The organism is Streptomyces sp. ALB3 (genome assembly GCF_044385685.1).
Taxonomy (GTDB): Bacteria; Actinomycetota; Actinomycetes; order Streptomycetales; family Streptomycetaceae; genus Streptomyces.
Map to the genome: position 1 here is coordinate 1 of NZ_JBISCE010000028.1, position 57,671 is coordinate 57,671.

The 57,671-nt window shown below is 71.9% G+C and carries 45 protein-coding genes and 1 pseudogene (1 of these 46 running past the window's edge); 27 read left to right on the forward strand and 19 right to left on the reverse strand.

Features of this window, described 5'->3' with window-relative positions:
* Positions 1-763: 763 nt before the first annotated feature.
* Positions 764-3,472 (reverse strand): cellulose binding domain-containing protein, encoded by a 2,709-nt coding sequence (locus ACHFIV_RS18080; RefSeq protein WP_398969753.1) that lies wholly within the window; start codon positions 3,470-3,472, stop codon positions 764-766.
* A 743-nt stretch (positions 3,473-4,215) separates the two neighbouring features.
* Between ACHFIV_RS18080 and ACHFIV_RS18085 the strand changes: the two genes are divergently transcribed.
* From ACHFIV_RS18085 to ACHFIV_RS18100, 4 genes are all read left to right on the forward strand, one after another.
* Positions 4,216-4,443 carry a type A2 lantipeptide gene (locus ACHFIV_RS18085; protein ID WP_398969755.1) on the forward strand — a complete coding sequence of 76 codons (228 nt, stop codon included), beginning with the start codon at positions 4,216-4,218 and terminating at the stop codon, positions 4,441-4,443.
* A gap of 83 nt (positions 4,444-4,526) precedes the next feature.
* Positions 4,527-5,333 (forward strand): HlyD family efflux transporter periplasmic adaptor subunit, encoded by an 807-nt coding sequence (locus ACHFIV_RS18090; protein WP_398969758.1) that lies wholly within the window; start codon positions 4,527-4,529, stop codon positions 5,331-5,333.
* Positions 5,330-7,603, forward strand: coding sequence for an NHLP family bacteriocin export ABC transporter peptidase/permease/ATPase subunit (locus ACHFIV_RS18095; protein WP_398969761.1), 2,274 nt, complete (start codon positions 5,330-5,332; stop codon positions 7,601-7,603). The genes ACHFIV_RS18090 and ACHFIV_RS18095 overlap by 4 nt, the downstream gene beginning before the upstream one ends.
* Positions 7,604-7,607: 4 nt before the next feature.
* A complete protein-coding gene (locus tag ACHFIV_RS18100) occupies positions 7,608-10,466 on the forward strand; it encodes an NHLP bacteriocin export ABC transporter permease/ATPase subunit (protein WP_398969764.1) in 2,859 nt (952 codons plus the stop codon).
* A gap of 9 nt (positions 10,467-10,475) precedes the next feature.
* Here the strand turns inward: ACHFIV_RS18100 and tkt are convergent, their stop codons facing one another.
* Positions 10,476-12,656, reverse strand: a complete 2,181-nt coding sequence (gene tkt / locus ACHFIV_RS18105; RefSeq protein ID WP_398969767.1) for a transketolase — start codon at positions 12,654-12,656, stop codon at positions 10,476-10,478.
* A 302-nt stretch (positions 12,657-12,958) separates the two neighbouring features.
* Here tkt and ACHFIV_RS18110 point away from each other — a divergent pair, with 302 nt between their 5' ends.
* Positions 12,959-14,638, forward strand: a complete 1,680-nt coding sequence (locus ACHFIV_RS18110; RefSeq protein ID WP_398969770.1) for a serine/threonine-protein kinase — start codon at positions 12,959-12,961, stop codon at positions 14,636-14,638.
* Between the two features lie 13 nt (positions 14,639-14,651).
* On the opposite strand, the gene ACHFIV_RS18115 is transcribed toward ACHFIV_RS18110, so the two are convergent.
* Positions 14,652-16,316, reverse strand: a complete 1,665-nt coding sequence (locus tag ACHFIV_RS18115; RefSeq protein ID WP_398969771.1) for an IclR family transcriptional regulator domain-containing protein — start codon at positions 16,314-16,316, stop codon at positions 14,652-14,654.
* Positions 16,317-16,522: 206 nt separating this feature from the next.
* Between ACHFIV_RS18115 and ACHFIV_RS18120 the strand changes: the two genes are divergently transcribed.
* From ACHFIV_RS18120 to ACHFIV_RS18135, 4 genes are all read left to right on the forward strand, one after another.
* Positions 16,523-17,293, forward strand: a complete 771-nt coding sequence (locus tag ACHFIV_RS18120; RefSeq protein ID WP_398969773.1) for a CoA transferase subunit A — start codon at positions 16,523-16,525, stop codon at positions 17,291-17,293.
* Complete coding sequence (locus ACHFIV_RS18125) at positions 17,293-17,940, forward strand: CoA transferase subunit B (RefSeq protein WP_398969775.1); 648 nt, start codon at positions 17,293-17,295, stop codon at positions 17,938-17,940. Before ACHFIV_RS18120 ends, ACHFIV_RS18125 begins: the two co-directional genes overlap by 1 nt.
* Positions 17,941-18,358: 418 nt before the next feature.
* Complete coding sequence (locus ACHFIV_RS18130; RefSeq protein WP_398969777.1) at positions 18,359-20,182, forward strand: SpoIIE family protein phosphatase; 1,824 nt, start codon at positions 18,359-18,361, stop codon at positions 20,180-20,182.
* A gap of 150 nt (positions 20,183-20,332) precedes the next feature.
* Entirely contained in the window at positions 20,333-21,436 is a 1,104-nt protein-coding gene (locus ACHFIV_RS18135; protein ID WP_398969779.1) for a serine hydrolase domain-containing protein, read from the forward strand.
* Between the two features lie 57 nt (positions 21,437-21,493).
* On the opposite strand, the gene ACHFIV_RS18140 is transcribed toward ACHFIV_RS18135, so the two are convergent.
* From ACHFIV_RS18140 to ACHFIV_RS18160, 5 genes are all read right to left on the reverse strand, one after another.
* Positions 21,494-22,393: a Gfo/Idh/MocA family protein gene (locus ACHFIV_RS18140; protein WP_398969782.1), complete on the reverse strand. Its 900-nt coding sequence runs from the start codon at positions 22,391-22,393 to the stop codon at positions 21,494-21,496.
* 36 nt (positions 22,394-22,429) lie between these two features.
* Positions 22,430-23,644, reverse strand: a complete 1,215-nt coding sequence (locus tag ACHFIV_RS18145; RefSeq protein ID WP_398969785.1) for an ROK family transcriptional regulator — start codon at positions 23,642-23,644, stop codon at positions 22,430-22,432.
* Between the two features lie 83 nt (positions 23,645-23,727).
* Positions 23,728-24,594: a carbohydrate ABC transporter permease gene (locus ACHFIV_RS18150; protein ID WP_398969908.1), complete on the reverse strand. Its 867-nt coding sequence runs from the start codon at positions 24,592-24,594 to the stop codon at positions 23,728-23,730.
* An 80-nt stretch (positions 24,595-24,674) separates the two neighbouring features.
* Entirely contained in the window at positions 24,675-25,655 is a 981-nt protein-coding gene (locus tag ACHFIV_RS18155; protein WP_398969788.1) for a carbohydrate ABC transporter permease, read from the reverse strand.
* 33 nt (positions 25,656-25,688) lie between these two features.
* Positions 25,689-27,092, reverse strand: coding sequence for an ABC transporter substrate-binding protein (locus ACHFIV_RS18160; protein WP_398969791.1), 1,404 nt, complete (start codon positions 27,090-27,092; stop codon positions 25,689-25,691).
* Positions 27,093-27,229: 137 nt separating this feature from the next.
* Between ACHFIV_RS18160 and ACHFIV_RS18165 the strand changes: the two genes are divergently transcribed.
* From ACHFIV_RS18165 to ACHFIV_RS18185, 5 genes are all read left to right on the forward strand, one after another.
* The gene (locus tag ACHFIV_RS18165) at positions 27,230-28,276 is read left to right on the forward strand and encodes a zinc-binding alcohol dehydrogenase (protein WP_398969794.1); all 1,047 of its coding nucleotides are present in this window, start codon (positions 27,230-27,232) and stop codon (positions 28,274-28,276) included.
* 90 nt (positions 28,277-28,366) lie between these two features.
* Positions 28,367-29,167 (forward strand): TIM barrel protein, encoded by an 801-nt coding sequence (locus ACHFIV_RS18170; protein WP_398969796.1) that lies wholly within the window; start codon positions 28,367-28,369, stop codon positions 29,165-29,167.
* Positions 29,164-30,564 (forward strand): MGH1-like glycoside hydrolase domain-containing protein, encoded by a 1,401-nt coding sequence (locus tag ACHFIV_RS18175; RefSeq protein ID WP_398969799.1) that lies wholly within the window; start codon positions 29,164-29,166, stop codon positions 30,562-30,564. Before ACHFIV_RS18170 ends, ACHFIV_RS18175 begins: the two co-directional genes overlap by 4 nt.
* Positions 30,561-32,534, forward strand: coding sequence for an amylo-alpha-1,6-glucosidase (locus tag ACHFIV_RS18180; protein WP_398969801.1), 1,974 nt, complete (start codon positions 30,561-30,563; stop codon positions 32,532-32,534). The genes ACHFIV_RS18175 and ACHFIV_RS18180 overlap by 4 nt, the downstream gene beginning before the upstream one ends.
* 299 nt (positions 32,535-32,833) lie before the next feature.
* Positions 32,834-33,595: a DeoR/GlpR family DNA-binding transcription regulator gene (locus ACHFIV_RS18185; RefSeq protein WP_398969804.1), complete on the forward strand. Its 762-nt coding sequence runs from the start codon at positions 32,834-32,836 to the stop codon at positions 33,593-33,595.
* Between the two features lie 158 nt (positions 33,596-33,753).
* On the opposite strand, the pseudogene ACHFIV_RS18190 reads toward ACHFIV_RS18185, so the two are convergent.
* Positions 33,754-33,956, reverse strand: a pseudogene (locus ACHFIV_RS18190) (hypothetical protein); the annotation flags it as partial.
* Between the two features lie 505 nt (positions 33,957-34,461).
* On the opposite strand from ACHFIV_RS18190, the gene ACHFIV_RS18195 reads away from it, so the two are divergent.
* Complete coding sequence (locus tag ACHFIV_RS18195; RefSeq protein WP_398969807.1) at positions 34,462-35,172, forward strand: DUF2470 domain-containing protein; 711 nt, start codon at positions 34,462-34,464, stop codon at positions 35,170-35,172.
* Between the two features lie 95 nt (positions 35,173-35,267).
* Here ACHFIV_RS18195 and ACHFIV_RS18200 read toward each other — a convergent pair whose 3' ends face one another.
* Positions 35,268-35,915 carry a dihydrofolate reductase family protein gene (locus tag ACHFIV_RS18200; protein WP_398969810.1) on the reverse strand — a complete coding sequence of 216 codons (648 nt, stop codon included), beginning with the start codon at positions 35,913-35,915 and terminating at the stop codon, positions 35,268-35,270.
* A 215-nt stretch (positions 35,916-36,130) separates the two neighbouring features.
* A complete protein-coding gene (locus tag ACHFIV_RS18205) occupies positions 36,131-36,208 on the reverse strand; it encodes a 50S ribosomal protein bL37 (RefSeq protein WP_371604899.1) in 78 nt (25 codons plus the stop codon).
* A 405-nt stretch (positions 36,209-36,613) separates the two neighbouring features.
* Here ACHFIV_RS18205 and malX point away from each other — a divergent pair, with 405 nt between their 5' ends.
* Both malX and ACHFIV_RS18215 read left to right on the forward strand, forming a co-directional pair.
* Positions 36,614-38,218: a maltose/glucose-specific PTS transporter subunit IIBC gene (gene malX, locus ACHFIV_RS18210; RefSeq protein ID WP_398969813.1), complete on the forward strand. Its 1,605-nt coding sequence runs from the start codon at positions 36,614-36,616 to the stop codon at positions 38,216-38,218.
* A 2-nt stretch (positions 38,219-38,220) separates the two neighbouring features.
* Positions 38,221-39,423 carry a MalY/PatB family protein gene (locus ACHFIV_RS18215; protein ID WP_398969815.1) on the forward strand — a complete coding sequence of 401 codons (1,203 nt, stop codon included), beginning with the start codon at positions 38,221-38,223 and terminating at the stop codon, positions 39,421-39,423.
* 219 nt (positions 39,424-39,642) lie between these two features.
* Here the strand turns inward: ACHFIV_RS18215 and ACHFIV_RS18220 are convergent, their stop codons facing one another.
* Complete coding sequence (locus ACHFIV_RS18220) at positions 39,643-40,263, reverse strand: hypothetical protein (RefSeq protein ID WP_398969818.1); 621 nt, start codon at positions 40,261-40,263, stop codon at positions 39,643-39,645.
* Positions 40,264-40,357: 94 nt separating this feature from the next.
* A complete protein-coding gene (locus ACHFIV_RS18225) occupies positions 40,358-41,014 on the reverse strand; it encodes a maleylpyruvate isomerase N-terminal domain-containing protein (protein ID WP_398969821.1) in 657 nt (218 codons plus the stop codon).
* A 119-nt stretch (positions 41,015-41,133) separates the two neighbouring features.
* Here ACHFIV_RS18225 and ACHFIV_RS18230 point away from each other — a divergent pair, with 119 nt between their 5' ends.
* The 3 genes from ACHFIV_RS18230 (at position 41,134) to ACHFIV_RS18240 (ending at position 43,196) form a co-directional block, all read left to right on the forward strand.
* On the forward strand, positions 41,134-41,787 hold the full coding sequence (locus ACHFIV_RS18230; RefSeq protein ID WP_398969824.1) for a Type 1 glutamine amidotransferase-like domain-containing protein: 654 nt from the start codon (positions 41,134-41,136) through the stop codon (positions 41,785-41,787).
* A 238-nt stretch (positions 41,788-42,025) separates the two neighbouring features.
* Positions 42,026-42,448 (forward strand): VOC family protein, encoded by a 423-nt coding sequence (locus tag ACHFIV_RS18235; protein WP_398969826.1) that lies wholly within the window; start codon positions 42,026-42,028, stop codon positions 42,446-42,448.
* 265 nt (positions 42,449-42,713) lie between these two features.
* Positions 42,714-43,196, forward strand: a complete 483-nt coding sequence (locus ACHFIV_RS18240; RefSeq protein ID WP_398969827.1) for an ATP-binding protein — start codon at positions 42,714-42,716, stop codon at positions 43,194-43,196.
* A 98-nt stretch (positions 43,197-43,294) separates the two neighbouring features.
* On the opposite strand, the gene ACHFIV_RS18245 is transcribed toward ACHFIV_RS18240, so the two are convergent.
* The 3 genes from ACHFIV_RS18245 to ACHFIV_RS18255 all read right to left on the reverse strand — a co-directional run bounded on the left by ACHFIV_RS18245 (position 43,295) and on the right by ACHFIV_RS18255 (position 45,937).
* Positions 43,295-43,849, reverse strand: coding sequence for a transglycosylase SLT domain-containing protein (locus ACHFIV_RS18245; RefSeq protein WP_398969912.1), 555 nt, complete (start codon positions 43,847-43,849; stop codon positions 43,295-43,297).
* Between the two features lie 436 nt (positions 43,850-44,285).
* Entirely contained in the window at positions 44,286-45,215 is a 930-nt protein-coding gene (locus ACHFIV_RS18250) for a sugar kinase (protein WP_398969914.1), read from the reverse strand.
* 56 nt (positions 45,216-45,271) lie between these two features.
* Positions 45,272-45,937, reverse strand: coding sequence for a bifunctional 4-hydroxy-2-oxoglutarate aldolase/2-dehydro-3-deoxy-phosphogluconate aldolase (locus tag ACHFIV_RS18255; protein WP_398969917.1), 666 nt, complete (start codon positions 45,935-45,937; stop codon positions 45,272-45,274).
* Positions 45,938-46,508: 571 nt separating this feature from the next.
* Between ACHFIV_RS18255 and ACHFIV_RS18260 the strand changes: the two genes are divergently transcribed.
* Entirely contained in the window at positions 46,509-49,565 is a 3,057-nt protein-coding gene (locus ACHFIV_RS18260) for an AfsR/SARP family transcriptional regulator (RefSeq protein WP_398969829.1), read from the forward strand.
* A gap of 208 nt (positions 49,566-49,773) precedes the next feature.
* On the opposite strand, the gene ACHFIV_RS18265 is transcribed toward ACHFIV_RS18260, so the two are convergent.
* The 3 genes from ACHFIV_RS18265 to ACHFIV_RS18275 form a co-directional block, all read right to left on the reverse strand.
* Positions 49,774-50,151, reverse strand: a complete 378-nt coding sequence (locus tag ACHFIV_RS18265) for a hypothetical protein (protein WP_398969831.1) — start codon at positions 50,149-50,151, stop codon at positions 49,774-49,776.
* Positions 50,152-50,412: 261 nt separating this feature from the next.
* Positions 50,413-51,402 (reverse strand): hypothetical protein, encoded by a 990-nt coding sequence (locus ACHFIV_RS18270; RefSeq protein WP_398969834.1) that lies wholly within the window; start codon positions 51,400-51,402, stop codon positions 50,413-50,415.
* Positions 51,399-51,638: a 4-oxalocrotonate tautomerase family protein gene (locus tag ACHFIV_RS18275; RefSeq protein WP_398969836.1), complete on the reverse strand. Its 240-nt coding sequence runs from the start codon at positions 51,636-51,638 to the stop codon at positions 51,399-51,401. The genes ACHFIV_RS18270 and ACHFIV_RS18275 overlap by 4 nt, the downstream gene beginning before the upstream one ends.
* A gap of 270 nt (positions 51,639-51,908) precedes the next feature.
* On the opposite strand from ACHFIV_RS18275, the gene epsC reads away from it, so the two are divergent.
* The 6 genes from epsC to asnB form a co-directional block, all read left to right on the forward strand.
* Entirely contained in the window at positions 51,909-52,628 is a 720-nt protein-coding gene (gene epsC, locus ACHFIV_RS18280) for a serine O-acetyltransferase EpsC (protein WP_398969839.1), read from the forward strand.
* 45 nt (positions 52,629-52,673) lie between these two features.
* Positions 52,674-53,657, forward strand: coding sequence for a PLP-dependent cysteine synthase family protein (locus ACHFIV_RS18285; protein WP_398969841.1), 984 nt, complete (start codon positions 52,674-52,676; stop codon positions 53,655-53,657).
* A 3-nt stretch (positions 53,658-53,660) separates the two neighbouring features.
* Complete coding sequence (locus ACHFIV_RS18290) at positions 53,661-54,221, forward strand: cupin domain-containing protein (RefSeq protein ID WP_398969843.1); 561 nt, start codon at positions 53,661-53,663, stop codon at positions 54,219-54,221.
* A 62-nt stretch (positions 54,222-54,283) separates the two neighbouring features.
* Positions 54,284-55,234: a DMT family transporter gene (locus tag ACHFIV_RS18295; protein WP_398969846.1), complete on the forward strand. Its 951-nt coding sequence runs from the start codon at positions 54,284-54,286 to the stop codon at positions 55,232-55,234.
* Positions 55,235-55,532: 298 nt separating this feature from the next.
* Positions 55,533-56,366, forward strand: a complete 834-nt coding sequence (locus ACHFIV_RS18300; protein ID WP_398969849.1) for a cupin domain-containing protein — start codon at positions 55,533-55,535, stop codon at positions 56,364-56,366.
* 8 nt (positions 56,367-56,374) lie between these two features.
* A protein-coding gene (gene asnB, locus ACHFIV_RS18305) for an asparagine synthase (glutamine-hydrolyzing) (protein ID WP_398969852.1) crosses the window boundary here: on the forward strand, positions 56,375-57,671 show its 5' portion. 563 nt of this gene lie beyond the right edge of the window; the window shows 1,297 of its 1,860 coding nt (coding positions 1-1,297); it begins with the start codon at positions 56,375-56,377; the stop codon falls past the right edge of the window.

The window sequence follows — 57,671 nt, forward strand, 5'->3', positions numbered from 1 at the left end:
TGGCGGAGGAGCCGCTGTCCTTGTCCCAGTCGTCCGCCGAGGTCACGGCGTATGCGGCGGGGACGGAGACCGCGAGGACCGCCGTGACGGCGGCCGATGCGAACAGGGTGCGGGCAGAGCGCATGGATACACAGTCCTTTCGCCACTCCCGCGCTGGCCGGCTGGTTGTCGGCTCATCGGATCACGGGTGCGACGTGATCCACCGTCAGCTGAAATCCGGGGGCGCACCACTCGGGAAGCCCGCATTCGAGCGACACGGTGGGCCCATCGTGTGACAGGGGAGCAGATGTCACCCGTTGGACGGCACGCCACGCCGGGGCGAGGTTTGGGAGAAGACGATCATCCGTGTAGGGGGCCCGGCGCCCGTGGGACCGGCGCGGGAGGCGGTGGCGCGCCAGGCCGAGCCGAAACGGCCGTCATTCCCTGAACCCATGGCCCGTCAGATGTGGCGCTCCGCCACCGGAGGGGACCATCAGCGAGGGCAATCGCCCTGGCAGCCGTCAGCTCGTCGGACGGCGCGGGGTCGGGCAGCCACTCCTTGCCGGACCCCGCGTCATGCCCCTCCCCCGGCACGCCGGGACCGCCGCAACCGCGCGTCCGGGGCCGTCGTCGGGCCCCGGACGGCATCTCCGCACGCCAGGGGCGCCCGGTCCCGGACACCGGAGACCGCGTCGCAGCTCGGAGGCTGCTGGCAGATCCCCGGGCCCGCCCGGGTGGTGAGCCGGCACGGGAAGTGGTGGCTCCCCGCGCCGGTTCACGGCCGTCAGAGGACGGTGCAGGCCTCACCGCCCAGTGTGAAGGCGTCCGGCTCGGTGTTGCCGCCGTTCGACGTGCCGGTGAAGCCGAAGCCCGCCGACGAGCCCGGGGCCACCTTGCCGTTCCAGCCGACGTTCGTCGCGGTCACCTTCGCCCCATCCTGCCGGTGGGAGGCGTTCCACATCTGGGTGACCTTCTGGTTGCCCGGGAAGGACCAGCCCAGCTGCCAGCCCTCATAGGCCGTACGTCCGGTGTTGGTGACCGTGACCTCGGCCTGGAAGCCGCCGGACCACTCGTTGGTGACCTTGTACGCCACGGAGCAGTCGGCCTCCGCCGGCGGATCGGTCGGATCCGGGTCGGGATCGGGGTCCGGGTCGGTGCCTCCGCCGCCGGCGTCCGATGACTCGCCGACCTGGATGCCCCGGCCGTTCGTGGAGACGTACACCCGGCCGTACACCCGGGGGTCCCCGGTGATGGCCGCGCCGGTCCATGCCCACTGGTGCGCGTCGTCGTTGATCCGCGTCCAGCCGGCTCCCGCGTCCGTGGAGCGGAAGATGCCCCGCACCCCGCCGATCTTCGCGCTGACGTAGACCGTCTGGTACGAGGCTCCGGCGGCCGCCTTGCCGAAGCCTACGCTGTCGGCCTCTTCGACCCCGGTGAACTCGGTGAAGCTCGTACCGGAGTCGGTGGAGCGCCACAGGCCGTACGCACCCGTCGAAGCGCCTCCCGCGAGCCAGATGTCGCCCTCGGCGCCGGGCAGGGCCTTGAAGCGGACGCTGCCTTCGGCCGGCAGCCCGTTCGCCTTCGCGGTGAAGGAGGCTCCCCCGTCCGTCGACACGTAGAAGGTGCCGGCCTTGAAGCCGTAGAACTTCTTCGGGTTCTTCCGGTCCGACTCGACGATCGCCCCTGCGGGGATTCCCGTGGACGCGGTCCAGGAGTTGCCGTACCCGGTCGTCCGGTGGACGGCGGCGCCGTCCGGACTCCAGACGAAGCCGCTGCCGTCCGCGGCGGCGGCGACCGTGCCGCCGCCGGTGACCCCGGCGGGCTCGGAGCCCTGGAACCAGTTGGCACCGTTGTCGGTCGAGAAACCGATGTGCGGGGCGGCGTCCGCGTTGCCGACCCGGACGACCGTGCCGGGGGAGGCCTCCGCGAAGTCCAGGCTGGTGGTCGAGTCCAGGTTCGGCGAGGTGAACATCATGGCGGGCACCTCGTCGAGGTCCGTGTGCCGGAAGCCTCCGATGTCACCGAGCGCGCTCAGCAGCGGCGCGCCGGAGGGCGGGCTCGCCAGGTCGTTGACGGCCGTCTCCTCCAGCCCTTCGACCATGGGCGTGATCCTGAACTGGCCGCCCGTGTCCCAGGCCGTCAGGTTCTCGGTGCCGTAGACGGTCGCGCCCGTGCCGTACATCATCCGGTTCGAGTCGAAGGGGTCGATCTCGAGGGACTCCGTCATCCAGCCCAGCTTGGGCGCGGTCTCCGGCGGGGACGGGGCGGCGCCCCAGCTGAGCCAGGGCACGGAGGAGACGTCCAGGGTGTAGCGGTTGGAGCGGGTCGGATAGCTCGTGTAGTCCCACGCCTGGGTCCATGTCGCACCGCTGTCCGTGGAGCGGAAGATCTGGGTGTCGGGCCACCAGGAGCTGTAGGCGGTCGCCATCAGGGTCCCGGGCTTCTGCCGGTCGACGGAGAGGCCGCTGAAGCCGTAGTAGGTGTCGGCCTCCGCGACGGGGCTGACGTCCGTCCACGCCCCTGACTCCGTGTCGTACCGCCAGATCCGTCCCTTCGCTCCGTCGTACGGGCCGCCCGTGTCACTCAGCGTCAGGTAGAGGTGGCCCGTCGCGGAGTCGAGTACGCCCTTGTGCGCGAGATGTCCGGTCGGCTGTCCGGCGATCCTGGACCAGGTGGAGCCGCCGTCCGTGGAGCGGTAGACGGTGTTCTCCTTGTCGGCCACACCGACGTATATGTCCTGGGTGGCGCTGCCCGCGCTTCCGGACCGCTCGTCGAAGGTCACCCACACGATGCCCTGGTTGTCGTTGCCGTATCCGCTGGTGTCCGACGGGTCCTGCGCGTAGTTGCCGGGGTTCGGGAAGGCGGTCACCTCCGCCCAGGTGACCCCCGAGTCGGTGGACCTCCACAGTCCGTGGCCGCTGGGAGCACCGAGGTACAGCACGGAGTTCTTGTTCGGGTCGACAGCCAGCCGCTCCCCCATCCCCCGTCCCGGCATGTTGCCGCCGAGCTTGAAGGGCAGGGTGGCCGCCTTCCAGGACGCGCCGCGGTCCGGGGAGCGCAGGACCGCTCCGTTCGTCGGGTCCCAGCTGTTGGTGTACGTGCCGACGGCGGCGTACACGTTGTCGGGGTCGGCCGTGTCGGAGGCGAGGCTCACCACGCCCGACCAGCCCCAGCGGTCCCAGTCCACCCAGTCCAGCAGCGGTGTCCACCGCTTGCCCGCCTGGTCCCAGCGGTAGGCGCCGCCGATGTCGGTGCGGGCGTAGGCGAGGTTCTTCTCCGCCCGGTTGAAGACGATGCCCGGCACGAACCCCCCGCCGTCGATCCTCGCGTTCTTCCATGTGTACGTGTCCGCCGCGATCGACACATCCGATGCCTCGGCTGCGGCTGGCCCTTCGTCCGAGCGTGCCACGGCCGGGCTGCCGGTGACCGACAACCCGGCGGTAAGGGCGAGTGCCGCCAGTAGGGCGGCGATTGGTCTGGCGCTCAAGCGCACGGAAACGTCCTCTCCGAGCTGGACCGCCGCACAGCGGCGGTAGGGGGCTGACACAGAGATGGGAGCGCTCCCATAGAGCACCCCGATGGTAGCGCCGCCGACCACCCGGGAGAAGTGGTGCGGCCGTTTTCATCGGATGACTGAGCCATCCCTCCCCCGCAGGCCGCCCCACCGGCACACCCGGGCGGCGCCGACCGAAAGGCACGCCTCCTCCACACATCCGCAGGCGGCGTGACACCCCGGACACATGAGGCAGGAAAGGGCTTCATAAATACGTCACGCATTGGCAGGCGATGTCCGAGAAAAGAGAGTCACCCTCAGCTTTTACGATGGCGTGAATACCGATAGTTCCCGATCTCCTGCGCCGGGCACATCACCCGCGTCCGGAATTACAGGACAGCCGTGTCGCGGAAACCTGCACACGGCGTACGCACACCGATCACGCGATCCGGCAGAGAATGCCAGGTCCGAGCAGGTAAGTGGGTGGATTGGGGCAGGACTGCCCCACTTGGCGGGCATGCGGCCACGACGGCTCCGAATTCATCCGGTGAAGCTCGTGAAGAATTTGACGCCACCGAATGAACACTTCTGCACGTACGTCGATTCCAGTGGTCCGATCACCACAGAACGGCCCGAGTTCGATTGGCTGTGCGAGGCACAGGCATGCTTTGATCCTGGGCCATACGGAAACCGCACCCACCGGGTTTCCGTATATAAGCAATTTCCATACGAAGGGCCTCATCATGAACTACACCCCCCAGGTCGAGACCGCCGAGATCTCCGACAGCGACCTCGACAACGTCTCGGGCGGCCTCGTCGGCGGCGTGCTCGGCAACGTCACGGGCACCGTTGAGGGCATCGTCCCGGTCGCCGGCGTCGTCGGCTCGGTCACCGGTCTCGTCGAGTCCGCCACCGGCGTGAACACGGGCGCGGTCACCGGCCTGGCCTCCGGCCTGACCGCCGGTCTCTGAGACACGGCAGTACCCCACCGAGCCCCGGAACCGATCGGTTCCGGGGCTCGGTGCCGACCGCTGACAGGTGAGGGAGGAGTTCCTTGCAGTTCCGCCAACAGGCCCTTTCCAAGCTGCAGTCGCCCGAACAGCTCGACCTTCCGGTGCGCTTCGCCCGCCCTCAGGGCCTGCTCGTCCTCTGTGTGACCGTCGTCGTGATGGCCGCCGCCTGCTTCTGGGCCGCGACGGGTTCCGTCGCCGGCACGCTCGACGCGCCCGGCATCCTCACGCATTCCCGCGGCAGTTACATCCTGCAGAGCCCGGTCGCCGGACAGATCACCGAGGTGCTCGCGGAGGAGGGTGAGACGCTCCCCCGGAACTCCCCCCTGCTCAAGGTCCGTACCGAGCAGGGTGAACGCGTCGTCCGTACGATCGACGCCGGCCGGCTCACCTCCGTGACGGCCACGATCGGCGCGGTGGTCACCACCGGCGCGGACGTGGCGAGCGTCGAACGGGTCGACGGTGCGGACGACCCGCTGGTCGTCCTGCTGTACGTGGCCGGCAGCAGTGCCGCGTCGGTGCCGGTGGGCGCCTCGGTCGATCTCACCGTCCAGTCCGTGCCCGCCCAGCGGTACGGGGTGCTCCGCGGCGAGGTGGCGGCGGTCGGCAGGGCCGCGCAGACCCAGCAGCAGATCACCCGCTTCCTCGGCGACGCCCAGCTCGGCGAGCAGTTCTCCCGCCACGGCAGGCCGTTGGCGGTCCTGGTGAGGATCGAGCGCTCGGACTCCACGAAGTCCGGCTACCGGTGGTCCTCGGCCGATGGCCCGCCCTACGCGATCGGCTCCATGACCCTGGCCACCGGCTCCATCCGTCTCACCGACCAGCGCCCGATCGATTGGCTGCTCCCGTGACCACCTCCCACCCCTCGCCTGCCGCCCGGCAGCTGCCCCCTGCCGGCCGCGGCAGGCACCGCCCGGAAGGAGCCCCTGGCAACAGGCGGCGGCGTCGTCCCGCGCCGGAGCGGGGACGGACGAAGACGGTGCGCACCCCCACCGTGCTCCAGATGGAAGCCCTGGAGTGCGGTGCCGCCTCGCTGGCGATGGTGCTCGCCCACTACGGCCGCCATGTGCCGCTGGAGGAGTTGCGGATCGCCTGCGGCGTCTCGCGTGACGGTTCACGCGCCAGCAACGTGCTGAAGGCTGCCAGGAGTTACGGCCTCAAGGCCAAGGGCATGCAGATGGAGCCGGCTGCCCTGGCCGAGGTGCGGGCGCCCGCGATCCTGTTCTGGGAGTTCAACCACTACGTGGTGTACGACGGCGTGGGACGCCGGCTGGGCCGGCGTGGCGTGCACATCAACGACCCGGACAAGGGGCGCCGGTTCGTACCCACCGAGGACTTCGACACCAGCTTCACCGGGGTCGTCCTCGTCCTCGAACCCGGCGAGGGCTTCCGCCGGGGCGGGCGGAAGCCGGGCGTCATGGCATCGCTGCCGGCCCGGCTGCGCGGCACCACCGGCACGATGCTGGTCGCCCTCCTCGCCAGCCTGCTGCTCGTGGCCGTGGGGGCGACGCTGCCGGCCCTGAGCCGTACCTATATCGACATGTTCATGATTGGCGAACAGACCTCGCTGCTGGGCGTGCTGTTCGCCTCGATGGGCGCCATGGTCGCCCTGACCGCCGTACTGACGTGGCTGCAGCAGGCCAATCTGCTGCGTGGGCGCATCATCTCCTCCACACTCGGCAGCGCGCGTTTCTTCCGGCATCTGCTCAGGCTGCCCGTCACCTTCTTCTCGCAGCGCAGTCCCGCCGACCTCGTCCAGCGTCTCCAGTCGAACGACGCCGTGGCCGAGACGCTCGCCCGGGACCTCACCGCGGCCGGCGTGGACGGCATCGTCGTCCTGCTCTACGCGTTCCTGCTGTGGACGTACGATCCGCAACTGACCGTCATCGGCGTGGGGATCGCGCTGCTCAACGTCGTCGCGATGCGCGTCGTCGTGCGGCTGCGCGCCACGGGCACCCAGAAGCTGCGGGCCGACAGCGCCCGGCTGACGAACACCTCGTACACCGGTCTCCAGCTGATCGAGACGATGAAGGCCACGGGCGGCGAGAACGGGTACTTCCGCCGCTGGGCCGGACAGCACGCGACGACACTGGACGAACAGCAGCGCCTCGGGGTACCGAGTGCCTGGCTCGGCATCGTCGCCCCCGCTCTCGCGACGGTCAACAGCGCCCTGATCCTGTGGATCGGCGGACTGCGGGCCGTCGAGGGGCACATCTCGATCGGCCTGCTCGTCGCCTTCCAGGCACTGGTGACCCGCTTCACCGCCCCGGTCACCCGGCTCAACGGGGTGGCGGGGCGGATCCAGGACTTCGCGGCGGACGTGGCCCGTCTCAAGGACGTCGAGAACTTCCCCGTGGACGCGCTGTACTCCCGCCGTGAGCCTGCGGCGAGCACACGCCGGCTCAAGGGCCACGTGACACTGGAGGACATCACCTTCGGTTACAGCCCGCTCGACAAGCCCCTGCTCTCAGGGTTCTCCCTGTCCGTGGGCCCGGGGCAGCAGGTCGCCCTCGTCGGCGGTTCGGGCAGCGGCAAGTCGACGGTCTCCCGGCTCATCTCGGGTCTGTACAGCCCGTGGGAGGGGACGATCCGCATCGACGGCCGGCGTCTGGAGGACATACCCCGGGGGGCGCTGGCCGCATCGGTCTCCTTCGTCGACCAGGACGTCTTCCTCTTCGAAGGGACGGTCCGGGACAACGTCGCGCTGTGGGACCCGTCGGTCCCGGACGAGGCCGTGACCGAGGCGCTGCGGGACGCCGCGCTGTACGAGGTCGTCGCCCGCCGTCCCCGCGGCATCCACAGCCGGGTGGAACAGGACGGCCGCAACTTCTCGGGCGGACAGCGTCAGCGCCTGGAGATCGCCCGGGCGCTCGTGCGCCGGCCCAGCATCCTGGTCCTGGACGAGGTCACCAGCGCGCTGGACGCCGAGACGGAGCGGGTCATCATCGACAACCTGCGGCGGCGCGGCTGCGCCTGTGTCGTGATCGCCCACCGTCTGAGCACCGTGCGCGACAGCGACGAGATCGTGGTGCTGGACCACGGGACCGTCGTGGAACGCGGTCGGCACGAGAACCTGGTGGCCGCCGGCGGCCCCTACGCCGAACTGGTCAGGGAGCACTGACACCATGGCATCCGTACATCCTCCCTCGGGCACGGAGGCCCCCGGGCACGACCCGGTCATCGGCGCTCTGGGCGCTCTCGGCGAGCCGGTCGACTGCACCGGACTGCGGAGCATGTCGCTTGAGGGTCCCCAGGTCCTGTGGCTCGTCGTCGGCGGCGCCCTGGACCTGTTCGCCGTGGACGCGGTGGAACAGGGGCACTGGCACTTCCTGGGGCGGCTGGAACCGGGAACCCTCGTCCTGGGGCCTGTCGAGGGTCCTCAGCACACCCTGGTCGGACGGCCCCTCCAGGGGTGCGTGCTGCGGCGGATCGCGCTGCGGGAGCTCCACCGGCCCGAGCACGACGTTCACGGGGCGTACGACGCGCAGTACCGCAGCCACTACGACACCGGGGACGCGACGCTGAGTCTGCTGGAGCACGCCTTCTCACTCGGGGTGGGGCGTGGCCGGCGCGTGCTGTTCGAGGCCCCGCTGGACGGGCGCACCACCTTCGACGAGACGGTGGGCGACGAGGACATCCTGTGGCTGCCGGTGTCGCCCGGCAGCGTGCAGTACGGCGCCGCGTTCAGCGCCGAGGCGGCGGGTGACCTGCTCGTCGATCCGGCGATGTGGCAGGGGATGGTCAATCAGCAGTACCGCCTGCTGTCGGCGCTCGACCGCTGGATCGAACAGCTGGAACGCGCCCACGAGGACCGGACCGCCGCGGGCCTGAAGGCGGGGGAGACGGTCCGCAAGGAGGCCGACCAGGCCCTGCTGACCTCGATCGGACGGACCGGAAGGGGCGCCGCGCACGCGTCGGGCGCCTCGGACGACGCTGTGTACGCGGCCTGCCGGCTGGTGGCCCGCGATTCCGGGATCGTCCTCGCGGAGCCAGCGACGGGCGGAGTGGTGAGCGACCGGATCGATCCGGTCGAGCGTGTGGCTGTCGCCTCGCGCGTCCGCAGCCGCGCGGTGCGGCTCGACGGGCGCTGGTGGCGGGAGAACTCGGGTCCGCTGGTGGGGCGCCGGGCCGCCTCGGGGGCGCCGGTGGCCCTGCTCTGGCGACGCGGCCGGTACGAGGCGGTCAATCCGCTGACCAGGCGGCGCAGCCGTGTCGACCGCGACTGCGCGCAGGAGTTCGACGAACGTGCCGTGATGTTCTACAGGCCGCTGCCCGATAAGCCGCTGGGCAGAAGGCAGTTGCTGCGCTTCGGTCTGTTCGGCACCCGGGGCGATCTGCGGAGGCTGGTGCTGGCGGGGCTGGTGACGGTCGCACTGGGCTCACTGGTGCCGATCGCGACCGGCAAGGTGCTCGGCGTGTACGTGCCCAAGGCCCAGAACGCCCTCATCGTGCAGGTGTCGCTGGCCGTCATCGTCTCCGCTGTCGTCTCGGCTGCCTTCATGCTGCTGCAGAACCTCACGATCCTGCGGATGGAGGGACGGATCGAGAGCACCCTTCAGCCCGCCGTCTGGGACAGGCTCCTGCGCCTGCCGACGAGGTTCTTCACCGAGCGCTCCACCGGAGAGCTCGCGAGCGCGGCGATGGGGGTGAGCGCCATCCGGCGGGTGCTGTCCGGCACCGGCCCCGTCGTGGTGCAGGCGGGGACGCTGGGAGTGATGAACCTGGGCCTGCTGCTCTGGTTCAGTGTCCCGCTGGCGCTCACCGCCGTCGCGATGCTCGTGGTCGTCGCGGGGGTGTTCCTCACCATGGGCATGTGGGAGCTCCGCTGGCAGCGCCGGCTCGTCGAGCTGGGGAACAGGCTGAACAACCAGGCGTTCCAGACCCTGCGCGGGCTGCCCAAGCTGCGGGTCGCGGCAGCGGAGAGCTTCGCGTACGGGGCGTGGGCCGCGGAGTTCGCCCGCAGCCGGGAGCTGCAGAAGCGGGCCGGCCGGATCAAGAACCTCACGACGGTGCTCAACGCGGTCTGTCTGCCGCTGTGCTCCCTGGTCGTCTTCGTCATGCTCGCGGGCCCGGCGCGGGGGTCGCTGACCGCCAGTGAGTTCCTGACCTTCAACACGTCCGTGACGATGCTGCTGACGGCCGTCACCCAGCTCACCGGGGCGTTCGTGTCCGCCGCCGCCGTCCTGCCGATGTTCGAGCAGATCAAGCCGGTGCTCGACGAGGCGCCCGAGGTGCGGAGCGCCAGTACCCAGCCGGGGGCGCTGTCCGGGGAGATCGAGGCGAGAGGTGTGTCCTTCCGCTACTCCGAGGACGGTCCCGTCGTGCTCGACGAGGTGTCGCTGACCGTACGTCCCGGCGAGTTCGTCGCGATCGTGGGTCCCAGTGGCTGCGGCAAGTCGACGCTGCTGCGGCTGCTCATCGGCTTCGACAAGCCGGCCTCGGGCAGCGTCCTGTACGACGGCCAGGACCTGGCGGCGCTCGACCAGGCGGCCGTGCGCCGTCAGTGCGGGGTCGTCCTGCAGAACGCTCAGCCGCTGTCCGGGTCGATCCTGGACTGCATCTGCGGCGCCGAGGTGTTCACGCAGGAGGAGGCGTGGGAGGCGGCAGCGATGGCGGGGCTGGCCGAGGACATCAAGCGCATGCCGATGGGGATGCACACGATGATCTCCGGTGGCGGCTCGGTCTCCGGGGGGCAGCGCCAGCGGCTGATGATCGCCCAGGCACTCGTCCGGCGCCCCCGCATCCTGTTCTTCGACGAGGCCACCAGCGCACTCGACAACGAGACCCAGCGCACCGTGATCGAGAGCACCCGGTCCCTGCGGGCCACCCGTGTCGTCATCGCGCACCGGCTGTCCACGGTCATGGACGCGGACCGCGTGATCGTCATGGCGGACGGCCGCGTCGTCCAGGAGGGGCCGCCCGCGGAGCTCCTCGCGGACACGGGCGGGCAGCTCCACGAACTGGTGCGGCGCCAGTTGGGCTGACGAGGTGCCCTACGACCGCCGCCCGCCCGGCCTGGGGGGTTCCACGGCGTCCCGGATGCTCGCCCGCGCGGCGGCGGCGACGGCTTCGGCGGTGATCCCGAACTCCTCGTAGAGCCGCTCGTAGTCGGCGGACGCGCCGTAGTGCTCCAGGCTGACGATGCGGCCGGCGTCGCCGACCACCTCGCGCCATCCCTGGCCGACGGCGGCCTCCACGCTGACGCGGGCGCGGACGTCCGGTGGCAGCACCTCGTCCTGGTAGGACTGGGACTGCTCGGCGAACCACTCGCGGCACGGCATCGACACCACGCGGACGGCCAGCCCTTCGTCGACCAGCAGCTTGCGGGCGTCCAAGGCGATGTGCACCTCCGACCCGGTCGCGACGAGGATGACGTCGGGGGCGGTTCCCGACGCCTCGACGAGGACGTACCCGCCGCGAGCCGCTCCGTCGGCCGGGGCGTGGACACCGTCCGAGCGGTCGAGCACCGGAAGGTTCTGCCTGGTCAGCACGAGACCGGCGGGGCGGTCGGTGTGCTCCAGGATCACCCGCCAGCAGACGGTGGTCTCGTTGGCGTCACCGGGGCGTACGACGTCGAGGCCGGGGATCGCCCGCAGGGCGGCCAGGTGTTCGACGGGCTGGTGGGTGGGTCCGTCCTCACCGAGTCCGATCGAGTCGTGCGTCCACACGTAGGTGGCGGGGAGCTTCATCAGGGCGCCGAGGCGGACCGCGGGGCGCATGTAGTCGCTGAACGTGAGGAAGGTGCCGCCGTAGGGGCGGGTCAGGCTCTGCAGCGCGATGCCGTTGAGCACGGCGCCCATGGCGTGCTCGCGGATACCGAAGTGCAGGGTCCGCCCGTAGGGGCCTCCCGTGAACTCGGCCGTCTGCCGGTCCTCGGGGACGAACGAGGGTTCCCCGTCCATGGTCGTGTTGTTGCTGCCCGCGAGGTCCGCGGAGCCGCCCCACAGTTCGGGCAGGACCGGGGCGAGAGCGGTGAGGATCTGGCCGGACGCCTTGCGGGTGGCCATCCCCTTGGCGTCGGCCGGGAAGTCCGGAAGGGCGTCGGTCCAGCCGTCCGGCAGCTTCTGCTCCCTCAGCCGGTCCAGCAGGGCGGCCCGCTCGGGGGCGGCGGCCCGCCAGTCCTCGTAGGTGTGCTGCCAGCGCTTCCGGGCGTCCTTGGCCCGCTCCCCGACCGCCCTCGTGTGGGAGAGGACCTCGTCCTCCATCGGGAAGTACGTGTCGGGGTCGAAGCCGAGGAGCCGCTTGGTGCCGGCGACCTCGTCGTCCCCGAGGGCCGACCCGTGTGCCTTGCCGGTGTTCCTCTTCGTCGGGGCGGGCCATCCGATGATCGTGCGCAGCATGATCAGCGAGGGCCGGGACCGTTCCGCCTTCGCCGCCTCGATCGCGGCGAGCAGGGCGTCGACGTCCTCGACGTAGTCGCCCGTGCGGGTCCAGTCCACGGTCTGCACGTGCCAGCCGTACGCGGTGAAGCGGGCGGGGACGTCCTCGCTGAACGAGATGTCGGTGTCGTCCTCGATCGAGATGTGGTTGGAGTCGTAGAAGGTGATGAGATTGCCCAGTTGCTGGTGACCGGCCAGCGAAGCGGCCTCGGAGGCGACCCCCTCCATCATGTCGCCGTCGGACGCGATCACGTACACGTGGTGGTCGAACGGGCTGGTGCCCGGCGCGGCGTCCGGGTCGAGCAGGCCCCGCTCCCTGCGTGCGGCCATGGCCATGCCGACGGAGGACCCCATCCCCTGGCCCAGCGGACCGGTGGTGATCTCCACGCCGCGGGTGTGCCGGTACTCCGGGTGGCCCGGGGTCGCCGAGTCCCAGGTGCGCAGCGCCTTCAGGTCCTCCATCTCCAGTCCGTAGCCGGCCAGGTAGAGCTGGATGTACAGGGTGAGGCTGGTGTGGCCGCACGAGAGGACGAAGCGGTCCCGGCCCAGCCACTGGTCGTCCTCGGGATCGTGCCGCATGACCTGCTGGAACAGCAGATAGGCGAGGGGGGCGAGGCTCATCGCCGTACCGGGATGGCCGCTGCCGGTCTTCTGGACGGCGTCGGCGGCGAGCACCCGTACGGTGTCCACCGCGCGCACGTCCACGTCGCTCCACCCCGCACGTTCGGCCAGCGGGCGGGCGAGACCGGGGTCTCGCGATGCTGTGCTGCCGGAAGAGGCTCGCTCGGGCGCCATGGTGTCGTCTCCCTCGGACGTCGCTGCTCGGTTCGACGGGACCGGCCGGTGCGTCTCGCCACCCCTCGCATCCTCTGCGCCCTCGTCGTCCGCCGCATCCGGAGCGTGTCCGGCGATGCGGTGGGACCCGGTGCCCGCCGGGCGGTGCGGCGCGGGGTGCGGTGGCGCATGCGTCCCGCCGACGGGTCGCCTACCCGCTGCGGTCGCGAACAGACCCGTTCCGACGCACGCGGACGACGAGGAGTGGCCCGGATTCGGGGAGGCACGTTCCGGCGGACGGCAGATGTGGCACAGTCGTGCCGGTGGACGAGCTGCGGCCTCAGGACCCCTCAGGCATAGGCGTGTACCGGTTACTCGGCCGTCTCGGCGCCGGTGGAATGGGGCAGGTGTACCTCGGCCGTTCCCCGGGCGGACGGCTGGTGGCCGTGAAGGTGATCCGGGACGAGATCAGTGATCACCCGGAGGCGCTGACGCGCTTCCGCCGGGAGGCCGCCACCGTCGAAGCCGTGCGCAGTGCCTACACCGCCCAGTTGATCGAGGCGTCGCTCGACGCCCCGCCCTACTGGCTGGCCACGGAGTACGTGGCGGGGCCCACGCTGCGGGGGGCTGTGCAGGCGGCCGGGCCGTTCCCGCCCGACAGTGCGCTGAAGCTGTTCGCCGCCCTCGCCGAGGGGCTGGCCGCGGTCCACGTCCACGGGGTCACCCACCGGGACCTGAAACCGCAGAACGTGATCCTCTCACCGCAGGGACCGCAGCTGATCGACTTCGGGATCGCCCGGGCCCTCGGGCAGACGGTGCTGACACGGGACGGCGCGGCCACGGGGACCCCCGGGTTCTCGGCGCCCGAGGTGATCCTGCGCAACGAGGCCGGCCCCGCCGCGGACGTGTTCGCGCTGGGTGCGACGCTCGCCTACGCGTCGACGGGCAGGCCTCCCTACGGTTCCGGGGACGCGGCGGCGGTGAGCTACCGGGTGGTGCACGAGGAGATCGACCTGACCGGCGTGCGCCCCGCGCTGGCCGCGCTGATCCGGGAGTGCGTCTCCAAGGATCCGGCCGGCCGGCCGGACCTCGCGGTGGTGATCGCGCGGTGCGCGGTCGACTCCGCCCTGGCGACCGACTCGCACTACCGCTCGCTGCCCCATGCCGGAGCCGCCGTACGGGAGGACCCGGTGACCGCCGCCCTGCCGGCCGACGCGGCGGAGCCGGACGAGCCGGCCGTGTCCGCGGGGCCGCCCGGTCCCACGCCGTACGACGGGCCGGACCGCCGGACGCGTCCTTCCCGCGGCGGGCTCAGGGGATCGCTCGGGTTCGCGGCGGTGGCGGCCGTGCTGGCCGCGTCGGCGACGGCCTGGCTGCTCTCGGGACCGCCGGAGGACCGGGCGGCCGGTGCGGGGCCGACGAACGGCGCGGAGGCGTCCCGGCGGCCGGTCACCACCGCACCGGCCGGGAAGCCGCCGGAGCACGCCGTGGACGACCGTGAGTCGCGGGACCGCTGGACCTTGTCCGAGGACCCCGCGGAGGCGGCCCACGGCATCGGCTCCTGCGACCTGTCCGACGGCCTGAGCCAGGGAGCGCCCCCGGCGGGCCTGCGGACGTCCGTCTCGCACACCACCGGCTCGGACACGGCCTCGGTGACCGTGCGCCCGAAGGACGCTGGCGAGGGGAAGCGGCCCTCGCCCTACCACGTGGCCGTCGGTGTCCGGCCTCCGCACGGGATCGACCCCGCCACGGGCCGTCCCACCCGGGCCCTCGGCAAGGGGGTCGGCTTCACCAGCGAGCCCGTCGACCTCTTCTCGGCGTGGTCCTCGGGGGGCACCGTCACCTTCAGGTATCCCGAAGACTTCAGGGCCCACGTCGGCGAACGGGTCGTCGAGGCCGTCCCGGTGGGCGACGACCGGGGCGACTGGACGGTGGTGCTGTACCACGTCGAGGACGGCCCCGGGGGGTTCACCTCCGTCGTGTGCAACGGCTTCCACGCGTGAGGGGACGGACGGCTCACGCCACCGCCACATCGGTGAACCGGGCCGCGGTACGGAACTCCGACTCGATGCGGTCCGCGGCGAGGCGGAGCTGGGGCAGCACCTGTTCCAGGCACTCCCCGGTCGTCCGGCTGCTGCTGTGCATGGCCACGTTGACGGCCGCGACCGCGGTGCCGGACCGGTCGCGGACGGGTACGGCGATCGAGCGCAGGCCCGCCTCGAGCTCCTCGTCGACCAGGGCGTACCCCTCCACGCGTACCCGGTCGAGGACGGCTTCGAGTTCGGTGCGGCGGGTCAGGGTGTGCGGGGCCAGCGGGCGCAGCTCCGCGTGGTCCAGGAGGGCGCCGAGCTCGCGGTCGCCCAGGCCGGCCAGCAGGACCCGGCCCAGTGACGTCGCGTAGGCGGGAAAGCGGGTGCCGACGGTGATGTTGACGTTCATGACGCGGTGGGTGGCGGCGCGCGCCACGTACTGCACCGAGTCGTCCACGAGGACGGCGAGGGAGGTGGAGTCGTGGATCCGCCCCGCCAGTGCGGCGAGGTGCGGTTCGGCGATCCGCGGCAGGGTGATGCGGGAGAGCGGCGGATATCCGAGTGCGAGGACGCGCGGCGTCAGCCGGTGGTCGCGTCCGTCGGCCGTCACGTAGCCGAGGTGCTCCAGTGTGATCAGCGCGCGCCGCGCGGAGGCGCGGGACAGACCGGTGGCGCGGGCGACGGCGCTGAGGGTGAGGGCTTCGCCGCTCTCTCCGAACGCGGTGATCACGGTCAGGCCCCTGGCGAGGGACTCGACGAACTCCCGGCCCAGTTCCTGCTTCGAGGCCGACGTCCACGAGGCGAGCGGGCCCTGGGCGGGCGCGGAGCCACCCCGGGGTGCGTCGCGGAGTCGGCGTTCCATGGCTGCCGCGGCGTCTCGCACGCGGGGCAGCAGACTCTCGCGCAGCCCCTGAGCACTGTGCCGGCTGGTGTGACTGACCACGCTGAGTGCGCACGCGATGCCCCCGCCGGAGTCGTGCACGGGTACGGCGAGGGCGACGAGGCCCGGTTCGATCAGCTGGTCGTCCAGCGACCAGCCATCGGCCAGGGCCGAGGCCACACGGGCCTCGAAGAGGTCTTCCGACCGCAGCGGACGCGGTGGCAGGGACGGGAAGCCGGCTCCGTGCGGATCGGAGACCCGCCTCTCCCGCCACGTCTGCCACTGTTCCGGCTCCCAGAGGGTGGCGAACAGGGCGCCCGGGGCGGTGCGTTCGGCGGGCAGCAGGTCGCCGATGCGGAAGCTCAGGGACATCGCGCGGCGGCGGGTGGCCTGGTGCACGAAACGGATGTCCCCGCCGTCGGGCACCGCCAGCGACACGGACTCGTCGAGTTCGTCCGCGAGGGCGTCCACCCCGTCGCCGAGCAGGCCGGGGAGGCGGATCGACGAGAGGTAGGCGTTTCCGAGCTCCATCAGGGGCGGCGCGAGGGTGACGGTCCGGCCTTCGACGCGGACGTATCCCGTACGGGCGAGCGTGAGCGTGACCCGGTCCACGGTGGAGCGGGCGAGCCCGGTGGCGCGTTCCAGGTCGCTGAGGCTGAGGGAGCCGTCCGCGTCGGTCAGCCGGCGCAGCACGGCGATACCGCGCATGAGCGGTGCGACGGCCTCCGCGGGAGCCTGGGTGCCGGTCTGGGTGGTCCGGGTCGGTGGCATTCGTTTCTCCGTCGGGTGCGTCCGTGCCGGAGGGACACGGTACGGCGGCGGGCTGCGGGCGGTTGCCGCGCCCCGGCCGCGGCGACGCCCACCGGATCTCTCCGGCGGGACCGGAACCGTTGACAGGGCTCCGATCCGGGCGGCAGACTCCCCACACCAAAGTGAAATATATTTCACTATGCGAACACTAATGGATGGACGGACCCATGGACAAGGTGGTCGCGTCAGCGGCGCTGGCCGTCGCCGACGTGCCGGACGGCGCTTCGGTGGCTGTGGGGGGCTTCGGCCTCAGCGGTGTGCCGAGCGTGTTGATCGACGCCCTTCACGCGAGCGGCGTCAGCGGGCTCGGCGTCGTGTCCAACAACTGCGGGGCGATGGACTCCGGCCTCGCGGTGCTGCTCTCCGCCGGCCGGATCAGCCGGGTGACCGGTTCGTACATCGGCGGCAACAAGGAGTTCGCCCGGCAGTACCTCGGGGGTGAGCTGGAGCTGGAGCTGATCCCGCAGGGCACCCTGGCCGAGCGGCTGCGGGCCGGTGGGGCGGGGATACCCGCGTTCTACACCCCCGCGGGAGTGGGAACGCAGGTCGCCGACGGCGGACTCCCCTGGCGTTACGACGGCGAGGGCGGTGTGGCCCTGGCCTCCCCCGCCAAGGAGGTACGCGACTTCGACGGCACCGATTACGTCCTGGAGCGCGGCATCCGCACCGACTTCGCCCTCGTCAGGGCGGCCAAGGGCGACCGGCACGGGAACCTGGTGTTCAACAAGTCCGCGCGCAACTTCAACCCGCTCGCCGCCATGGCCGGCCACATCACGGTGGCGGAGGTCGAGGAACTGGTCGAGCCCGGCGCGATCGACCCGGACCACGTGCACCTGCCGGGCGTCTTCGTGCAGCGGGTGGTCGCGCTGACCCCCGGGCAGGCCTCGGACAAGAAGGTCGAGAAACGGACGATCACCGAGCGGGAGGCGCGGGACTGATGGCCTGGAACCGGGACGAGATGGCCGCGAGGGCGGCGGCGGAGCTGCGCGACGGCGAGTACGTCAACCTCGGCATCGGACTGCCGACACTGATCCCGAATCACCTGCCCGAGGGCGTGCACGTCGTCCTGGAGTCGGAGAACGGCATCCTGGGTACCGGCGCCTACCCGTACGACGAGGACGTCGACCCCGATCTGATCAACGCGGGCAAGGAGACGGTGACCGTCAGGCCGGGCGCCTCGTTCTTCGACTCGGCGCTGTCCTTCGGCATGATCCGCGGCGGCCACATCGACACCGCCGTGCTCGGGGCCATGCAGGTGTCGGCCCGGGGCGACCTCGCCAACTGGGCGGTGCCGGGGAAGATGGTGACCGGCATCGGCGGGGCCATGGACCTCGTGCACGGAGCCCGCCGCGTCATCGTGACCATGACGCACACCGCCAAGGACGGGAGCCCGAAGATCGTCGAGGAGTGCACCCTGCCGCTGACGGGCAAGGCCTGCGTCCATCGCGTCATCACGGATCTCGCCGTCCTCGACGTGAGCCAGGACGGTCTGGTCCTGGTGGAGACCGCCCCCGGAGTGAGCGCCGCCGAAGTCATGGAGAGGACGGACGCTCCCGTACGTGCGGCCGGCAGATCCGCGTCATGAGCCGTGGCCGCCGCGTCGTGCGGGCCGCCGACGCCGTACGCATGCCGCTCAGCGCGTTCCACCGGGCAGGCTTCTGAGACGGTCTCCGCGTGCCGCCCGACCGGGTCCGCGATGCTCGGCGCGCCCGGACAGCCCCGGGCGCCCCGCCCGACGGACGCTCCCGAGCGGCGGATCGGGCGTACCGGATGAATGATGAACAGATGCTGTGGTGCTGCGGGCGTTCCCCGGACTCGTCGCCGGGTGGGCCGGAGCAGCTCCGACCACGAAGCGGAAGGCATGAGCGCATGACCTCCCACACCGCGTTCCCGGCGGCGGGCCGGGTGCCGCCCGTGCGGCTGCCGCCGCCGGGCCGTCCGGCGGACGGCCGGGCGCCGGGCACGGGCGGCGAGGGCCCTGCGGAGTCCGGGAGGGCCGCTCGATGAGGTCCCAGGACGGGCTCCTGGAGATCGGCTTCATGCGCACGGTGTTCGACAGCCTGGGGGCAGGGGTGTTCGTCACGGACACCACCGGCCGGCTCACCGCGTGCAACCCGCGCGCCCAGCAGCTCCTCGGCCGGCCGCAGGAGGAGATGCTCGGTCGCGACATGCACGACCTGCTGCACCGGCGGAAGGACGGCGGTACCTCGCCGCGGGGCGAGTGCGGCCTGCTGGCCGTGCTGGACAGCGGGCAGCCGGCGGAGGGAAGCGAGGAGCTCTTCCTCCGCGGGGACGGCAGTCTGGTGCCTGTCATCTGGGCGGCCACTCCGTTGCGGCACGAGGGGCGCATGGAAGGCGCGGTGGTCGTCTTCCACGATTTCAGCCTGCACCGTGACGCCGCGGAGCAGACCGCCGCCTACCTCGCCGCCCTGGAGGGACTCACCGCACGGCTGACCATGGTGGCGGAGGTCTCGACGGTCCTCATCGCCACCCTGGAGACGCCGGAGATGCTGGACAGGCTGGCCGGCCTGCTCGTACCGGACATGGGTGACTGGGCGGCGATCGACGTGCGCTCGACGGGGCACACGGGCGAGATGCAGCGTGTCACCGTCCGCACCGCCGACGGCCGCGGTGCGGGGGAAGCCCTCACGGGCCCGTTGCCGCCCCTGCCGGAACGCACCCGTTCGGCAGCGGTCCAGGCACTGCGGAGCGCCGATCCCGTCGTTCTGGACGCGGACGCGCTCGCCGGGCAGCCGGACGGCCCGCTCGCGGCCGCGCACCGGGAACTGTTCGACCGGCTGGGGGGCACCTGTGCCGTGGTGGTGCCCCTGCACACCCGGCGGCAGGTCTTCGGCGCGCTGACCGTCGCGCGCGTAGCCCCTGACTCGTCCTACAGCGAGGCCGAGGTCTTCATGCTCTCCGACATCGCGCGCCGCGTGGGCCTCGTCATGGAAGCAGCCGAGCTCTTCGAGCAGCAACGCCATGTGGCCGAGACCATGCAGCGCCAGCTCCTCACTCCCCTGCCGCAGGTCGACCACCTGGAACTGGCTGCCCGGTACCGGCCGGCCGAGAGCGCCGCCGAGATCGGCGGGGACTGGTACGACTCCTTCCTCCTCGGCGACGGGGTCCTGACGATGGTCATCGGGGACGTCGTCGGCCACGACCTCAAGGCTGCCGCGCACATGGCCGAGGTGCGCAACATGCTGCGCGCACTGGCCTGGGACAGGACCGAGCCCCCCAGTCTGATCATGCGCCGTCTGGACGAGGCCATGACCCACACGAGCGACGCCCCCATGGCCACCTGCGTGTTCGCCCGCATCGAAGGTGAGGAGGGCGGGCCCTGGCAGCTCCACTGGGTCAACGCCGGCCACCCCCCGCCTCTGCTGGTCACCGCCGACGGGCACACCCGCTTCCTAGAAGCCGGCCACGGCCCTCTCCTGGGGCTCAGTTCGGCACTGCACATGGGGCTGGGCTGGCCCGACGCCCGCGCGGACCTCCCGCCCCGGTCCACCCTCCTGCTCTACACCGACGGGCTGGTCGAGAGCCGTGCCCGTGACATCGAGGCCGGTCTCGCCACGCTGCGCCGGCACGCCGCCGCCCTGGCCCGCCGCGACGTCGAGGACTTCCTCGACGAACTGCTGATCCGCATCGACCCCAGCGGCGACGACGTCGCCCTGCTGGTCCTGCGCACCCCGCCGGCCGGCGTGGGCACCGGTGACGACGAGGCACCCCCGCAGCACGCGCACAGCCCGGCAGCCTCCAACCGCGGAGCGCCCGGCTCGCGCATCGAGGACACACCCGTACGGGACACCTCCGAACCGGCCTGAAGCACACAACGGCCGCGTTGCCAAGGGGGGTTGAGGACACCCCCGATCCGGGGCCCGGACGCACTGATCCCGGGCCCGGGCCCTGGCAGGCTCATCCGTGAGCGACCGGCCGGCCCGCACGAGACGGGCCACGACTCAGGGGGAAGTCCTTTGCACCGCAACCACGTCGCCACAGTTCTGCTGCTCGCCGCCACGCTGACCGGGGCACTCGCTCCCGTGGCGGCGGCCCGCCCGTCCGACCCGGTGCAGCGACAGCTGGATCTGCTCGTGAACCGGGACGGGGTCCCCGGCGCGCTGGCGCACGGAGGCCGGGAGACCCGCACGGCGGGCATCGCCGACAAAGCGACGGGGCAGCACATGACCGGCCCGCAGGGGCGGTTCCGCCTCGCCAGTAACACCAAGGCGTTCACCGCGACGGCCGTCATGCGCCTGGTCGCCGACGGACGGGTACGGCTCGACGACCACGCCGGGAACTACGTGCCCCAGCTCGTCGGCAGCCCCGTCACCGTGCGGCAGTTGCTGAAGCAGACCAGCGGCCTCCCGGAGTACTCGGCTCTGGTCGACTGGTCCGAAGCCGGCACCCCTCAGGAGTATCTGGCCCTCGCCCTCGACGCGGAACCCGACTTCCGCCCCGGGGAGGGCTGGGGCTACTCCAACACCAACTACCTGGTGCTCGGCATGGTGATCGACAAGGCGTCGGGGGTCGGCTTCCGCGCGTACGTCGAGCGCACGATCCTGCGTCCGCTGCACCTGGACGACACCTACTGGCCGGCGCCCGGCGAGCTGGCCCTGCGCGGGCCGCACGCCCGGAACTACGGCGTGCACCCCGCACTCCCGGAAGCGGGCGTCGTGGATGTGACCGAGCTGCCCGGGTACGAGTTCGGGGCCTCGGGCGGGCTCGTCTCCACGCCCGGGGATCTCAACACCTTCTGGGACGGCCTGTTCGGCGGCCGGCTCCTGCCCGGGTGGGCCGTGCGCCTGATGACCCGGGACACCACCGACGTCGGCGGCCGGGACGTCTATCCGACGGGCAGCCGCTACGGCTACGGGGTCGCCTCGGTCCCGCTCAGCTGCGGCGGCGTCTACTGGGGCCACGGCGGCGACCTGCCCGGCGGCTCGGTGGGCGGCGGCCGGGCCACGGGCGGCCGGGGCACGGTGACCGTCTACACGACGACGTGGGCGGGCGAAGGCCCCCGCCTGCGCCATCTGCAGGGTGCGGTGGACGCGGCGCTGTGCGGCGACGACCGCGGATGACCTGGACCCGGAGTGCCCGGCCGGACCCCGCGACCGCCGGGGCCGGCCGGGCGACCGTCAGGTACGGACCGCCTGGTCGAGCAGCTTCTGTATGCGGAGGCCGTGGGCGGCGTCGATACCGGTCCCCTGGCCCGTCCGCACGGCGGTGGCGAACTCGCGCCGGAGGACGGGCCAGCACTCCTCGTGGTCGATACCGGCGGTGTCGTAGACCAACTCCTCGCCAGGGCCGAACAGTTCGACCCGAGTCCGGGCTCGCGGGAGCCGCACGGCGCCCGAGAGGGAAGCCTGGCTGACCGCGCCGTTCTCGTGCTCGCAGGTGAGCTCGGTCCAGCGGCGCGGGTCCCCGGTGGCCCGTACGGAGACGATGGGCGCCACCGCGCTGTCGAGGATGTCCAGGAGGTGGGGGCCCAGGTCGAGCAGCGCGCCGTGCTCCAGGCGCCAGGACGTGGCGAACTCCCCGCCGAGGAAGGCTCCGTGCAGATAGCAGGAGCGGGCTCCGGTCACTTCCCGGGTGGCCGCCTCGGCGAGGAAGGCGCGGGTGGCCGGGTGGTACCTCTTCGTGAGGACCAGCTGGGAGACCACACCGTGTTCGGCGACGGCCTCCGCCACGGCGCGGGCCGCGCCGAGGTCCGCGCCGAGCGGCTTCTCCAGCAGGAGGGCCCGGCCCGCTGCCGCGGCCCGCGGCGCCAGGGCGGCCTGGACGGCGGGCGGCACGGCGAACGCGACCGCCTCGCACCGGGCGACGAGTTCGTCGAAGGACGAGGCGACCGGTGCGCCGTAGGGGCCGGCGACCTCGGCCGCGGCCTCCGGACGGCGCGCCCAGACCGCTGCCAGTGTCGTCTCCGGTCCGGCCGCGAGCATGCGCGCGTGCATGGCGCGGGCCCACGGGCCGGCGCCCACCAGGCCGACGCGGACTGGTTCGTGGGGCCGGACGTCTGCGGGAGGGGCGGTGGACATGGTGCTCTCCGTGGTCTGCGGTGGGGTGCGGTGCGTTCAGGCGCCGTCGCCGGCGCGGGCCAGTGCCGCGAGGCGGGAGTCGGCGCGGTCGGGGGCGTACAGGTGGTCGACGACCATGCGGGCGGCACCGAGCAGGGCCGCCCTGTCGCCGAGTTCGGAGGTGACGACCTGGAGGTGGGCGGTGGTGCGCGGCATGGCGCGCTGGTAGATGAGTTCGCGTACTCCGGTGAGGAACGGGGTGCCCGCCAGGTCCCCGCTCAGCATCAGCACACCGGGATTGAGCAGGGTGACGACCGTGACCAGGACCTCGCCGACGCGCCGTCCCGCCTCACGGGCGAGCCTGACGGCGTCCGGCTGGCCTGCGGCGAGGTGCTCGCGCACGTCGGAGCCCGACGCGGTGGGCACACCGGCCGCGGTGAGCTGCCCGGCGATGGACCGGCCGCTGGCCACGGCCGCGAGGCATCCGTACGAACCGCACATGCAGAGCGCGTCGGGACGGTCGTGCAGGCGGATGTGGCCGATGTCGCCCGCCCCGCCGTCGATGCCCCGGTAGACCTCGCCGCCGACGACGACACCGGCTCCGATCCCCGTGGACGCCTTGACCAGGACGAAGGCGCTGCAGTCGGGGTACCCGGCCCGTTGCTCCGCCAGCGCCATCAGGTTGGCGTCGTTGTCGACGAACACGGGCAGGGCCCCGGCGGCCGGCAGGGGACCGACGTGCTCGATCCAGGCCTCGCGCATGCGTTCCCGAACGGGGAAGCGGTCCCAGCCGGGCATGATCGGCGGCTGCACGATCCGGGCCGACTCCCAGTCCACCGGTCCCGGCACGGAGAGCCCGACGCCGCACACGCGCTCGGCCGCTGCGCCCGCCTCGTCGAGCAGCGGACCGAACCAGCGTGCCAGCCGGTCCAGGGCATGGTCCGGGCCGTCGGCGATGACGAGCGCCCCGGTGTGCTCGGCGAGCACCGTGCCGGACAGATCCAGTACGGCGACGCGGGCGTGCCTGGTCCCAAGGTCCGCGACGAGCACCACGGCGTGCGTGGGGTCGAACTCCAGCCGGGCGGAGGGACGTCCGCCCGTCGAGGTGCCGGTGGCGCCCCGCAGCCAGCCCGCTCCGAACAGCTGGTCGAGCCGGTGTCCGACCGTGGAACGCGACAGACCGGTCGCCTGCTGGAGCTCTCCGCGCGTGGTGGCCTCCCCGCTGCGGATGAGCTGCAGCAGATGCCCCGCGCTGGCCTGGTTTCCTGCCATCCCGCCGTCCCGCCCTGTCTGTCGCGTACGTGCCTGCCCCGGGGGCTGTGGGTGCCTGACCGCCGGCCTTCCGGGTCCCTGCGTCAGCCCTTGTCCGCACCGCTGGTCAGACCCTCGGTGAGGAGCCGTTCGGCGGAGAAGAACAGGAGTACCACAGGGATGGTGAGCACGACCGATCCGGCCATCAGGACCGTCTTGGACACCTCGATCCCGTTGGCGAGTTGCTGGAGTCCCAGGGAGACGGTCCACAGCTCGGGGTCCGCCGCCAGGAAGAGGAGAGCGAACAGGAACTCGTTCCAGGCGATCATGAAAACGTACAGCCCGGTGGCCATGAGGGTCGGCAGTGCGAGCGGCAGGACGATCTTGCGTACCGTCTGCAGGCGTGACGCGCCGTCGATCGCCGCCGCCTCCTCGATGCTGAACGGGATGGTGACGAAGTAGTTCTTCAGCATGTAGATCGAGACCGGGACGGTCTGCGCGATGTACACGATGGCGAGCCCGACCAGGCTTCCGGACAGCCCCATCTTCGCGAACATGACGAAGAGCGGGACGGCCAGCAGGGTGGCCGGGAAGAGGTAGACGGCCAGGAAGACAGCGCTGACCTGACGGTTGCCGAAGAACTTCAGCCTGCTGACGGCGTACGCCCCCGGCACGGCGGCGGCCAGCGTGAGGAGCACCGTGGCCACGGCGACGAGCGCGGAGTTCAGGAGCATGCCGAGGAATCCCTGGCCGCCCTCCTCCGAGGACTTGAGGACGCTCTCGTACGTGGCGAGCGTGAAGTCCCTGGCGGAGACCCAGAGGTTGCCCGGGTCCAGGAGCAGGGCGTCGATGGGCTTCACCGACAGCATCAGCATGTAGTAGAAGGGCACGATCGTGATCGCCGCGAGGAAGGCGATCACCACCCGGCGCAGGACTCCGAAGAACCGTTCCTCGAACTGGGCGCGGGTCATCCTCGGCCGGGGGCGCCGGGCCGGGGGCTGCGGGCGGGCGCTGCCCTCCGCCTGTTCGCGGGTCATGGTCGGTGTGGGGCTCATGCCGATTCCTCCTGCATCTTCTTGCCGAAGAACTTGAAGTAGACGCCCAGGAGGACCATGAGCACGACGGCCAGGACGAGCGCCTGGGCCGAGGCGGCTCCGACGTCGAAGCGCGAGGTGAGGAAGTCGTAGACGCGGACGGCCACGACGTCCGTGCCGGAGCCGCCTCCGGTGAGCAGGTAGATGTCGTCGAACTTGTTGAACGTCATGATGAAGCGCAGCACGGACAGCAGCGCGATGACGGGCATCAGCTGCGGCAGCAGGATGTGCCGGAAGCGCTGGGACAGCGTGGCGCCGTCGACCTCGGCAGCCTCCTCCAGACCGGCCGGGACCGCCTGGAGGCGGGCGAGCATGAAGAGGAAGGCGAACGGAAAGTAGCGCCACGTCTCGAAGGCGATGACGGTGAGCAGCGCCAGCGGAACGTCGAAGTGGAGTCCGAAGACGCCCACGTCGTAGGAGCGGGTGGACAGGAAGGCGATGGGGTCGTCCCACCCGAAGAGTGTGCGGCCCCATTCGTTCACGATGCCGTACTGGGGGCTGAGTGCGACTTCCCATACGAAGGAGACGGCGACCACCGGCGCGACGTACGGCAGGAGCATGGCCGCGCGCAGGGCGCCCCGGCCTCGGAAGGGCCTGCGCAGGGCGAGGGCGGCGATGAGCCCGAGGACCACGGAACCGGCGGTGGAGCCGACGGTGTAGAGGAGCGTGGTGCCGAGACTGCTCCAGAAGCCGGGGGAGCCGAAGACCTGGGAGAAGTTGTCCAAGGTCCAGCGGCCGAAGAGGCCGTTCTCCTGGATGTCGACCAGCTTGGCGTTCTGGAAGGCGAGCAGGACGGTCCACAGGATCGGCAGGATCACCACGACCAGGACCACCAGGAAGGTGGGGGTCACGAAGGCCAGGCCTGCGCGGTTCTCCCGCCTGCTGGAACTCTGCGGCGGGACGCGGCGCTTCTTTGCGCCGCTCTGGGTTGTGCTCATGGGTCGGTTACCTCGTGAGGGAGCGGCGTGCGGCTACTGGAGGGACTTCTGGAGGGCGGTCACTTCGTCGTCGGCCTCCTCGGCGGCCTCGTCGGGCGTGAGCTGGCCGCTGGTCATCGCCCCGATGGCCTTGGCGACGGGGAGTTCACCGTTGGTGGCGCCGACGAGGGTGCCCTGCCCCTGGGTCAGACCCCACCGCTTCATTGCGCCGACTCCGGTGACGAGCCGGTCCAGGAGGGCCGGGGGGTAGGCCTTCTGCATGGACTCGCGGCGGTCGACGCCCATGACGCTGGCACGCCAGGCCCGCTCGAAGGAGTCCGGGGAGTCGGCCGTGCCGGTACGGACGGGGATCTTGCCCTCGGGCGCCATGCCGAACCAGTCGGCGTACCCCTTGCCCATCATGTACTCGATGAACTTGCCGGAGGCGTCCGTCTCGGCGGTCCTGGTGACGGCCCAGGACGTGATCTCGCCGAACTGGGCGGGTTCCTTGCCGTCGGGGCCCTTCAAGGACGTGACGACACCGGTGTTGCGGGCCAGGAACTTCGGGTCCTTCCCGCACTCCGGGCAGCTGGGCAGCGCGTCCGACCGCAGGCCCGCCAGCTCGTCCAGGAGGAAGGACGACCAGATCATCATCGACGACTTGCCCGCGAAGTACGTGGCCCGGGTGGTGTCCACGCTCTGGGTGCCGGGCGCTCCGTGCTCGCGCGCGAGGTCGTCGTACGCCGCGAAGGCGTTGCGGCACGCCCGGGAGTCGAGAGCGGGCTCGCCCGCCTCGTCGACCAGCTCGCAGCCGTTGGCCAGGGCGAGGTCCTCGAAGCTCTGCTGGGTGAAGACGTCCGAGGGGTCGGTCGCCAGGGAGATGCCGTCCCGGCCGCCCTTGTCGAGGGACGCGGCGGCCTTCAGGGCGCTCGCGTAGTCGTCCGGGGCGTCGAGCCCTGCCTCGGCGAACAGGTCCTTGCGGTAGACGAGGATCTGGAGCCAGGCGTCGGAGGGGACGCCGAGCCGCGTACCGCGGTCGGAGGTCAGCGCGAGCGCGTTGCTGTTGAACGTGGCCGGCCGCAGATCCTTCACGATGCGGTCGGCGACCTCGGTGTTGAGCAGGCCGTTGCCGTACATCTGCCAGACCTGGCCCATCGGGACCGCCCCGATCACGTCCGGGAGCTTGCCGGCCGCCGCCGCGGACATGATCAGCTGCGGCAGCTGGGCCTCGTCCACGCCGACGAGATCGACCTGGACGCCGCTCTCCTTCTCGAAACGGCTGATGACCTTTCTGGTCGCCGCCATACGGGGCGGCAGGTTCTCCTGCGACCACACCGTGATCCTGTTGTCCGGCCGCGCGGGGCCCGAGCTGCCGGAGCAGCCGGCCAGCAGACCGGCGGCCAGGGTCGCGGCGAGCCCGAACAGGGTCGCCCTCGACCGTCGGGTCTTCATCACCATGCTGTGTCCTCACGCCACTTACGCATTTTCCTGATGCATCTCAGCACTACTTTTGTTTGTTGACAAGACATAACTCTGAGATATCTTCGACTGAAGTCAGCGAGCAACACCCCCTCCCAGCACTACCGGAGCCCTTCGTGGAACGCGTCGTCCAGTTCACCGGCCCCCGTCAGGTCGAAGTCGCCGAGCACGAGAGCGCTCCGCTGCCCGCCGGGCACCTGCGGGTCCGGACCCGCTATTCCGGCATTTCGGCAGGAACCGAACTAACCGCATACAGGGGTACGAACCCATACCTGACGCGCACTTGGGACGCGGAGGCCCGGATCTTCCGTGACGGCGCCGCCGGTATCGAGTACCCGGTGGCCGGCTGGGGCTACTCCGAGGTCGGCGAGGTGACCGAGGTCTCACCCGAACTCGTCGGCACGCCGGGCATGCCCGTCACGGGCGATCTGGTCTGGGGCATCTGGGGCCACCGCAGCGAGGGCGTCGTCCCGGCCGAGCGCATGGCCGGCCACACACTTCCCGCCGGTCTCGAACCGCTCGCGGGGGCCTTCGCCCGGGTCGGTGCCATCGCGTACAACGCGATCCTGGCCGCCGACATCCACCTGGGCGAGGACGTGGCCGTCTTCGGCCAGGGCGTCATCGGCCTGCTGACCACCCGCCTCGCCCAGCTCAACGGGGCGCGCGTCACCGCGGTGGACGCGCTCGACGGCCGCCTCGCGACGGCCCGCGCGTACGGTGCGCGGCACACCCTCAACGCCCGCACCGACAGCGTCGCCGAACGCATCCGGGCCGCCACCGGCGGGGCGGGCGCCGATGTGGCCATCGAGATCAGTGGTGTGTACCCGGCCCTGCACGAGGCCGTGCGCTCCGTGACCGTCGGCGGCCGTGTCGTCGCGTCCGGTTTCTACCAGGGGGACGGCGCCGGCCTGCGCCTCGGCGACGAGTTCCACCACAACCGGGTACAGCTGATCTGCTCCCAGATCGGCGGGGTCCCCCCGCAGCTGGCGGGACGCTGGACCGTCGAGCGGCTCCAGCGGACCTTCCTCTCGCTGGTCGCGGAAGGGCAGGTCGATGTGAAGTCCCTGGTCAGTCACGTCGTCCCGGTGGCGGAGGCCGCCGACGCGTACGTGCTGCTCGACGAGACCCCCGCCGACGCCCTGCAGGTCGTGCTGGAGTTCTGAACCGGCGAGCCGGCGACACGGCAGACAGCCCACCCGTACGCACAGTCAGAACCCCAGCGCGCGCCCTCCGTCGGCGCCGAAAGGCACCTCATGCTGAAAACCGCCTGCCAGGAACAGCTCCTCCCCGGTGACACGCTCCAGGAGAAATGGGCCTTCGCCCAGGACGCCGGCTACGACGCCGTGGAGCTGCGGTCCAAGGGCGACTTCCACTTCCGCGACCGCCTGCCCGAGCTGAAGCGGGCACTCGCCGACGGCGTGGTCATGCCGACGGTCTGTGTCGACATGCTGCACTTCTTCGCCGCGTTCGACGACGACCTGCGCCGTGACGCGCTGGAGCAGATGAAGTCGCAGCTCTCCGTCGCGGCCGAGATCGGAGCGCTGGGCGTACAGACCCCCGCGTCCTACGGGATGTTCTCCCGCAGGCTCCCCCCGTTCGAGCCGCCGCGCACCGAGGAACAGGACCGCGAGGTGTTGCTGTCCGGCCTCTCCGAGCTGGGCACGCACGCGCGCCGCGAGGGCGTCACCCTCTACCTGGAGCCGCTCAACCGCTACGAGGACCACATGGTCAACCGGCTGGAGCAGGCCGTCGACCTGATCCGTACCGTAGGCCTGGACTCCGTCCGCATCGGCGTGGACAGCTACCACATGAACATCGAGGAGCCCGACCCCTCGGCGTCCATACTGGCGGCTGCCCCCTACATCGGCCACGCCCAGGTCAGTGACTCGAACCGCTTCCAGCCCGGGGCCGGCCACCTCGACTGGCCGGCCTGGATCGGCGCCCTGCACAGCATCGGCTACGAGGGCTACCTCGCCGCCGAGTGCCGGCTGACCGGGGACCCCCTCGCCGCAGTGCGCTCCATCCCCGCGTTCCTCCGGAGGGCCGGCGCGTGACGTCGCTGCTCGAATCCCCCGTGCCCGCCGCCTCCGACGACCTGACCCTTCGGCGCGGCGCGGCACGGGTACTCCTGGCCAACTGGACCGGTTCCTCCACGGTCCCGTCGCGCGGCCTGTATCCGCACCAGTGGAGCTGGGACTCGGCCTTCATCGCGATCGGGCTCCGCCACCTGTCGGTGCGCCGTGCCCAGCGCGAGTTGGAGAGCCTGCTGGGCGCGCAGTGGGCCGACGGACGCGTTCCCCACATCGTCTTCAGTCCGGCGGTGCCCCTCGACGCGTACTTCCCGAGCCCCGACTTCTGGCGCTCGTCGACGGCGGGGGCCCCGGCAGGCGCCCCCGCCGGCACCGAGACCTCCGGCATCGTGCAGCCCCCGGTGCACGCGCTGGCCGCCTGGCTCGTCCACCAGTCGGACCCTGAGGCCTCACGCAGCCGCGGCTTCCTGCCCCGTGTGTACGACCGCCTCGTGGCCTGGCACGACTACCTCACGGGCCCACGCGACCTCGGCGGCGGCGGACTGGCGGCCATGGTGCACCCGTGGGAGCCCGGCATGGACAACAGCCCCTGCTGGGACGGCCCGTTGCTGCGCGTCGAGCCTGCCGCCCCCGGCTCGTACCGGCGCGCCGACCTCGACCACGGACAGGCCTCGGAACGCCCCACCGACCTGGACTACGGACGGTATGTGCGGCTCGCCGCCGACTACCGGGACAACGGGTACGCGGACGTGCCGGGTGAGCACGCCTTCGCAGTCGAGGACCCCTGCGCCAACGCCCTGCTGATCGTCTCGCAGCACGCCCTCGCCCGGATCGCCGCCGGCATCGGCGCGGACCCCGCCCCCCACGAGGCGCGGGCGGCACACCTCACCGAGGCTCTGGTGGAGCGGCTCTGGTCGCCGGCCGACGGCATGTTCCTCTGCCGCGACCTGGTCGGCGGCGGGCTGATCCCCGAGCGCAGCGTCGCCGGACTCGTCCCCCTCATCGTCCCCGGTCTCCCCCGGCACGTCGTGGACGCCCTCATCGGCACGGCCACGGGCTCGGGCTTCCGTCTCGGCGAGGTCCCGATGGCACCGTCGTACGACATCACCGGGCACGCCTTCGACCCCTCCCGCTACTGGCGCGGTCCGGCCTGGTTCAACACCAACTGGCTGCTGGAACGCGGTCTGCGCCAGTACGGGCAGGCCCGCGCCGCTGACGCGCTGCGCACGGCGATGCTCGACGCCGCCGGTGCCAGCTCGTTCGCCGAGTACGTGGACCCGCTCACGGCCCAGGCCCGCGGCACCCGTTCCTTCGGCTGGACGGCCGCCCTCACCCTGGACCTGCTGGCCGCGGCGCGGCCTGCCGCCGGCTCCGTCCCCGCCTGCCGGACGAGCGTCCTTCCGATCGGAGCACGTACGTGAGCACAGCGGATACCACCCTGGTCCGCGCGGGCACCTTCGCCGTCCTGGGAGCCGACGGGGGTGTGAGCGGCCGCCGCGGCACCTCCCCCGACGGCCTGTTCCATCGCGACGCCCGGCACTTGAGCCGGTGGGCACTGACCGTGGACGGCGCCGCGCCGGCCGTACTCGTGCCGTCGTCCGGGGACGCGTCCGCTCTGTGCATCCTCACTCCCCCGGGGACCAGGGACGAGCCGGCGGCCTGCACCGTCTTCCGTGAGCAGGCCGTCGACTCCGGCCTGCTGACGGAACGTCTGCGGCTGGTCAGCAACCGTCCGGAGCCCGTCACCGCCCTCCTCTCCCTGACCGCGGACGCCGACTTCGCCGACCAGTTCGAGCTGCGCTCCGACAAGCGCCGGTACGTGAAGGCCGACGCCCTGCACACGGCGAGCGCCCACTCGAAAGGAGTGGCGTTCACCTACGAACGCGGTGAGTGGCTGTCCCGTACGTCGGTGTGCGCCTCCCCCGCCCCGGCGTCCGTCCGGCCCCTGGATCCGCAGGGCACGGCCCACCGCCTCGACTGGCACCTGGAGCTGCCCGCCCACGGCACGGCCGAACTCCTGCTCACCGTCACGGCGTACGCCCACGGCGCACCCGCACCGGCCCTGGCCGGCTCCCCGGGTGAAGCCGTCGGCGAGCACGCGGCGGACGTCTCCGCCTTCGTGGGCGCTGCGCCGGCCATGCCGCCGGACGCACCCGCGGACCTCGCCGCCGCCTGCGCGCGCGGGCTGAGCGACCTCGCGGCCCTGCGGGTCCCCGCCACCGGTCCGGACGGTGAGCAGGTCCGCGTGCCGGGGGCCGGGATCCCCTGGTTCCTCACTCTCTTCGGCCGGGACTCCCTGTTCACCTCCCTCTTCGCGCTGCCCTACCGGCCGGAGCTGGCGGAGGGGACCCTGCGCGCACTCGCGGCGACTCAGGGCACGGAGTACGACACCGGCCGGGGCGAGCAGCCGGGGCGCATCGTGCACGAGATCCGGCACGGCGAACTGGCCCATTTCCGTCAGGTGCCGTACGGCCGTTACTACGGCTCGGTGGATGCCACCCCGCTCTTCCTCGTGCTCCTGGACGAGTACACCGAGGCAACGGGTGACCCCGCCCTCGCCTCCCGCCTCGAGCGGCACGCACGGGCCGCCGTGGCCTGGATGTTCCGTGACGGCGGCCTGGACGGCGGCGGCTACCTGGTCTACTCGCCCGACCCACAGGGCCTGGTGAACCAGAACTGGAAGGACTCCGACGGCGCCGTCTGCTTCCTCGACGGCACCCAGGCGGAGGGCCCGATAGCCGTGTCGGAGGCACAGGGGTACGCGTACGACGCGCTGGTACGCACCGCCCGGCTGGCCCGCACGGTGTGGGACGACGCCGAGTACGCCGACCGGCTCGAGAGCGCTGCCGCGGATCTGCGGGTCCGGTTCCTGCGGGACTTCTGGATGAGTGGTCCCGACTTCCCGGCCCTGGCACTGGACGGCCGTGGCCGGCAGGTCGACTCGCTCGCCTCGGACGCCGGGCACCTGCTGTGGTCGGGCATCCTGGACGAACGGCACGCACAGCGTGTGGGACGGCGCCTGCTGGAATCCGACTTCTTCTCCGGCTGGGCCATCCGTACGCTGGCGTCCGGTCAGCCCGGGTACCACCCCCTCTCGTACCACCGGGGCACCTGCTGGCCGCACGACAACGCGGTCATCCTGCTCGGTCTGGCGCGGTGCGGGCTGGCGGACGAGGCACGAACGGTCGCCCTGGGCCTGCTGGAAGCCTCGGCACACCACGGTCACCGGCTGCCCGAGGTGATGGCGGGCTACTCCCGCACCCAGTACCCCCGCCCCGTGCCGTACCCGCACTCGTGCTCGCCGCAGGCGTGGGCGGCGGCGACTCCGCTGGCCGTCCTCACGGCGCTGCGGACGGAGGGCGGACCCTCACCTTCCGGCGCGCGGCCGTAGGCGGGCAGACGCATCGCGCACGGAACGCGGCTCTCGCCGTCGCCGTGCATGCCGCGGGGCGCTCCTCCCGACAGGCCGGATCGGGGCGCCCTGCACCCGCGGTCCGCCCTTCCGCAATGTTCTGTTGCCGGAAAAAGGAACACACTCGTCACACCTCTGGCGAGTGGCTGAAACCCGGCAGTCTCCTGCGGCCCGGCCGGACGGGTGTACGCCTTGGGGCCCGGGGCCGGGGATGGCGGCCCCGGGGTGACCACGCGGGTACTCCGGGGCCGTGATGTTCACTGTGGTAGAAACAGACCATGTCAGAGGAGACCACCGCCGAGGGCGACCACAGACGGGCGTCGATCGTCGCAGCACTCCGTGAGGGGGTGCGGCGCGTCGACGACCTGGCCCGTGGCTGCGGGGTCAGCACGATGACCATCCGACGCGATCTCCAGGTGCTGGAACAGCGGAACGAGATCCGCCGGGTCCGTGGCGGAGCCGTGCCCGTGGACGCCTGGACGTTCGACCACCGTCTCGGCCGGTCCGCAGCCGCCAAGGACCTGATCGCCGCGAAGCTGATGGCTCTCGTGCCGGACAAGGGCGGTATAGGCCTCGATGGTTCGACCACCGTCCACAGCCTCGCACGGTGCCTGCTGGAGCGACCGGTGCGCGACCTGACGGCGGTGACCACGGGCGTCGAGACCTTCCACACCCTGTCCAGGTCCCCCGGCTGCAGGGCGTACGCCACCGGCGGCACCGCGGACCTGCACACCGGCAGCCTGGTGGGTCCGCTGGCCCAGGTGACGCTCCAGCAGTTCGCGCTGCACACCTGCTTCCTCTCCGCGACGTACCTGGACGCCTCCGTCGGCACGACCGAGTTCACCGCCGACGAGGCAGCGGTGAAGCGGGCTTTCGCGGCTGTCTCCCGGCGGACCGTCCTGGCCGTCGACTCCTCGAAGCTGGGCCACCGGGCCGTGGCCAGATGCCTGGCACTGGACGACGTGGACGTCCTGGTGACCGAGCTCGGCCCGGAGGACGAACGGCTGGAGCCGTACCGGGGCCTGGTCGAGCTCATGTGAGGCGCGCCCGGCCGCAAGGTCGCCCCACGCCGGGCCCCGCTTCCCCGGCCGGAGCCCTTCGACGGCGGGCCGGTCGGCAGGCCGGGTCGCGTCCGGTGGAGTCCGGGAGCAGGACCGGTCCACCTCCGGGCCGCCGCCGTTGCCGGCGAACCGGGATCCGGGTCGGCCACGACGTCGCCGTCGGCCGAGCCGGTGATGTCACCTCCGTCAGGGCCGCACTGCCCCGGGCACCTCCGTGGGCCAGGATCCCGGACCCGTTGGCGGAGGGGTCGATACGCACGTGCGAGATGCGCGCTCCGGGCACGGAGCCGCCGCCCGACGTGAACTGGATCCCGTCGCAGGTCGAGTCGTGGATTTCCGTGACAACACGATCCAGCTGCCGTGGAGGGCCAACGGCATCGCGGTCCACGGCGGTCACGGCAACACGATCGGGGGCGCCGTCATCTCCGCAGTGGTCGTCATGGCCGATGTCCACCGGCGGGTTCTTCACGTACTTGCTCGACCGCACGGCCGGCGCGTCGTCACCGGTGTTCCTGGGGGACGAACGAACACCGTCGAATCGCGCGTTCCGTTCGCGAGGCCGACGCCGACCGCGCAGGTGGTGCGGATGCGCATGCCGGAGACCTCTCCCTTCCGTCATCGGTCCTCACAGCCGGTCCCGCCGCCACCCCCATCGGGGCAGTCGGCACCCCGGTCCGAGGGGGGCGGGCGAGGCCGTCGGCATGCGTCGGCGAGGACCGGCCGCCGACCACCGGCTCACGGGCGGCGTGAACGGCCTCCTGTCCGAATCCGGGCAAGTAGGTTAGGTTAGGCAAACCTAAGTAACTGCGATGAGGTCTCCCCGCCCGCTCCCCTGGAGAACTTGGATGCGTCCGTTCAACTCCCGCGCCACCCGGCCCACACCCGCCGAACGCGTGCTGTCGGTCCTGACCGCCGCCCACTCGATGACGGTGGTGAGCGACGGTCACGACCCCGTCGAGGTCCACCGCCTCGACGGCACCGCCGCGATGGGCCATATCCATCTGCACGAACCGTCCGAGTCCGGTGGCGCCGCCCAGCCAGGGCTCCGCATTCCTGTCCGGCTGGAGTTCACCGACATCGCGCCCACGCCCGTGCGGGACCGCACACGCGCCCGCGTCACGGTGACCGGCCTGCTGTCGGCCCCGTACAGCACGGAGACGACGGAGAGCACTTGCATGGAGTTCGGCCAGGCCGTGTTCGAGGACCACGGGGGCCGCGCCTTCGTCACGCTGGACACCTTGCAGGAGACGGATCCCGACCCCCTGGCCACCAGCGAGGCGGCCATGCTGACCCACCTGATGGACGACCACGACGAACTGGTCCCCCTGCTTCTGCGCCTCGTGCACCCCCGGCCGGAGAGGGGCGTGACGCGCGTTCTCCCGCTGGCGCTGGACCGTTACGGCGTGACCCTGCGTCTGGAGTATCCAGGCGCCCACCGCGACGCCCGCCTGCCGTTCCCGAAGCCCGTGGCCCGCCTCGACCAGGCCGGCCCTCAGATCCACGCCCTGCTGGCCGCCGCCCGCCGCGTCTCCCACCGCAATCAGCTGCTCACCTGAACACGGGCGCGCCGGGCCGGTCGGCCGCCTCCGACCGGCCGGCCCGGCGCGGCAGCCCTGGGACGCGGGGTGGCGGCCCCGGACCTGAGGTCCGGTCACTTCCGCCAGTACAGGTGGTGCGTCACCCCGCTCGGGCTGGGCACGGCCTCCAGGTGGTACCTGTCGAGCAGCTCGTCCGGGGAGTCCCAGAGGCGCAGCCCGGAGCCGAGCCTCACCGGCGAGACCGCCACATGCAAGGTGTCGACGAGGCCGGCGTCCAGGAACTCCCGGATGGTGGTGACTCCGCCGCCGAGCCGGACGTCCTTGCCCCGCGCCGCCTCCCGGGCCCGCTCCAGGACCGTGGCCGGGTCACCGTCGACGAAGTGGAACGTGGTGTCGGAGAGTGTGAACGAAGGGCGCTCATGGTGCGTCATGACGAACACCGGCGTGTGGAAAGGCGGCTCGTCGCCCCACCAGCCGCGCCACTCGTGGTCGTCCCACGGCCCGCGCTGGGGTCCGAACTTGTTGCGCCCCATGATCTCGGCACCGATGTGGTGGGCGAAGTCCCGCGTGAAGTAGTCGTCGAGGCCCCGGCTTCCCCCGGGATCGGTGCGGCGGGGCCAGCTCGCCGTGGCACCGGCCCAGGCGAACAGCTCCGCCGGGTCGACCGCGCGGCCGAACGGATGCTCCAGGCTCTGGTCCTCACCGGCGCCGACACCGTCACTCGAGACGTTGAAGTTCTGGACTCTCAGCAGCTGAGCCACGTGCTCCTCCTGTGTCGTCGTCAACGGTGACCGGACTGTCCGGCCGACGACCGGTCATCGACGCGTCGGACCGTTCCACGATCTGACCACGGAGGTGGGCCTGCGACACACGGAACCCGGAAGATCACCGCGAGCTCGTCCGCCCGCGTGGCGGGGTACCGCCCGGGACCACGGTCAGGGGGTGGCTGTGCCACCCCCCGACGTGCCGGCGCGCCTCAGGTCTGCGGACGGCTGCCGTGGTTCGCTCCGTTCTTGCGGCGGGCCTTCTTCTTGCGACGTCGCTTCGAGGACATCGAACCTCCTCATTCGGTAGCTTCTGAACACTATCCACCGGATTGTCCACTCCGGCGATCACTGAGCCCCTTACCCGAGGGAGTGGCGCCAAACACCGGACGTGGATCCGGGCGGGGAGCCTGTGTCACGGCGCGCGACGAGCGGTGCACACGGCGCGCAGGTCCGTCCGGCGCACTGCCCGGGCGGGTACCTCAGCTCCATGGACAGTCGCCGACCTGCTGTGATGTGATCCGTGCGGTGGAACGGCCCTGCCCGGCGCTGCTCACCGGGCGATCCCCAGGTGGGTCACGCGAAGGCGGACCGAACCCCGCGTCATGCCTTCCGCCGCTCGGCCACCCGTGGATCCCCGCATCTCCACGGCGAGCGCACGGGTCCGTCCCCCCAGGCTCGAAAGTTCCGTACACATGCAGAAGACCAAAGCCGCACTCTGGGAGTTCCTCCAGGGTCTCGGTAAGACGTTCATGCTCCCGGTGGCCCTGCTCGCGTTCTGCGGCATCATGCTGGGCATCGGCTCCTCGCTCTCCAGCGAGGCGGTCACCGACAACCTCCCCTTCCTGAAGGCCGAGGGCTTCCACCTCGTCTTCACGTGGATGGCCGGCACGGGTCTGGTGGCCTTCACCTTCCTGCCCGTCCTCTTCGCGATGGCGATCCCCCTCGGACTCGCCCGCGAGGACAAGGGTGTGGCCGCGTTCTCCGGTTTCGTCGGCTTCGCCGCCATGAACCTCGCGGTGAACTTCCATCTCACCGCCAGGGGCGTCGATCTCGAGGACGAGAAAGCGATCGAGCACTACGGCATAGCCGATGTGCTGGGCGTGCAGTCCATCGATACGGGCCTCCTCGGAGCTGTGGCCGTTGGCATCGTTGTCAGCCTCCTCCACCAGCGCTTTCGTACCCAGCGGATGCCTGACGCCCTGGCCTTCTTCGGCGGACTGCGCTTCGTCCCGATCATTTCGGCTCTCGTCCTGAGCGCCGCCGGTCTGCTCATTCCCCTGGTGTGGCCGGCCTTCAACGGCTGGATCACCGCCGTGGGGCGCGGCATCGGGCACACCGGTGTCTTCGGACCCTTCTTCTTCGGCATGGGAGAGGTGCTGCTGCGGCCGATCGGGCTCCACCACATCCTCGTGGCCATGTTCCGGTTCACCGACGTCGGCGGTTCGGGAGCCGTGTGCGGGGACAACGTCTCCGGGGCCCTGAACATGTTCTACGCGCACCTCGACTGCGCGGGCTCGCCGGACGCAGCCGTCACCGACGCGACGCACTTCCTCTCCCAGGGCAAGATGGCGTCGTATCTGGGCGGTCTGCCGGGCGCCGCGCTCGCGATGTACCACTGCGCGAGGAGGGAGATGCGCCCGGAGATCAAGGCTCTGCTCATCTCGGGCGTGGTGGCCTGCGTCGTCGGCGGCATCACGGAGCCGCTGGAGTTCCTCTTCCTGTTCGTCGCGCCGTGGCTCTACGCCGTCCACGCGGTCCTGGTGGGCCTCGGCTTCCTCACGGCGGCCGTGCTGGGAGTCTTCATCGGCAACACCGACGGCAATGTCATCGACTGGCTCGTCTTCGGGGTCCTTCAGGGCTCGACGACCAAGTGGTACCTGGTTCCGGTGATCGCGGCTGTGTGGTTCGCCGTGTACTACTTCCTCTTCCGCTGGGCGATCACGCGCTTCGACCTCAGGACGCCTGGCCGTGAGGAGCCGGAGCCCGGCGACGCGGACGGTGAGGACTCCGCCCAGGAGGGGACGGAGGGACCCGCGCGGGAGCTCGTCGCGGGGAAGTACGACGCTGCCGCCATCCTCGACGCGATCGGCGGCGCCGGCAACATCAGGTCCCTGGACAACTGCATCACCCGTCTGCGCATGACGGTGCAGGACGCCGGACAGGTCGACGAGGCACGGCTGAAGAAGCTCGGCGCCATCGGGGTGATCAAGCTCGACGGCCACAACGTGCAGGTCATCATCGGACCGCAGGTGCAGTCGGTGAAGGACGCCATCGCCACCATGATCCCGGTGGGCTGACCATGGCTCTCCCTCCGCCCGCCTCCCCCCGCGCGGCTCATGGGTCCCCGGAGGACCCCTACGGCTTCGGCGTGCCGGTGGACCGGCACGGCACCTGGTGCACGCAGTGGGACTACGTCGAGGACCGCTTCGGCGTCCCGGGTCTGCTGCCGTTCACGATCTCCGACATGGACTTCGAGACAGCGCCGGCCGTCATCGCCGCGCTCCGCGAACGCATGGAGCACGGTGTGCTCGGCTACTCCCGGTGGCGGCAGGACGACTTCCTCTCCGCGATCGTCCACTGGTACGCGACGCGGCACTCGACGGCCGTCGATCCCGCTTCGATCGTCTACGGGCCCTCCGTCGTCTACCAGCTGTCGCAGCTGCTCCGTCTGTGGTCGGACCCCGGTGACGGCGTCGTCGCGCACACACCCATGTACGACGCGTTCCCCAGGACCGTGGAGGCCCACGGGCGGCAGCTCCGCGCCTGCCCGCTCGACGACTGGGTGGAAATGGAGCGGCTCCTGGCGCTGCCCGACACCGCGGTGCTGCTGCTGTGTTCGCCGCACAATCCGACGGGCAGGGTCTGGTCCGCTGAGGAACTGGACCGGATGGCGCGGCTCTGCGCGCGGTACGGCGTGGCCGTCATCAGCGACGAGATCCACTCGGATCTCGCGCACGCCCCGCACGTCCACCGCCCGTGGGCCGGCCACGCCGGTGAGGGACGGTGGGCTGTCGTCACATCGGCGTCCAAGTCGTTCAACATCCCCGCACTGACGGGAAGTTACGGCATCGTCGGTGATCCGGCGTCACGTGACGCCTACCTGCGGCAGCTCAAGGACGCGGACGGCCTCTCCTCCCCCGCGGTGCTGTCGCTCGTCGGACACATCGCCGCGTACAGGGAGGGGGCGCCTTGGCTGGACTCCCTGCGCCCGTATCTCGCGGCCAACCTCGCGATGGTCGCCGACCGCCTGCGGGCCGAGTTCCCGCAGCTCGGCTGGAGACCGCCGCAGGCGGGGTATCTCGCCTGGCTGGACCTTCGGCCGCTCGGCGTCGACGACGACGCACTGCAGCGCGAGCTCGTCGAGGTGGAGCGGGTGGCCATCATGCCGGGAGCGGCGTACGGCTCCCCGGGGTGGCTGCGGCTCAACGTCGGGTGCCCCCGGTCCAAGGCGGAGGCGGGGGTCGAGGCGCTGGTCCGCGCGCTGCGCCGGCTCACCTGGTGACCTGGTCCGGAGACTCTGTCGCACGTAGCGGCAGACGCGGTCGAGGATCTGGTCGGCGGTCCTGGTCCGCTCGAAGGGCCGGGCGGCGTCGTTCCGGAGTCACCAGGAGCGTTGCCGGCTCCGTCTGCCGGGCCGTACGGGCGAGGGCGGACGGAGGGGGCGTCCCGCCCGCCCCGATACCCTGCCCGGCTCGTGCGGCCCGGGCCGCGCACCCGCGGATCAGTGTCCGGCCGCTGCCTTCACGAGGGCGACCGCGACACCGATCACCGCGTCGGCCAGGCCGGCCAGCACCGCGAGGAGGACACCGCCGCCCATGCGGAGACCTCCCGCGCAGCCCCAGGCGAAGAGGGAGGCGATACCCACGCCGGCCGCCGTCATCAGCGCGGCGGAGAGGGACAGTACGTCCAGGGCGGCGAGGGCGATCGTCACAGCCGGGCCCACCGCGCACGACAGCAACGGGCTGCTGACGTACAGCATGCGCCGCAGGTCCTGACCGGTGGCGAGATGGCGGTGCACCGTGCGGTGCGCCTGCTGGTCGGCCACGAACGCCGCGAGCCACAGTCCGAGAGCGGTGGTCAGAACCGTGGCCAGGGCGCCCGTGGTGCCCGCCTCGCTCACGGAGAGGCCGACCACCACGGCGATCATCGTGATCGTCGCGTAGATCCGCTCCTTGAGCCGGTCCGCGGGCGCACCCTCGATCCGCTCGGGCGCCGGGTCCGGCCGCCGGTCCTCCGCCATCCGGTTCCCCTCGCCCTTCACGGGACGGCGGACGTCGCGCGCCCCTGTTCCGGCACAGCAGCAAGAGCCCACGGACAGCACCGTGGCCACGGCCACCAGCATGCCTCCTCGGAGGCCCGAAAGCCGGAACCCCGGGAGGGGAGAGCGGTGCGGCGGTCCGTCCGGAGCGAGGGGGCGGCCCCGGGCGGCCGGGCGGTCAGGCGAGGACGAACGGGAGTCTGTCGGCCAGTTCGCCCAGGACGGCCGTCTCGGCGTCGGTCGGGGGACGCCGTCCGGTACCGACCAGCAGCACGTCCTCGTCCGGGAGTGAAGCGGGGAACGCGGTCCCGGCGATCTCCTCCAGCAACCGACGGGACCGGGCCAGTCCCTCCTCGGGGACGTCCTGGGCGTCCGGGAGGTGCGCGACGAGGTCGAGGTGGTGCAGCGTCCACTCCAGGACGTAGGCGGTGAGGTAGTCGTCCACGGTCATGACCTGTCCGCGGGTGCCGACCCGGAGCCCGGGGTCGGCCAGCGCGGCGGCACGGCCGGCCGCGGACCCCACGTCGTCCAGGTGGAACTTCAGCAGCCGGGGCTCCTCGTAGGCGGCGGCCAGCCGGACGGTCACCGCGTCGAGCGGGTCGTCGCCGCTCGGCGGTGTCCCGGACACCTCCCAGTAGGTCGCCGCGTCGCGGGTCGGTTCCGTGGCGGCCGGTGTCACGAGGGTGACCAGGACGTCCTGGGCGTCGATGACCAGATGGCACACCAAGTCCCGCACGAGCCAGCCGGCACAGCCGGACGGCTGCGAGAACTCCTCGTCCGGGAGCTCGGCGACCGCCGTGCGCAAGGCGTTCCACGACCGCGCGAAGAGATCCACACGGGCACGCTAGTGCGGTGCGGCCGGCATGTTCAAGCACATACGGACGGCCGCGCAGGCGGTCACCCCGAGAAGGGGGAAGCCCCGTGCGGCCCCGTCCGCCGCACTACGGTGCTCGGATGCGCATGTACCTTTCCTCTTTCCGCACGGGTGAGCGCCCCGATCAGATGCTGGCGCTGCTGACGGACCCTGCCGCCACGGGCGAGGTCGCTGTGATCGCCAACGCGGTCGACGCCCTGCCGGCGGGCGAGCGCCGGGCGGCCGTCGAGCAGGAGGCCGACGAGCTCGCCGGGCTCGGGCTGCGTCCTGTGGAGATCGACCTCCGGGCGTACTTCGGCGCGCCCGCAGCCCGGACCGCCGACGCCCTGTCCCGGTTCCCCCTGGTCTGGGTCCGCGGGGGCAACGTGTTCGTCCTGCGCCAGGCCCTGGCGAGAAGCGGCGCCGACACGGCCCTGGCCGGTCTGGTGAGCCGTGACGCCCTCGTCTACGCCGGTTACAGCGCCGGCGCCTGCGTCCTCGCCCCGGGCCTGCACGGGCTGGAGGACTGCGACGACCCCGATGCGGTACGGACGGCCTACGGCGACGAGGCCCGTTGGGACGGACTGGCACTCCTCCCCTATGTGGTGGTGCCCCACGTCGACTCCCCAGGGCATCCCGAGACGGACATCCTCGGCATCGTGGCCGACCGCTACCGTGCCGCGGGAACCGCCCACCGGACCCTGCGTGACGGCCAGGCCATCGTGATCGACGGCAGGAGCACCCGGGTCTTCTGATCTCCCGTCGGCTGCGGCTCCGGTCGTGCCGTACGCCATCTGGGGTCCGGGGCAGGGGACGGCCGCCGAGCGCCGGGAGGTGCCCGCGGCCTTCGGGTGGAGGACAGAACCCGTCCTCCACCGGTGACAGCGTGAGGGCCACCACGCGGACCGGGCGCACCACGCGCGCGGAGTCGACGGCCGCCCTGTGGGCGGCCGTCCGGCGCTCGCCCCGATCGACCGAAAGCCAGGAGCCATCATGTCCGTCACCACCACGACCCACCTGAACTTCCGCGGCGACGCCCGCGCGGCGCTCGACTTCTATCACTCCGTGTTCGGCGGGGACGTCGTAGCCGTCACCTACCGGGAGGCAGGCGCCGCGCAGGACCCGGAGGAGGCGGACCAGGTCATGTGGGGCCAGGTCGCCGGGGACGACGGCTTCCGTGTCATGGCTTACGACGTGCCCTCACGGATGCCGTGGCACCCGGGTGAGAACGCCGTCTTCGTCTCCCTGCGCGGTGACGACGCGGACGAGATCACCGCTCTCTGGGGCAGGCTGGCCGTCGGCTCGACCGTCGTGCAGCCGCTGGAGCCGGCCCTGTGGGCACCCCTCTACGGCATGCTCAAGGACCGCTTCGGCGTCGTCTGGGTTCTGGACGTGGCCGCCCCGTACAGCGGCTGACCGTCGTGTCCGCTCCCGGTCCGACGGCGGCGGACCGGCGATGTCCCGGCCCGCCGCCCGGGCGGGGTGGGGCTCCGTGAGCCACCGGACGGACCACGGATGTGGCACGTCACCGGCAGGTGTCCTGAGGAGGCCGGGGCTTCACGCTCACCCGTCGACGGCTCGCCGGATTCGTCGATTTCGCCGCGTCTGAAACGCGTGAGGGGGGGTAGACGGGGCGATGGGTGAGCTGCGTGGTGCAGCTGACCGGACGGGGGACGGTGTCATGGAACAGCTGACGACGAATGGCGAAGCGGCACAGGTCAGGGCGCCGGGCGCCCTCACGGGTGGGGCCGCGTACGACATGAGCTCTGCGGAGATCGCCCAGGCCCGCGCCTTCGTACGGGAGTTCCTGTCCGACGCCCGCTCCCTGCACGGCCTGGACGTGTCCGCGCGGGCGATGGACGTCGCCCAGCTGGTGGTGAGCGAGCTGGCCACGAACGTCTGCAAGTACGCTCCCGGCCCGTGTCTGCTGGATCTCGAGGTGGACGGCGGCATGGTGGGCATCACCATGTGGGACTCGGGTGCCGTGCTCCCCACCGCGCTGCCCGCCGATCCCGCCCGCGCGGGGCAGCATGGCCTCGAGATCGTTCTCGCGGTGTGCCAGAGCTTCGAGGTACGCCGTGAGCCCGTGGGTAAACGCGTCCGCGTGCAGATCTCACTGCTCGAGGGCTCGCGGAACGAACCGGCCGGCCCCACCCCCTGGTGACGGCCGCCGGGACTCGCCCGCTGCGTCACCGCCTCACGCGGAACGGCACGGCCGCACGCCTTTCCGGGCGTGCGGCCGTGCCGTTGTGCCGTCGGTGCTCAGTAGGCGGAGTCGACGTTGTCGATGGAGCCGTACTTGTCGGCCGCGTAGTTGGCGGCCGCGGTGATGTTGGCGACCGGATCGGTCAGGTCCTGCGGCGTTCCGGAGACGTGGTACGCGTCGAACGTCGGCTGGATCACCTGGAGCAGGCCCTTGGAGGGCGTGCCGTTCTGCGCGTTGACGTCCCAGCCGTTGGCCGCGTCGGGGTCACCGCCGGACTCGCGCATGATGTTGCGGTGCAGGCCCTCGTAGGTGCCCGGGATCCCCTTGGCGTCCATGATCTTGAGGGACGCCCGGATCCACGCGTCCAGGTTGTCCGGGTCGGCGACCGCCTTGTCGGCCTTCTCGGCCAGGGCGGCTGCCTGGGCGGCGACTCCGGCTGCCTGGACTCCGGCCGTCACCGCGCCGTGCGAGGCCGGTGCGGCGGCCTGGGCGGGGGACGGGACGAGCGTCATGGCTGCTGCTGCGGCTCCGACGGCGCACAGTCCGGAAACCGAGAACGTGCGGATCCGGGCGGTGCGGGCAGGGGCCGGGGACTGAGCGGACGTACGGATGGAACACTCTCCTCGCGCTGATGTCAGGGACGCCACGGGGTCTGCTGCGGAACGGAGTGCGGACGGGCCCCGGAGTGCGGAACACGGCGCCCTGCCGGACCGGGGCGTCGTCCCCCCGTGGGCTCGGTCCATGGTTAGCGGCGCACGAGGCGAGGGGCAACGACCGGCCTTACTACCGAGCTACGTAGGCGGGGGCCGGGGAGCCGAGCGGCGCGCTCCAACCCTCCGGACCCGGGCGGCACCATCTACTACCGCGCTTCGTATGTGACCTGGGACCTATGGGCCGACTCACAACCCCGGACCCGCCGGCCGCAGCGGGGCCCGGCCGGCACTTCTGGCCACAGCCGGCCTCCGGTGACGGCCCTCGGCCTCATCGGCCGCCGGTGCCGGCCCTCACGTCGGCGGGCGGCGTCCCCGCGGGCGCCCGGTCCCGGGGTCAGCGGATGGCGGAGCCGGGTGCGGCGGCGAGCAGGCCGAGCTCGTCGCGTCGGGGAAGTCCCTCCCAGTCGCCGTCCGAGGCGACGGCGAACGCACCGAGGGTGTTGGCCCGGGCAAGGCGTTCGGCCGGTGGCAGCCCGTCGAGGAGGCCCGAGAGGTATCCGGCGCAGAAGGCGTCGCCGGCGCCCACCGTGTCACGCACGGGCACGCGCAGAGCGGCCTGGGAGTGCCTGGCGCCCTGCCGGTCGCGGAACGCGGCGCCCTCTCCCCCGCGTTTGACGACCACTTCCCCCACCCCGGAGGCCAGCAGCGCATCGACCGCTCGCTCCTGCCCGCCGGGCGACTCGGTGAACTCGTCGGTCATGACCGGGAGCTCGTCGTCCGAGGCGATCAGGACGGTGAGGTGCGGAAGGAGTGGCCGAAGCGCCTTTCCGGCCTCCTCGGCCGTCCACAGACGCCGCCGGTGGTTGACGTCCAGGGTGACGGTCCACCCCTGCGCGTGCGCGTGGGCGGCGGCTGCGCGCACCGCCTCCAGAGGACCGGGGCCGAGAGCAGCCGTGATGCCGGTCAGGTGGAGCACCCGCGCACCGTCGCCGAGCGCGGGTGCGAGGTCGGCGGGGGTCAGCAGGGAGGCCGCGGAGTGGCCGCGCCAGTAGTGGACCCGCGCGAGGTCCGCGACGCGGCGCTCGCGGAGCATCGCGCCGGTGGGGGCCGTGGCGTGGAGGGCGGCGCGGGTGATGTCGACGCCTTCTCCGCGCAGGGTACGCAGGATGAGGCGGCCGGGCTCGTCGTCGCCGACGAGCCCGGCCCAGACGGCGCGATGGCCCAGCCGGGCCAGACCGATGGCGACGTTCGACTCGGCACCGGCGACGGTCGTGCGGGCCTGGGCGCCTACCGCCAGGGCTCCGGGCAGTTGGGCGGCCAGCATGGTCTCGCCGAACGTCAGCACATCGGCGGACGGGGTGGCATCTCCGGGCACGGCGGTCACGCCTCCCCCTGTGTGCCGCGGGCGCAGAGGGACACGAACCGGCGGGCGCGTTCGCGCAGGGCGGCCAGGTCGCCGCCGTGCGCGGCGTCACCCACCAGCGGCGATCCGACGCCGACCGCGACCGCGCCGTGTGCGAGGTACTGCTCGGCACCGGCGAGGTCCACGCCACCGACGGGCACGAACGGCAGGTCGGGGAAGGGGTCGCGGAGGGCCTTGAGGTAGGCGGGGCCGCCCAGCGAGGCGGGGAAGAGCTTGACGGCGTCGGCGCCGGCGCGCCGGGCCGCCACGGCCTCGGTCGGGGTGAGCGCACCGGCCAGGACCGGCAGCCCGGCCCGGACCGACGCGCCCACGGCTTCGGTGAGGGCGGGGGTGACGATCCAGCGGGCCCCCGCCTCGTGCGCGCGGGAGACGTCGTCCTCGGTCAGCACGGTGCCCATCCCGATGACGGTGCCGGGCCCCGCCTCGGCGGCGGCACGGCGTACGACGGCGAGGGCGTCCGTGGTGTTGAGGGAGACCTCGACGAGAGCCACGCCCTCGTCCGCGAGGGTCAGGACGGTGCGCAGGGCGGCGTCGGGGTCCGTGCCGCGCACGATGGCGGCCAGCCGGGTGCGGCCGAGCACGTCGGCGAAGGTGTCACTGTCGGGACGGGCAGGGGGGTGCATGTGGTTCACGTCCAGGTGGTTCACGGGGAGAGCGGGCCGTCGGGGAGCACCACTCGGCGTGGGCGGGCGAGACGGGCTCGCCGGGCGTCCGGGCGCCGTGTGCGTGGCGAGGGACCAGGGTCTGCCGGTCCTCGACGGTGGGGCCGGGGGGCCGGACCGCACGGTCGTCCGCCTCGACCGCCGGAGCCGGGGCCGTGGGCCGCACGGCATGTCCGTCGTGGACGGCATGGGCGGCTCCGGGGACTGCGGCGGGACGGCGTTCGAACGGTCGGTGGCGCCGGGGGCCACCACCACATGCATTAAATATGCATTATTGCTGGACACCAAGACGACAGCCGGCCCCCAGCAGCGCGCCACCGCGCGGGGCTGGTAATCGGCATGTCGAGTATGTGCTGATGGCATATCAAATTCTTTTCAGTGGGAAGAATTTGAAGCCACAGCACGGAGGGCCGTCTTGCCGCCCACCAAAGCGCCCTGATGTGATGGCGCATTCGGGCCGGCAGGACGGGGGAGTCGGTGTTCGTGGGGGGCAGCAGCAGCTGCTCGGGGGCCTGCTGGAGGGACGCGTTTCATGAGCGAGGACATAGGGGTGCGCGGAGTCCGCTTCCGGATTCTGGGCTCGTTCGAATGCTGGGACGGGCCGGAGCGCGTCCGGGTGGGTGGCCCTGTGCACGAAAGGGTCCTGGTCACCCTGCTGCTGGAGCCCCAGCGCGTACTCCCCGTGTTCCGGTTGGTGGAAGCCGTCTGGGACGAGAACGCGCCTGCCACCGCCGCCCATCAGGTACGCAAGGCGGTCGCCGAGTTGCGGCAGCGCATTCCCGACGGGCGGAACCTGATCGTCACCGAGGGTCCGGGGTACCGAGCGCTGACCACGCCCGAGCAGGTGGACCTCAGCCGCTTCACCGAAGGGCTGAAACAAGCCAGGGAAGCTACCGCCGCCGGACAAAGTGCGCACGCCGCGACGGCTCTGCGCGAGGCGCTCGACCTCTGGCGCGGCCCTCTGCTGTCCGGCAGCGGCGGCTCCGTCCTCTCCGCCGCTTCCGCGGCCCTGGAAGAGCGCCGGCTCACCGCCGTGGAGCAGCTTTTCGACCTGCGGCTCGCCGCAGGTGAGAACGGTGAGCTCGTCGGAGAGCTCAGAGAGTTCATCGAGGCGAATCCGCTCCGAGAGACCCTGCGCGGGCAGCTGATGCTCGCGCTCTTCCGGTCCGGCCGGCAGGCCGAGGCACTGGAGGAGTTCGCGAAGGTCCGCGAGTTCCTGGTGGACGAACTCGGCATCGGCCCCGGTGACGCCCTGACGGAACTGCACCAGGCCATCCTGCGCAACAGTCCCGAGCTCGCCGCTCCGCCTCCGCCGGCCGGCCCTTCCGTGGCTCCGTTCACCCCGGAGGGCTCGCCCTCCACCCTCCCCTACGACCTGCGCGACTTCACCGGCCGCGAGGAGGAGGTCCGCCAGCTGCTCGACTTCGTGGAGGACGCGGCCGGTACCGGACCACTCATCGTCGCCATCGACGGTATGGGCGGCAGCGGCAAGACCTCCCTCGCCGTGCGCGCCGCCCATCAGCTCTCCGACCGCTACCCCGACGCACAACTGCACATCGACTTACGCGGGTTCACACCGAGCGAACAACCACTGAGCGCCGGGGCCGCCGCCGAGGCCCTGCTGCGCATGCTCGGCGCACCCGGCGAACGCATCCCCGACGACGCGGAGGGCCGCATCGCCCTGTGGCGGCGGACCATGAGCACACGCCGGATGATCCTGCTGCTCGACAACGCCGTCGACGAGTCCCAGGTCAGGCCACTCCTCGCCTCCCCCACGCAGACCCTCGTCCTGGTCACCAGCCGGGCTCTGCTCGCGGACCTGGACGCCGCGCACACCGTCTCCCTCGGTGTCATGCCACCGCACGACAGCGTCGCGCTCGTCGAGGGCGTTCTCGGCAGCACCCGCGCCCGCGCCGAGCGCGAGGCCGTGGCGCAGCTCGCCGAACTCTGCGGTCATCTGCCGCTCGCCCTCCGCATCGCCGCCGCCCGGTTGCGCAAGCGTCCCCGCTGGACCGTCCGCTACCTCGTCGACCGGCTCCGTGACGACGCCCACCGGCTCGCCGAGCTCAACTCGGGCGAGCGCAGTGTCGAGGTCACCCTGCGGCTCTCGTACGAGGGCCTGTCGGCCGAGACACGCGAGGCGTTCCGCCTGCTGGGCCAGCACCCGGGGGCCGAGATCGAGGTGTACGCCGCCGGAGCCCTGCTCGACAAACGGGCGCGGGACGCGGAGGACGTCCTGGAGTACCTCCTCGACATGCATCTGCTGCAGCAGCACGAGACCGGCCGGTACGCGTTCCACGACCTCGTCCGCAGCTTCGCCCAGAACCTGTCGCGCGGCAGTGGCGGCCCCGCGCCGGAAGCCGGTGACGGGGAGAGGGACGACGAGGAGGCTGCCCGGGCCGTACGCCGTCTCCTCGACTTCGCACTGCACGCCACCGACGCCGCCTGCGACCTGCTGTTTCCCGGCCGGGCCCGGATCCCCCGCCCCGAGCACCGGTCGGACGCCGAGCTCCCACCGCTGGACACCGCCGAGCAGGCCCGGGACTGGCTGGAGCGCGAACAGGACTCACTGCTGGCCGCCGTGGCCCTCGCGTACCGCTGGGAACTGGACAGCCACGTCGGGCTGCTCGCCGCCAACGTTGTCTTCCCGCTCGACCTACGAGGACGCCTCGAGGAGTTCCGGGAGTTGTGCCGCACCGCGGTCACCGCCTCCCGCCGGCTCGGTGATCCGGCACTGCTACGGCTGAGCCTGTCGAACCTCGCCGTCGCCTGCTGGAAGCTGGGCCGCTTCGAGGAGGGCATCACCATGTCGGAGGAGGCGTTCGCTCTGGCCGTGAGCCTGTCCGACCGGCGCGGCGAGGCCAAGGACACCGGCGTCCTCGGCCTCCTGCTCAGCGCACTGGGGCGGTACGACGAGGCGCTGCCCCTTCTGGAACGGTCGATCGCGATCAAGCGGGAGCTCGGCGCGGAGCGTGCCGAGGCCGAGTCCCTCACCAACCTCAGCAATCTGTACGCCGAATGGGGCCGCTTCCCGGAAGCCGTGGAGGTCGCCACCCGTGCCGTCACGCTGTCCCGCAGTATCGGGGCGATCGACAAGGAGGTCGAGGGCCTCATCGATCTGGCGGTGGCCCGGCTCGGCCTGGGTGCGGTGGACGAGGCCGCCGATCTGCTGCGCCGGGCCCGCAAGCTGGCCGTGGACGTCATGTCCCCCGCCGACATGTCCCTGCTGCTCGCCCTGTCCGCCGACACCGCCGACCGCCTCGGCGAGACCGCGCAGGCCACCGAGTGGGCGGAGGCGGCGCTCCAGCTCGGCGACCTGAGCGGGGCGCCGATGCGCGAGGCCGCCGTCGGCAACATCATCGGCCGGCTGCACGGCCGCCGGGGCCGTCACGCCCTCGCACTGGAACTCCACCAGCGGGCCCACCGCGCGGCCGCCGGCGTGGACTACCGCGTCGAGGAGGCCCGGGCTCTGGCCGGCATGGCCCGCGCACTGGAACAGCTCGGCGAGCACGAGGCGGCTGAGGCACACCGGGCGACGGCGGACGGGTCCTTCGACGCGATGGGTATCCCCGCAGGGCGGACGGGCTGAGCGCTCACTCCCCCGTACGGCGGATCGACGTGCCCATCGACGTGCCCTGGGTCGTCCGTACGCGCCGGCCGTCGGTGCCGGAACGGCGGATGCCCCGCTCCTGTGGGGAGGAGCAGGGCATGGGGAGTTCGCCGCCGACCAGGTTGCGCCCATGGGGCGGGAGTCGGGGTCAGGCCACCATGTCGGGGCCCTCACCGGAGGTGGGTGCCTAGTTCGGGCCCTCACCGGAGGTGGGTGCGTAGTTCGGGCCCTCACCGGAGGTGGGCGCCACGTTCGGGCCCTCACCGGACGTCGGCCCGACATTCGGACCCTCACCGGAGGTGGGTGCGTAGTTCGGACCCTCACCGGAGGTAGGCGCCACGTTCGGACCCTCACCGGAGGTGGGTGCGTAGTTCGGACCCTCACCGGAGGTGGGTGCGTAGTTCGGACCCTCACCGGACGTCGGCCCGACATTCGGACCCTCACCGTCGATCGGCACCAGGTGCGTGGCCACGGTGGCGTGCCCCGTGCGGTCCGTCGTGACAGCAAGGGCGGCGCTGCTGCCCGCTCCCAGCGTGAGGACGGCCGCCGTGACGATTCCTGCCATCGTGTACACCGTGTTCCGCATCTGATTTCCTGCCTTCTGGAGTGGTCCCGGCTGGTCTTTCCTGCTGACAGGAACAACATTCGCGGGATCCGCTCCCGGGCCGTTCCGCTTCCGCTACCGCCCTTCCCCCTCCGACGGGAACGGAGTGGGAAACGCTCACCGCAGACGCGGGAAGGCGCCGGGAACGACGCCCCGAGCGCGGACGCGTGAAGGCCCGCCTGGTCGTTCGGCGGGCCTTCACGGAGGTGGGACGAGGCAGGTTCAGCCCAGACGTCCGAGAACGGCAGCCGTGCGGGCGGTGAGTTCGTCAGGGGTGAGGGCGGTGATCAGGGCGTGCCCGTCGCGCACCTCCCGGACACCCGCGAGCGCGGCGATCCCCTCCGGCACGTCGTGCGGGCCTGGCAGGGGAACGGCCGCCGCACATCCGACCGGCACCGGCGCTTCCAGCGGCTTTCCCGACAGCGCGCGCACCAGTTCCCGCTCCGCCACCAGTCCCGTGGTCAGTTCGATGAGCCGGGACGTCGGCCACGCCGCCTGCTCGGTACGGGAGTTGATGATGCGCGGCCCCTCGGCGGTACACGCGATGCGCGTGAAGGCGTATCCGAACTCGTAGCCGGCGAGGTCGAGCAGCCCGGTGGCCAGTGCTCGTATCTCCGCCTCCTCCTGCCGGGTGAGCGGTGCGGGAAAGGCGTGGAGGCGGGCGACCGCCCCCGCCCTGTCGCTGCCCCCGGAGGGATGCCCGGACGCGGGCGCGGTGTCGGTGGAGGCCTCACCGGAACCCGCGGAGCGCAGTTCGACGATCCCGGTGACCCTGTGCATCCCTTCCGCCGTCAGCGTCTCCACGCCGTACTCGACGTCGTAGGACACCGGTTCGTCCTGCGTCCCGGCGGGCAGCGCGACCGCTGCCCACTGCGGGCCGCTACGGGTCAGCAGTCCCCTGATCAGTGACGGGTCGGCGAGCAGTTGCGCCGCGGCTGCGGGGTTCGGGGACAGTCCGAGGTCTTCGGCCGTCTCCAGTACGGCGGGCAGGGCGCTCGCCTCACCGCAGGCGACCAGCCTGCTCACCCGGTGGGTGCGGGCCGTCTCCGCGAGGTGCCGGCGGAGTGCGCCGTCGTCCGGGAAGCCGGACGTGTCCGTGACGGTGACCGCTTCGAAGCCGGCCTCCGTCGCCTCCTCCACCAGCCGTGACGAAGGGGAGACGAGCAGGAGCAGCCGGGGATCGGGGTGACCCGTTCCGCCGGGCGACCTCATGGCTGTCCCCCCGTGTCCTGTGGGGCCGGCGTGGCACCGGCGGCATCGGCCTGGAGTACGTCGGCGAGCACACCGCCCTTCCCCCAGTGACCGGGGTCCACGTCCCGCACGATGACGGTGACGGCTTCCTCCGGACACCCGGCGATACGCGACACGCAGGCGGTCAGTTCGCTGACGAGCTCCTGGCGTCGGGCACGGTCGTTCCCTTTCCACCAGTCGACGGAAATCACAGGCACGGGGAGCTCCTCTGCTCGAAGTCGTTCGGGGCGTGTGCGGTGCGCCTACGCACCGGCGAGCCGGCGCACCCGGCGAGTCCTGGGTGCGGCGGGGTGGTGCTCAGGCGAGTGTGGGGGCGCCCGTTCCTGTCTGTTTCCCGCCCGGTTCCCGTCTCTTTCCGTCTGCGTCCCCGGAGGCCCCACCGAACGGGAACGGGCCGGGACCCCATCGGGAAGGCGGCCCTGCACGCTCTGTCCAGTCAAGAGGCCCGCCCCGCCACTGGAGCCATGATGAGCTTGCTCAGTCCGACGAAACCGGAGCCGATCCCAGCCGCCGGCACCGCGTCCGGCACCGCCCCCGGCCACCGCCCCGCGACGCCGGGCGCCCACGCCGCCACCCCCGCCTCCCCGACCCCCCGTCTCCTGCGCACACTCCGCGAGGACCTGGACGTCGTCGTGGCACGCGACCCGTCGGTGCGGGGCAGGAAGGAAGCGGTTCTCCACCCCGCGCTCACCGCGCTGTGGGCGCACCGGGTCGCACACCGCATGCACGGTCGTGGTCTGCGGATTCCCGCCCGGCTGCTCGCCCGGTGGGCACGCCGGGTGACGGCCGTCGAGATCCATCCGGGCGCGGTGCTGGGCCGCCGGGTCTTCATCGACCACGGTGCCGGGGTCGTGATAGGCGAGACCGCCGTCGTCGGGGACGACGTGACGATGTACCACCAGGTCACCCTGGGCGCGGTCGGCTGGTGGAGCGACAACAAGCGCCCGGAGGGCGACCGGCGGCACCCGGTGGTCGGCAGCGGCGTCATCCTCGGTGCCAACTGCACGGTGCTCGGCCCGGTGACCGTCGGCGACCGCGCGGTCATCGGCGCGCAGGCCCTGGTCAACAAGGACGTCCCCGGGGGTGCCCGGGTGCTCGCCCCCACCGCCGTCATCAAGGAGCCGGGCCGCCGGCCGGAGCTTATGGAGGACGTCTTCACCGTCATCGCCTCCGCGGGCTCCTGGTGACGCCCCGCACCTCCGCGTGACCCCCCACTCCCCCGATTGCGAGAGATGAGAACCGTGACGACCATCGCACAGGCCCCCCTGGCCCCCATCGCCCCCGTCCGCCCGGCGGTCGCCTCCCGTGTCGAGGACCTCGTCGGCTCCACGCCGCTCCTGGAACTGCGCCTGCGTGACCTGGCTCCCGGCGCCCGTGTGCTGGCGAAACTGGAGTCCGCCAACCCGATGTCCTCCAGCAAGGACCGCGCCGCCCTCTACATGCTGCGCGCCGCCGAGGACCGGGGGGACCTCCTGCCCGGCGGCACGGTCATCGAGGCCACATCGGGCAACACCGGCATCTCGCTGGCCGCCTTCTCCGCCTCCCGAGGCTATCGCTGTGTGATCGTGCTCCCTGACAACGCCACCACCGAACGGGTCAAGCTCCTGCGCGCGTTCGGGGCCGAGATCGTCCAGACACCGAGCGCGCTCGGCTACCCGGGCGCCATCGCCGAGGCGGAGCGCCTGCATGCCGCCACCCCCGGCTCCTGGTTCCCGTGCCAGCACGAGAACCAGGACAACGTCCGCGCCCACTACGAGACCACGGGGCCCGAGATCCACTCCGCCGTCGCCGCCACAGGACGCCGGATCGCCGCCTTCGTGTGCGCGGTCGGCACCGGTGGCACCCTGACGGGCGTCGCCCGCCACCTCAAGGAACAGGACCCGGACGTACGGGTGATAGCCGTCGAGCCGGAGAAGTCGCCGATCCTTTCGCAGGGGTACGCGGGCCAGCACCGCATTCCGGGCCTCAACGGCGGTTTCGTCGCCGCCACCACCGACGTGGCGCTCATCGACGAGGTGCTCACCGTCTCCGACGAGGACGCCCTGCACACCGCGCGCCGGCTCGCGCGCGGCCAGGGCCTGTTCGCCGGCGTCTCGTCCGGCGCGGCCACCTTCGCCGCCGAGACGGTCGCCCGGCGGCCCGAGTTCAGCGACCGCGTGGTGGTGACGCTGCTGCCCGACACCGGCGAGCGCTATCTGAGCATGTGGGAGGCCTGAGACATGAGCCACGCCATGTTCCGGGCCTACGCCGACGCGGTGAAGGCCGAGATCGGAGTGGCCACGACCACGCGCTTCATCGCCCTCGCGGAGAGCACGGACGGCCGTTTCGGGCTGTTTCACCACTCGATGCTGCCCGGTGCGGGCGGTGCGGACCCGCACTACCACTCCAAGATCTCCGAGTCCTTCTACGTGCTGACGGGTGAGGTACGGCTGCACGACGGCACCGGCTGGCGCACCGCCAGGGCGGGGGACTTCCTGCACGTGCCGGAGAACGCCGTGCACGGCTTCCGCAACGAGAGCGACTCGCTCGTCGAGATGCTGATCATCTTCACTCCGGCGGAGCACCGCGAGGGCTACTTCGAGGGCCTGGCCGCACTGCTCGCCGACGGCAACCGCCCCTCCCGCGAGGAGATGGTCGCCCTGATGGAGAAGTACGACCAGTTCGAGGTCGACGCCCCCGACACGGACCTCGACCACCCGCACCCGCACGAGGACGCGCACGGGCATCACCACGGGCCCGGAGGCACGCACGAGCACCGGAGCCGGCACGCCCACCACTGACACCCGGCACCGCCCCCCCCTTCCCCCCGGCCATCCCGCCTCCCCTTCGAGGAGAACACGCCATGAACGTCACCAACTGGGGCCGCTTCGGCCTGCTGGCCGCCCTGTGGGGCTGCAGCTTCGCCTTCATCAAGATGTCGCTGGAGGCCTTCGCGCCCCTTCAGCTCGCCTCCGGCCGCCTGATCGTGGGCGCCCTGGTCGTCCTCGCCATCCTCGCCCTGAAGCGGCTGACCCTGCCTTCCCGCAAGCTCTGGGGACACATCGCCGTCGCCTCCGTCTTCGGCAACGTCATTCCCTTCACGCTCTTCGCCATCGGTGAGCAGCACACCACTGCGACCACCGCCGGGGTCATCCAGGGCGCGACCCCGCTGATCACGATGGGCGTCGCCGCCCTCGCCCTCTCCGAGGAGAGGCCGACGACCCGCAAGGTCGCCGGTCTGACCGGTGGGTTCATCGGGCTGATCGTCGTGGTCGGACCCTGGAACACCGACGGGTTCGGCACGCTCGGCGGTCAGCTCGCCTGCGTCGGCGCCGCGGCCAGCTATGCCGTCAGCTTCGTGTACGTACGCCGCTTCATCGGCCCCCACAAGCTGCCGGCCCTCTCGGTGACCGCCGCCCAGCTGGGCGCCGCCGCGGTCATCACCGTGGTGGTCACCACCTTCATGACCGGCTGGACCCTGCACGGCGACCTCACCGTCAAGCCGTTGCTCGCCCTGCTGGTCCTCGGGGCCGCGTCCACCGGCATCGCGTTCGCCCTGCTCAACCGGCTGATCGCGGATGCCGGGCCCACGACCGCGTCCGGTGTGAACTACCTCGTGCCGGTGTTCTCCGTCGTCGTCGGTGTGCTGGCCCTCGGTGAGCCGCTGACCTGGAACGTACCTGTGGGCGGTGTCGTCGTGATCGCCGCGCTCGCACTCGCGGAGGGCCGTATCTCCGCCCTGTCCAAGCGTGCCCAGGCCGCACCGCCTGCACCGGTCGCACCCGTCCGCGTGCCGGAGGAGGCCCGCCCGTAACCAGTAGCCGCACAGCGCGCACCACACCGAGCCGGGGCCGGCGCGGACACCCTTCAGGGTGCCTGCGCCGGCCCCGGCTCGTTGCGCTGCCGGACGCGACGCGCATCCCCGGCCGGCCCGTCGCGCGCTCGCGACGAGAAGCGTGGTGATCCGTTCCGCTTCCCGGTCGTGTCCCCCGAGGCGGTAGCGGAGCGGGAGTACGACGGGACCGGCCGGGAGGACTCTGAGGTCACAGGACGAGGGGGAGCACCGGAAACCTCTTCGCTCCCTCCCCCACCCTCAAGGAGCTCTCCGCATCATGCACGCATCCACCTCGGGAACCCTCACCGCGACCCCCCTCGGGGACGCCCGCATCATCACCTCCGACGAGTTCGAGTTCGGCCCGCTGCCCGGCCGGCCCGAAGGGCGGACCACACTCGCCACCCCGGTGAGCCCCGCCGCCGGCGCCACTCACGTCACCCTGCACGTCGTGCGCGTCGCGGCGGGCGAGTCCTTCAGCCCCGAGGCGAGCCTCGAGGAGGAGAACACCGCGGTCGTCTTCCGCGGCCTGGGCACCGCGACGGTCGGCGCCCGCACCCACCGGATCGGCCGGGCCGACGCCGTGTACGCGCCCACCGGACAGGTGCTGAGCCTCACCGCCGACGGTGAGGACCTGACCGTCTACGTGTGGCGCACCCCGCTCGCCGCCGGGCGCCGCGCCGGCACCGGACCGGAACCCTTCTCCAGCCTCTGGGACGAGACCACCCAGCTGCGCGGCTTCGGCGGCACCGGCCAGCTGGCCCCCGACGCCGACCGCGCCACCATGAACTTCGTGTTCTGGCCGGGCAACGGCAGCAGCCAGCTCTGCCTGCACTGCGGCATCCAGGAGCCCGGCCAGACCTTCAACGTGCATCTGCACCCCGACAGCGACGAGGCGTTCATCGCCTTCGAGGGCATCGGCCAGATGTACCTGCGCGACCGCTGGATCGACGTCTGTGCCGGCGACGTCCTGTACGCCTCGCCCGGAGTCCTGCACGGCGCGCGCAACCCGCACACCGGTCCCGGCGCCCGGCGCTTCGTGACCTGCGGCGGCCCCAGCCCGTACGACCCGGCGCTCTACTCCGCCGCCGGCCTCTCCTCCGACGTCAGGTGATCTGAGCCATGTGCCGCATCCACGGATCCTTCCACGCCCGTACCACCGCCCAGGAAATGCGCGACGTCGCCGCCCTCCAGCACCACGGGGGGCCCGACGCCCAGTCGTTCGCCCACGGCTCCGGCTGGGCCCTCGGCAACAACCGACTGTCGATCATGGACCCCGAGGGCGGCGCCCAGCCGTACCGCCTCGGCGACATCACCGTCGTCTTCAACGGCGAGCTCTACAACCACGACCGGCTGCGGACCGAACTCATACGGCGCGGCTTCCACTTCGAGGACCGCTGCGACGGCTCGATCCTGCCGGCGCTGTACCTCACGTACGGCGAGGAGTTCGCCGAGCACCTCGACGGCATGTTCTCCGTCGCCGTCATGGACCTGAGAGGCGCCCCGCGCCTGGTGATCGCCACCGACGCGTCCGGCATGAAACCCCTGTACTACCACTGGGAGGAACGCAGCGGCCGCTTCCACTTCGCCTCCGAACTGCCGGCCCTGCTGGGTTTCACCGACGTGCGCCCCTACGAGGACGAACTGGGCCTGCACACCTATCTGTCGGCCAAGACACCCTTCGGCCAGCGGACCATGTTCCGGGGCATCGACGTGCTGCCGCCGGCCGCCACCGCGGTCGTCACCCGCGAGGGCGGTCTGCGCCTCACCACCCGGCGGATGGGCTACGAGTCCGCGCCTCCGGTCCGCGAGGAGCGGAGCCTGACGCAGGCGGGCGGTGAACTGCGCGAGCTGCTGGCCCGCGAGGTGTCCCGGCTGCTCGTCGCCGACGCCCCGGTCGCCGCCATCACCTCCGGCGGCCTCGACTCCAGCCTGGTGACGGCACTCGCCGCCCGCGCCCTGCGGGACCGCGGCGCGTCAGGCGCCCTGCACACCTTCAACATCGCCTACACCGGCGACTGGCCCGGCGACGAGCGCGCCTTCGCCGCCGAGGTGTCCCGGCACACCGGCACCGTCCACCACCAGGTGGAGATCGACCCGGCCACCTTCCCCGACCTGATGGGCGACGTGGTACGCCACCTCGGCCAGCCCAACGCCGACCCGATCACCCTCAGCACCTTCTCGCTCTTCCGGGCGGTCCGCGACGCCGGGTTCAAGGTCGCCCTCACCGGTGACGCGGCCGACGAACTCTTCGGCGGGTACGCCCGGATGACGCAGGCGCTCGCGGCCCCCGAGGGCGCGGACTGGGCCGGCGCCTACCTCGACCACCTGGCCGCCGTGCCGCGTTCGCTGCGCGAACACCTCTACACCGACGACTACGCCGCGGGGACCGGCTCCGACAGCGCGGCCGCCATGCCGC

What these genes read in the sequence shown, in the direction of transcription:
- ACHFIV_RS18085 (WP_398969755.1), top strand. Translation starts at nt 4,216, where the DNA reads ATGAACTACACCCCCCAGGTCGAGACCGCCGAGATCTCCGACAGCGAC.
- ACHFIV_RS18100 (WP_398969764.1), top strand. Translation starts at nt 7,608, where the DNA reads ATGGCATCCGTACATCCTCCCTCGGGCACGGAGGCCCCCGGGCACGAC.
- tkt (WP_398969767.1), bottom strand. Translation starts at nt 12,656, where the DNA reads ATGGCGCCCGAGCGAGCCTCTTCCGGCAGCACAGCATCGCGAGACCCC.
- ACHFIV_RS18115 (WP_398969771.1), bottom strand. Translation starts at nt 16,316, where the DNA reads ATGCCACCGACCCGGACCACCCAGACCGGCACCCAGGCTCCCGCGGAG.
- ACHFIV_RS18120 (WP_398969773.1), top strand. Translation starts at nt 16,523, where the DNA reads ATGGACAAGGTGGTCGCGTCAGCGGCGCTGGCCGTCGCCGACGTGCCG.
- ACHFIV_RS18125 (WP_398969775.1), top strand. Translation starts at nt 17,293, where the DNA reads ATGGCCTGGAACCGGGACGAGATGGCCGCGAGGGCGGCGGCGGAGCTG.
- ACHFIV_RS18130 (WP_398969777.1), top strand. Translation starts at nt 18,359, where the DNA reads ATGAGGTCCCAGGACGGGCTCCTGGAGATCGGCTTCATGCGCACGGTG.
- ACHFIV_RS18140 (WP_398969782.1), bottom strand. Translation starts at nt 22,393, where the DNA reads ATGTCCACCGCCCCTCCCGCAGACGTCCGGCCCCACGAACCAGTCCGC.
- ACHFIV_RS18145 (WP_398969785.1), bottom strand. Translation starts at nt 23,644, where the DNA reads ATGGCAGGAAACCAGGCCAGCGCGGGGCATCTGCTGCAGCTCATCCGC.
- ACHFIV_RS18150 (WP_398969908.1), bottom strand. Translation starts at nt 24,594, where the DNA reads ATGACCCGCGCCCAGTTCGAGGAACGGTTCTTCGGAGTCCTGCGCCGG.
- ACHFIV_RS18155 (WP_398969788.1), bottom strand. Translation starts at nt 25,655, where the DNA reads ATGAGCACAACCCAGAGCGGCGCAAAGAAGCGCCGCGTCCCGCCGCAG.
- ACHFIV_RS18160 (WP_398969791.1), bottom strand. Translation starts at nt 27,092, where the DNA reads ATGGTGATGAAGACCCGACGGTCGAGGGCGACCCTGTTCGGGCTCGCC.
- ACHFIV_RS18170 (WP_398969796.1), top strand. Translation starts at nt 28,367, where the DNA reads ATGCTGAAAACCGCCTGCCAGGAACAGCTCCTCCCCGGTGACACGCTC.
- ACHFIV_RS18185 (WP_398969804.1), top strand. Translation starts at nt 32,834, where the DNA reads ATGTCAGAGGAGACCACCGCCGAGGGCGACCACAGACGGGCGTCGATC.
- ACHFIV_RS18195 (WP_398969807.1), top strand. Translation starts at nt 34,462, where the DNA reads ATGCGTCCGTTCAACTCCCGCGCCACCCGGCCCACACCCGCCGAACGC.
- ACHFIV_RS18205 (WP_371604899.1), bottom strand. Translation starts at nt 36,208, where the DNA reads ATGTCCTCGAAGCGACGTCGCAAGAAGAAGGCCCGCCGCAAGAACGGA.
- malX (WP_398969813.1), top strand. Translation starts at nt 36,614, where the DNA reads ATGCAGAAGACCAAAGCCGCACTCTGGGAGTTCCTCCAGGGTCTCGGT.
- ACHFIV_RS18215 (WP_398969815.1), top strand. Translation starts at nt 38,221, where the DNA reads ATGGCTCTCCCTCCGCCCGCCTCCCCCCGCGCGGCTCATGGGTCCCCG.
- ACHFIV_RS18220 (WP_398969818.1), bottom strand. Translation starts at nt 40,263, where the DNA reads ATGCTGGTGGCCGTGGCCACGGTGCTGTCCGTGGGCTCTTGCTGCTGT.
- ACHFIV_RS18230 (WP_398969824.1), top strand. Translation starts at nt 41,134, where the DNA reads ATGCGCATGTACCTTTCCTCTTTCCGCACGGGTGAGCGCCCCGATCAG.
- ACHFIV_RS18235 (WP_398969826.1), top strand. Translation starts at nt 42,026, where the DNA reads ATGTCCGTCACCACCACGACCCACCTGAACTTCCGCGGCGACGCCCGC.
- ACHFIV_RS18240 (WP_398969827.1), top strand. Translation starts at nt 42,714, where the DNA reads ATGGAACAGCTGACGACGAATGGCGAAGCGGCACAGGTCAGGGCGCCG.
- ACHFIV_RS18250 (WP_398969914.1), bottom strand. Translation starts at nt 45,215, where the DNA reads ATGCTGGCCGCCCAACTGCCCGGAGCCCTGGCGGTAGGCGCCCAGGCC.
- ACHFIV_RS18255 (WP_398969917.1), bottom strand. Translation starts at nt 45,937, where the DNA reads ATGCACCCCCCTGCCCGTCCCGACAGTGACACCTTCGCCGACGTGCTC.
- ACHFIV_RS18260 (WP_398969829.1), top strand. Translation starts at nt 46,509, where the DNA reads ATGAGCGAGGACATAGGGGTGCGCGGAGTCCGCTTCCGGATTCTGGGC.
- ACHFIV_RS18265 (WP_398969831.1), bottom strand. Translation starts at nt 50,151, where the DNA reads ATGGCAGGAATCGTCACGGCGGCCGTCCTCACGCTGGGAGCGGGCAGC.
- ACHFIV_RS18270 (WP_398969834.1), bottom strand. Translation starts at nt 51,402, where the DNA reads ATGAGGTCGCCCGGCGGAACGGGTCACCCCGATCCCCGGCTGCTCCTG.
- epsC (WP_398969839.1), top strand. Translation starts at nt 51,909, where the DNA reads ATGAGCTTGCTCAGTCCGACGAAACCGGAGCCGATCCCAGCCGCCGGC.
- ACHFIV_RS18285 (WP_398969841.1), top strand. Translation starts at nt 52,674, where the DNA reads ATGAGAACCGTGACGACCATCGCACAGGCCCCCCTGGCCCCCATCGCC.
- ACHFIV_RS18290 (WP_398969843.1), top strand. Translation starts at nt 53,661, where the DNA reads ATGAGCCACGCCATGTTCCGGGCCTACGCCGACGCGGTGAAGGCCGAG.
- ACHFIV_RS18295 (WP_398969846.1), top strand. Translation starts at nt 54,284, where the DNA reads ATGAACGTCACCAACTGGGGCCGCTTCGGCCTGCTGGCCGCCCTGTGG.
- ACHFIV_RS18300 (WP_398969849.1), top strand. Translation starts at nt 55,533, where the DNA reads ATGCACGCATCCACCTCGGGAACCCTCACCGCGACCCCCCTCGGGGAC.